The 57671-nt window shown below is 35.3% G+C and carries 62 protein-coding genes, 1 tRNA gene and 1 pseudogene (1 of these 64 running past the window's edge); 41 read left to right on the top strand and 23 right to left on the bottom strand.

From position 1 onward, the window contains the following. The 14 genes from KO464_02715 to KO464_02650 form a co-directional block, all read left to right on the top strand. A protein-coding gene (locus KO464_02715; protein ID MCC7572283.1) for a DNA-directed RNA polymerase subunit B crosses the window boundary here: on the top strand, positions 1-3177 show its 3' portion. It extends 138 nt beyond the left edge of the window; the window shows 3177 of its 3315 coding nt (coding positions 139-3315); the start codon falls outside the window, past its left edge; its stop codon occupies positions 3175-3177. Between the two features lie 5 nt (positions 3178-3182). Beyond that, complete coding sequence (locus KO464_02710; protein MCC7572282.1) at positions 3183-5828, top strand: DNA-directed RNA polymerase subunit A'; 2646 nt, start codon at positions 3183-3185, stop codon at positions 5826-5828. A gap of 10 nt (positions 5829-5838) precedes the next feature. Next, positions 5839-6996: a DNA-directed RNA polymerase subunit A'' gene (gene rpoA2 / locus KO464_02705; GenBank protein MCC7572281.1), complete on the top strand. Its 1158-nt coding sequence runs from the start codon at positions 5839-5841 to the stop codon at positions 6994-6996. An 11-nt stretch (positions 6997-7007) separates the two neighbouring features. Then, a complete protein-coding gene (locus KO464_02700) occupies positions 7008-7316 on the top strand; it encodes a 50S ribosomal protein L30e (GenBank protein ID MCC7572280.1) in 309 nt (102 codons plus the stop codon). Beyond that, a complete protein-coding gene (locus KO464_02695; protein ID MCC7572279.1) occupies positions 7306-7737 on the top strand; it encodes a NusA-like transcription termination signal-binding factor in 432 nt (143 codons plus the stop codon). Before KO464_02700 ends, KO464_02695 begins: the two co-directional genes overlap by 11 nt. A gap of 11 nt (positions 7738-7748) precedes the next feature. Continuing rightward, positions 7749-8183 (top strand): 30S ribosomal protein S12, encoded by a 435-nt coding sequence (locus KO464_02690; GenBank protein MCC7572278.1) that lies wholly within the window; start codon positions 7749-7751, stop codon positions 8181-8183. A gap of 5 nt (positions 8184-8188) precedes the next feature. Beyond that, the gene (locus KO464_02685) at positions 8189-8824 is read left to right on the top strand and encodes a 30S ribosomal protein S7 (protein ID MCC7572277.1); all 636 of its coding nucleotides are present in this window, start codon (positions 8189-8191) and stop codon (positions 8822-8824) included. A gap of 20 nt (positions 8825-8844) precedes the next feature. After that, the gene (locus KO464_02680; GenBank protein MCC7572276.1) at positions 8845-11043 is read left to right on the top strand and encodes an elongation factor EF-2; all 2199 of its coding nucleotides are present in this window, start codon (positions 8845-8847) and stop codon (positions 11041-11043) included. Positions 11044-11126: 83 nt separating this feature from the next. Further along, entirely contained in the window at positions 11127-12416 is a 1290-nt protein-coding gene (tuf, locus tag KO464_02675; GenBank protein MCC7572275.1) for a translation elongation factor EF-1 subunit alpha, read from the top strand. Positions 12417-12457: 41 nt separating this feature from the next. After that, a complete protein-coding gene (gene rpsJ / locus KO464_02670) occupies positions 12458-12766 on the top strand; it encodes a 30S ribosomal protein S10 (protein ID MCC7572274.1) in 309 nt (102 codons plus the stop codon). A gap of 156 nt (positions 12767-12922) precedes the next feature. Further along, positions 12923-13309 carry a hypothetical protein gene (locus KO464_02665; GenBank protein MCC7572273.1) on the top strand — a complete coding sequence of 129 codons (387 nt, stop codon included), beginning with the start codon at positions 12923-12925 and terminating at the stop codon, positions 13307-13309. A 16-nt stretch (positions 13310-13325) separates the two neighbouring features. Further along, positions 13326-13796: a GNAT family N-acetyltransferase gene (locus KO464_02660; GenBank protein ID MCC7572272.1), complete on the top strand. Its 471-nt coding sequence runs from the start codon at positions 13326-13328 to the stop codon at positions 13794-13796. 44 nt (positions 13797-13840) lie between these two features. Next, positions 13841-13927, top strand: a tRNA-Ser gene (locus tag KO464_02655). 451 nt (positions 13928-14378) lie between these two features. Next, entirely contained in the window at positions 14379-14870 is a 492-nt protein-coding gene (locus tag KO464_02650; protein MCC7572271.1) for a GNAT family N-acetyltransferase, read from the top strand. A 2-nt stretch (positions 14871-14872) separates the two neighbouring features. Here the strand turns inward: KO464_02650 and KO464_02645 are convergent, their stop codons facing one another. Next, positions 14873-15112: a hypothetical protein gene (locus tag KO464_02645; protein ID MCC7572270.1), complete on the bottom strand. Its 240-nt coding sequence runs from the start codon at positions 15110-15112 to the stop codon at positions 14873-14875. Positions 15113-15262: 150 nt separating this feature from the next. Between KO464_02645 and KO464_02640 the strand changes: the two genes are divergently transcribed. Beyond that, entirely contained in the window at positions 15263-15607 is a 345-nt protein-coding gene (locus tag KO464_02640; GenBank protein ID MCC7572269.1) for a hypothetical protein, read from the top strand. A gap of 8 nt (positions 15608-15615) precedes the next feature. Here the strand turns inward: KO464_02640 and KO464_02635 are convergent, their stop codons facing one another. After that, entirely contained in the window at positions 15616-15921 is a 306-nt protein-coding gene (locus tag KO464_02635) for an AzlD domain-containing protein (protein MCC7572268.1), read from the bottom strand. Beyond that, on the bottom strand, positions 15914-16603 hold the full coding sequence (locus KO464_02630; GenBank protein MCC7572267.1) for an AzlC family ABC transporter permease: 690 nt from the start codon (positions 16601-16603) through the stop codon (positions 15914-15916). The genes KO464_02635 and KO464_02630 overlap by 8 nt, the downstream gene beginning before the upstream one ends. A 139-nt stretch (positions 16604-16742) precedes the next feature. Between KO464_02630 and KO464_02625 the strand changes: the two genes are divergently transcribed. Then, entirely contained in the window at positions 16743-17312 is a 570-nt protein-coding gene (locus tag KO464_02625; GenBank protein MCC7572266.1) for a DJ-1/PfpI family protein, read from the top strand. 14 nt (positions 17313-17326) lie between these two features. On the opposite strand, the gene KO464_02620 is transcribed toward KO464_02625, so the two are convergent. From KO464_02620 to KO464_02610, 3 genes are read right to left on the bottom strand one after another with little or no spacing between them, the layout of a single operon-like run. Beyond that, positions 17327-17575, bottom strand: coding sequence for a hypothetical protein (locus KO464_02620; GenBank protein ID MCC7572265.1), 249 nt, complete (start codon positions 17573-17575; stop codon positions 17327-17329). Continuing rightward, on the bottom strand, positions 17563-17760 hold the full coding sequence (locus tag KO464_02615) for a hypothetical protein (protein ID MCC7572264.1): 198 nt from the start codon (positions 17758-17760) through the stop codon (positions 17563-17565). Before KO464_02615 ends, KO464_02620 begins: the two co-directional genes overlap by 13 nt. Next, a complete protein-coding gene (locus KO464_02610) occupies positions 17757-17900 on the bottom strand; it encodes a flavodoxin domain-containing protein (protein ID MCC7572263.1) in 144 nt (47 codons plus the stop codon). Before KO464_02610 ends, KO464_02615 begins: the two co-directional genes overlap by 4 nt. Before the next feature lie 132 nt (positions 17901-18032). Between KO464_02610 and KO464_02605 the strand changes: the two genes are divergently transcribed. The 5 genes from KO464_02605 to KO464_02585 all read left to right on the top strand — a co-directional run bounded on the left by KO464_02605 (position 18033) and on the right by KO464_02585 (position 22872). After that, positions 18033-18743 carry an ABC transporter ATP-binding protein gene (locus KO464_02605; GenBank protein ID MCC7572262.1) on the top strand — a complete coding sequence of 237 codons (711 nt, stop codon included), beginning with the start codon at positions 18033-18035 and terminating at the stop codon, positions 18741-18743. 2 nt (positions 18744-18745) lie between these two features. Then, on the top strand, positions 18746-20194 hold the full coding sequence (locus tag KO464_02600; protein ID MCC7572261.1) for a hypothetical protein: 1449 nt from the start codon (positions 18746-18748) through the stop codon (positions 20192-20194). A gap of 41 nt (positions 20195-20235) precedes the next feature. Next, positions 20236-20664, top strand: coding sequence for a hypothetical protein (locus tag KO464_02595; protein MCC7572260.1), 429 nt, complete (start codon positions 20236-20238; stop codon positions 20662-20664). A 44-nt stretch (positions 20665-20708) separates the two neighbouring features. Continuing rightward, positions 20709-21749: a PAS domain S-box protein gene (locus KO464_02590; GenBank protein MCC7572259.1), complete on the top strand. Its 1041-nt coding sequence runs from the start codon at positions 20709-20711 to the stop codon at positions 21747-21749. 814 nt (positions 21750-22563) lie between these two features. Further along, positions 22564-22872, top strand: coding sequence for a hypothetical protein (locus tag KO464_02585; GenBank protein MCC7572258.1), 309 nt, complete (start codon positions 22564-22566; stop codon positions 22870-22872). 4 nt (positions 22873-22876) lie between these two features. On the opposite strand, the gene KO464_02580 is transcribed toward KO464_02585, so the two are convergent. From KO464_02580 to KO464_02550, 7 genes are all read right to left on the bottom strand, one after another. After that, on the bottom strand, positions 22877-24328 hold the full coding sequence (locus KO464_02580; GenBank protein MCC7572257.1) for a type I restriction-modification system subunit M: 1452 nt from the start codon (positions 24326-24328) through the stop codon (positions 22877-22879). Further along, on the bottom strand, positions 24325-25665 hold the full coding sequence (locus KO464_02575) for a restriction endonuclease subunit S (GenBank protein ID MCC7572256.1): 1341 nt from the start codon (positions 25663-25665) through the stop codon (positions 24325-24327). Before KO464_02575 ends, KO464_02580 begins: the two co-directional genes overlap by 4 nt. Then, complete coding sequence (locus tag KO464_02570; GenBank protein MCC7572255.1) at positions 25662-28412, bottom strand: DEAD/DEAH box helicase family protein; 2751 nt, start codon at positions 28410-28412, stop codon at positions 25662-25664. The genes KO464_02575 and KO464_02570 overlap by 4 nt, the downstream gene beginning before the upstream one ends. Before the next feature lie 123 nt (positions 28413-28535). Further along, positions 28536-29399, bottom strand: a complete 864-nt coding sequence (locus tag KO464_02565) for a DMT family transporter (GenBank protein ID MCC7572254.1) — start codon at positions 29397-29399, stop codon at positions 28536-28538. Positions 29400-29446: 47 nt separating this feature from the next. Further along, positions 29447-29677, bottom strand: coding sequence for a hypothetical protein (locus KO464_02560; protein MCC7572253.1), 231 nt, complete (start codon positions 29675-29677; stop codon positions 29447-29449). Positions 29678-29716: 39 nt separating this feature from the next. Beyond that, positions 29717-30379, bottom strand: coding sequence for a TrkA family potassium uptake protein (locus KO464_02555; GenBank protein MCC7572252.1), 663 nt, complete (start codon positions 30377-30379; stop codon positions 29717-29719). Between the two features lie 13 nt (positions 30380-30392). Beyond that, positions 30393-31721, bottom strand: coding sequence for a Trk family potassium uptake protein (locus KO464_02550; protein MCC7572251.1), 1329 nt, complete (start codon positions 31719-31721; stop codon positions 30393-30395). 106 nt (positions 31722-31827) lie between these two features. Here KO464_02550 and codA point away from each other — a divergent pair, with 106 nt between their 5' ends. The 3 genes and pseudogenes from codA to KO464_02535 all read left to right on the top strand — a co-directional run bounded on the left by codA (position 31828) and on the right by KO464_02535 (position 35845). Continuing rightward, on the top strand, positions 31828-33096 hold the full coding sequence (codA, locus tag KO464_02545) for a cytosine deaminase (protein ID MCC7572250.1): 1269 nt from the start codon (positions 31828-31830) through the stop codon (positions 33094-33096). 131 nt (positions 33097-33227) lie between these two features. Next, positions 33228-33388 (top strand): annotated as a pseudogene (locus tag KO464_02540) (YbaN family protein). A 276-nt stretch (positions 33389-33664) separates the two neighbouring features. Further along, positions 33665-35845 carry a PAS domain S-box protein gene (locus tag KO464_02535; GenBank protein MCC7572249.1) on the top strand — a complete coding sequence of 727 codons (2181 nt, stop codon included), beginning with the start codon at positions 33665-33667 and terminating at the stop codon, positions 35843-35845. Between the two features lies 1 nt (position 35846). Here the strand turns inward: KO464_02535 and KO464_02530 are convergent, their stop codons facing one another. Both KO464_02530 and KO464_02525 read right to left on the bottom strand, forming a co-directional pair. Further along, positions 35847-37127: a hypothetical protein gene (locus KO464_02530; GenBank protein ID MCC7572248.1), complete on the bottom strand. Its 1281-nt coding sequence runs from the start codon at positions 37125-37127 to the stop codon at positions 35847-35849. Between the two features lie 59 nt (positions 37128-37186). Continuing rightward, positions 37187-37948, bottom strand: a complete 762-nt coding sequence (locus KO464_02525) for an SDR family oxidoreductase (GenBank protein MCC7572247.1) — start codon at positions 37946-37948, stop codon at positions 37187-37189. Between the two features lie 223 nt (positions 37949-38171). Between KO464_02525 and KO464_02520 the strand changes: the two genes are divergently transcribed. The 5 genes from KO464_02520 (at position 38172) to KO464_02500 (ending at position 41542) form a co-directional block, all read left to right on the top strand. Next, entirely contained in the window at positions 38172-38555 is a 384-nt protein-coding gene (locus KO464_02520; GenBank protein MCC7572246.1) for a Rid family detoxifying hydrolase, read from the top strand. 141 nt (positions 38556-38696) lie between these two features. Further along, a complete protein-coding gene (locus KO464_02515; GenBank protein MCC7572245.1) occupies positions 38697-39149 on the top strand; it encodes a GTP-binding protein in 453 nt (150 codons plus the stop codon). A gap of 43 nt (positions 39150-39192) precedes the next feature. Continuing rightward, positions 39193-39861, top strand: coding sequence for a CTP-dependent riboflavin kinase (locus tag KO464_02510; GenBank protein MCC7572244.1), 669 nt, complete (start codon positions 39193-39195; stop codon positions 39859-39861). Positions 39862-39864: 3 nt separating this feature from the next. Then, positions 39865-40539, top strand: a complete 675-nt coding sequence (gene pyrH, locus KO464_02505) for a UMP kinase (protein ID MCC7572243.1) — start codon at positions 39865-39867, stop codon at positions 40537-40539. Positions 40540-40546: 7 nt separating this feature from the next. Continuing rightward, positions 40547-41542 carry a class I SAM-dependent methyltransferase family protein gene (locus KO464_02500; protein ID MCC7572242.1) on the top strand — a complete coding sequence of 332 codons (996 nt, stop codon included), beginning with the start codon at positions 40547-40549 and terminating at the stop codon, positions 41540-41542. On the opposite strand, the gene KO464_02495 is transcribed toward KO464_02500, so the two are convergent. Beyond that, a complete protein-coding gene (locus tag KO464_02495; GenBank protein MCC7572241.1) occupies positions 41515-41916 on the bottom strand; it encodes a DUF371 domain-containing protein in 402 nt (133 codons plus the stop codon). The two genes, KO464_02500 and KO464_02495, sit on opposite strands and share 28 nt — an antisense overlap. Before the next feature lie 50 nt (positions 41917-41966). Between KO464_02495 and KO464_02490 the strand changes: the two genes are divergently transcribed. From KO464_02490 to KO464_02475, 4 genes are all read left to right on the top strand, one after another. Next, the gene (locus tag KO464_02490; protein ID MCC7572240.1) at positions 41967-42533 is read left to right on the top strand and encodes a DUF2284 domain-containing protein; all 567 of its coding nucleotides are present in this window, start codon (positions 41967-41969) and stop codon (positions 42531-42533) included. A gap of 22 nt (positions 42534-42555) precedes the next feature. Next, on the top strand, positions 42556-43230 hold the full coding sequence (locus KO464_02485) for a hypothetical protein (GenBank protein ID MCC7572239.1): 675 nt from the start codon (positions 42556-42558) through the stop codon (positions 43228-43230). A gap of 36 nt (positions 43231-43266) precedes the next feature. After that, entirely contained in the window at positions 43267-44148 is an 882-nt protein-coding gene (rnz, locus tag KO464_02480) for a ribonuclease Z (GenBank protein MCC7572238.1), read from the top strand. A 110-nt stretch (positions 44149-44258) separates the two neighbouring features. Then, positions 44259-45404 (top strand): hypothetical protein, encoded by a 1146-nt coding sequence (locus KO464_02475; GenBank protein ID MCC7572237.1) that lies wholly within the window; start codon positions 44259-44261, stop codon positions 45402-45404. A gap of 133 nt (positions 45405-45537) precedes the next feature. On the opposite strand, the gene KO464_02470 is transcribed toward KO464_02475, so the two are convergent. Both KO464_02470 and KO464_02465 read right to left on the bottom strand, forming a co-directional pair. Beyond that, on the bottom strand, positions 45538-46155 hold the full coding sequence (locus KO464_02470; GenBank protein ID MCC7572236.1) for a flavodoxin family protein: 618 nt from the start codon (positions 46153-46155) through the stop codon (positions 45538-45540). Between the two features lie 69 nt (positions 46156-46224). Then, a complete protein-coding gene (locus tag KO464_02465) occupies positions 46225-46581 on the bottom strand; it encodes a hypothetical protein (protein MCC7572235.1) in 357 nt (118 codons plus the stop codon). Between the two features lie 62 nt (positions 46582-46643). On the opposite strand from KO464_02465, the gene KO464_02460 reads away from it, so the two are divergent. Continuing rightward, positions 46644-47336, top strand: a complete 693-nt coding sequence (locus tag KO464_02460; protein ID MCC7572234.1) for an MBL fold metallo-hydrolase — start codon at positions 46644-46646, stop codon at positions 47334-47336. A gap of 6 nt (positions 47337-47342) precedes the next feature. On the opposite strand, the gene KO464_02455 is transcribed toward KO464_02460, so the two are convergent. Beyond that, positions 47343-48098 (bottom strand): DUF1624 domain-containing protein, encoded by a 756-nt coding sequence (locus KO464_02455; GenBank protein ID MCC7572233.1) that lies wholly within the window; start codon positions 48096-48098, stop codon positions 47343-47345. An 83-nt stretch (positions 48099-48181) separates the two neighbouring features. Between KO464_02455 and KO464_02450 the strand changes: the two genes are divergently transcribed. Then, positions 48182-48886, top strand: coding sequence for a hypothetical protein (locus KO464_02450; GenBank protein MCC7572232.1), 705 nt, complete (start codon positions 48182-48184; stop codon positions 48884-48886). A gap of 4 nt (positions 48887-48890) precedes the next feature. Here KO464_02450 and KO464_02445 read toward each other — a convergent pair whose 3' ends face one another. The 4 genes from KO464_02445 to KO464_02430 all read right to left on the bottom strand — a co-directional run bounded on the left by KO464_02445 (position 48891) and on the right by KO464_02430 (position 51393). Then, entirely contained in the window at positions 48891-49634 is a 744-nt protein-coding gene (locus KO464_02445; GenBank protein MCC7572231.1) for a HesA/MoeB/ThiF family protein, read from the bottom strand. A 23-nt stretch (positions 49635-49657) separates the two neighbouring features. Continuing rightward, positions 49658-50287, bottom strand: coding sequence for a thiamine diphosphokinase (locus KO464_02440; GenBank protein ID MCC7572230.1), 630 nt, complete (start codon positions 50285-50287; stop codon positions 49658-49660). Continuing rightward, positions 50274-50753 (bottom strand): energy-coupled thiamine transporter ThiT, encoded by a 480-nt coding sequence (gene thiT, locus KO464_02435; GenBank protein ID MCC7572229.1) that lies wholly within the window; start codon positions 50751-50753, stop codon positions 50274-50276. Before thiT ends, KO464_02440 begins: the two co-directional genes overlap by 14 nt. An 88-nt stretch (positions 50754-50841) precedes the next feature. Then, the gene (locus tag KO464_02430) at positions 50842-51393 is read right to left on the bottom strand and encodes a nicotinamide-nucleotide adenylyltransferase (protein MCC7572228.1); all 552 of its coding nucleotides are present in this window, start codon (positions 51391-51393) and stop codon (positions 50842-50844) included. 137 nt (positions 51394-51530) lie between these two features. Here KO464_02430 and KO464_02425 point away from each other — a divergent pair, with 137 nt between their 5' ends. From KO464_02425 to KO464_02400, 6 genes are all read left to right on the top strand, one after another. Next, positions 51531-51848, top strand: coding sequence for a prefoldin subunit beta (locus tag KO464_02425; GenBank protein MCC7572227.1), 318 nt, complete (start codon positions 51531-51533; stop codon positions 51846-51848). A 29-nt stretch (positions 51849-51877) separates the two neighbouring features. Beyond that, positions 51878-52942 carry a DHH family phosphoesterase gene (locus tag KO464_02420; protein ID MCC7572226.1) on the top strand — a complete coding sequence of 355 codons (1065 nt, stop codon included), beginning with the start codon at positions 51878-51880 and terminating at the stop codon, positions 52940-52942. Then, complete coding sequence (twy1, locus tag KO464_02415; GenBank protein MCC7572225.1) at positions 52884-53792, top strand: 4-demethylwyosine synthase TYW1; 909 nt, start codon at positions 52884-52886, stop codon at positions 53790-53792. Before KO464_02420 ends, twy1 begins: the two co-directional genes overlap by 59 nt. A gap of 49 nt (positions 53793-53841) precedes the next feature. Further along, complete coding sequence (locus KO464_02410; protein ID MCC7572224.1) at positions 53842-54261, top strand: hypothetical protein; 420 nt, start codon at positions 53842-53844, stop codon at positions 54259-54261. Then, positions 54254-55696 (top strand): O-phosphoserine--tRNA ligase, encoded by a 1443-nt coding sequence (sepS, locus tag KO464_02405; GenBank protein MCC7572223.1) that lies wholly within the window; start codon positions 54254-54256, stop codon positions 55694-55696. The genes KO464_02410 and sepS overlap by 8 nt, the downstream gene beginning before the upstream one ends. 195 nt (positions 55697-55891) lie before the next feature. Next, on the top strand, positions 55892-57671 hold a 1780-nt coding region (locus KO464_02400), incomplete at its 3' end, for a hypothetical protein (protein ID MCC7572222.1).

Raw genomic sequence — 57671 nt, 5'->3', positions numbered from 1 at the left:
GAAGGATTTCACGTTAAATTTGGTAAGATACGGGCCGGAGAACCTGTATATAAAGAAGCAGATGGTTCCAAGAGAGATTTTTACCCCCAAGAAGCGAGGCTTAGGAGTCTTTCCTATGTTGTTCCTCTTTATTTGGAGTTTATACCTGTTATAGATGAAAAGGAAAGAGAGCCAGTTGAAGTAGAGATTGGTAAGCTTCCTATAATGTTAAAATCACAGGCATGTAGTCTTCATGGGTTAGGAAGAGATGACCTGATTTTGAAAGGAGAAGATGCTAGAGATCCAGGTGGTTATTTCATAATCAATGGTGCAGAAAGAGTAGTAGTTGCTATTGAAGATTTGGCACCAAACAGAATATTAGTTGAAATTGATGAGAGATTGTCAGTTGCTATAGCAAAAGTATTTTCAACTAGAAGTGGATTTAGGGCGTTGGTAACTGTCGAGAGAAAAAAAGATGGACTTCTTAGAGTTTCATTTCCGTCCCTCCCAGGAAAGATGCCCTTTGTAACTTTAATGAAATCATTAGGTCTTGAGAAAGACATTGATATAGTCAATGCAGTATCCTCTGAGAAGGATATCCAGAAGGAGCTTTTAGATAACTTGGAAGAGTCAATGGACATAACTGACAAAGAACTTGCTTTAGATTACCTTGGTAAGAGATTAGCCATGGGCCAGCAGAAAGAGTATCGTTTAAAGAGGGCAGAGATGGCTCTTGACAAGTATCTCCTGCCACACATTGGTACAGAAGAGGCCGACAGATTAAGAAAGGCCTATTATCTAGGTATAATGGCAAATAGGGTCATTGAACTTTCACTTGGCAAGAGAGAGGCAGATGACAAAGACCATTATGCAAATAAGAGATTAAAATTAGCAGGAGATCTACTAGAAAATTTATTCAGATTATCATTTGTTCAACTTACAAGAGATATCAAATATCAGCTTGAAAGGACATATGCACGGGGCAGATTTGAAGAAGGTAACGAAGGAGACTTTGTAAAGAAATCAGTTAGGGCTGACGTTTTGACAGAAAGAATCCGATACGCTATGGCTACTGGAACTTGGCCTGGTGGCAGAATGGGTATCAGTCAGCTTATGGACGATACAAACTTCATCTCAAGATTCTCCCACCTTAGGAGAGTTCTTTCCCCACTTTCAAGAACACAGCCTCACTTTGAAGCTAGAGATCTTCATCCAACTCACTGGGGAAGAATATGTCCAAGTGAAACACCCGAAGGTCCAAACTGTGGACTTGTAAAAAACATGGCATTGATGTCTTACATTTCAATTGGGTCAAACGAACTTGATATCCAGAACTATTTATTCTCTTTAGGGTTAGAGCAGATTACAGATGTAGCGGGTCTTAAAGCAATGACTTACATTTACTTAAATGGTAATTTAATTGGATTTGTTAGAGACGGAAAAACATTCACCGAAACTGTAAGAACAGACAGAAGAAAGTCAAAGATTGACAACGAAGCAAACATTGTTTATTACCAGATTACAAATGAGATTCACATAAACTGTGATCCAGGAAGAGTTAGAAGACCACTTATAATAGTGGAAGACGGCAAGCCTCTTTTGACTGAAGATCATATAAAAGCGATTGAAAGAAGGGCTAAAAGCTGGTCAGATCTTATAGCCGAGGGAATTATTGAGTACTTAGACGCCGAAGAGGAAGAAAACACTCTTATTGCACTTTCAGAAGAAGATTTGACGCCTGAATACACTCATCTTGAAATTTATTCTCCATCCATCCTTGGGGTATGTGCATCAATTGTTCCGTTTGCGGAACATAACGCTGCACCAAGAAACTCTTATGGGGCAGGGATGGGAAAACAGAGTCTTGGATTTTCACAATCTAATTTCAAACTAAAAGTTGAAACTAGAGGTCATTTGATGTACTATCCTCAGATGCCCATAGTGAAAACTAAAGTCATGGATGCTGTTGGGTTTAATAATAGACCTGCGGGCCAGAACTTTGTCGTTGCTGTACTTTCTTACTTGGGGTATAATATAGAAGATGCACTTATAATTAACAAAAGTTCAGTAGACAGAGGTCTTGGAAGAACTACTTTCTTTAGAACATATGACTCAGACGAGAGGAGATACCCGGGTGGTCAACAGGATAAGTTTGAGATGCCCGAAGAGTCTGTAAGCGGATACAGGGGCCCTGACGCCTATGAAAATCTTGATATTGATGGATTTATAAGACCTGAATCTAAAGTAAAGGGAGGAGACGTCTTGATCGGAAGAACAAGCCCTCCAAGATTCTTAGAAGAACTTGATGAGTTTGGGACTGCAATTGAAGGTAGAAGAGAGACCTCAATTGGCGTTAGACCTTCCGAAAAAGGAATTATCGATTTAGTATTATTGAGTGAAACTGAAGATGGGAACAAACTAGTTAAAATAAAAGCCAGAGATGAAAGGATACCTGAACTTGGAGACAAATTTGCATCAAGACACGGTCAGAAAGGAGTTTTAGGATTTTTATGTCCACAGAAAGACATGCCATTTACAGAACACGGAATAACGCCTGATCTTATCATTAACCCACATGCGATACCTTCAAGAAAAACAGTCGGCCAGATATTGGAGATGATTGGAGGTAAAGCAGGATCACTTAAAGCAAAGACTGTAGATGCTACACTATTTGCCGGAGAAAAAGAAGTAGATATAAGACAAATACTCCAGAATTTCGGATTTAAAAATACTGGAAGAGAAAGACTATACAATGGGATTACGGGAGAAGTAATTGAAGCTGACATATTTGTTGGAGTTTGTTACTACCAGAAGTTACACCATATGGTTGCAGATAAAATTCACGCAAGGTCCCGTGGTCCAAGGCAAATGCTCACAAGACAACCAACTGAAGGTAAGGCCAGAGAAGGAGGTCTTAGATTTGGTGAGATGGAACGAGATTGTTTGGTTGGGCACGGAACAAGCTTATTATTGAAAGAAAGATTGCTTGATGCTTCAGATAAAGCGGACATATTAATCTGTGGAAAATGTGGTTCATTGGCTGTTTATGATAAGCTTAGGAATAGAGAGTACTGTCCAATTTGTGAAGAAGAGACTGATATTTATCCAGTCGAAATGTCTTATGCCTTCAAGCTTTTGCTCGAAGAGTTAAAATCTATGTGTTTGGATCCAAAATTAAAACTTAGGGATAGGGCGTGATTATCATGTTTAAAGTACCAAAAGTAATAGACACAATTCAATTTGGGATATTGTCTCCTGAAGATGTCAGAAAGATGTCAGTACTAAGAGTAATTACAGCAGATACTTATGATGATGATGGTTATCCTATCGAAAAAGGGCTAATGGATCAGAGACTTGGCGTAATTGATCCTGGATTAAAATGCAAAACCTGCGGTCAGAAGTTCGGTGATTGTCCAGGACACTTTGGGCATATAGAGCTTGCAAGACCTGTAATTCATGTAGGTCACGCTAAAGATGTACACAAGATTTTGAAGTCAGTGTGCAGGGACTGTGGTAAATTAAAACTTGATACATCACAAAGAGAGCACTTCCATGATCAACTCATGAAAGCAAGTGACAGATTGAAAAATAGAGAAGTAATTGTAAAAGAGGCAATGGACAAGGCCGCAAAAAGTGTTTGTCCATGGTGTGGCAGCGATAAGAGAACAATTAAGTTTGAAAAACCTTATACTTTCTATGAAGAGTGGGGGGAGGAAAGAAACAAGCTAACCCCGATAGACGTCAGAGAACGTTTGGAGAAAATACCTCTTGAAGATTATGAATTAATTGGAGTAAACAAAGATGTTTCAAAGCCTGAATGGATGGTATTAACGGTATTGCCAGTTCCGCCAGTTACAGTCAGGCCTTCTATAACTCTAGAGTCAAGTGTAAGAAGTGAAGACGATTTAACTCACAAATTAGTAGATATTATAAGAATCAATCAGAGATTAAGGGAAAATATAGACGCAGGAGCTCCACAACTTATAGTCGAGGACTTATGGGAGCTTCTACAGTACCACGTAACAACTTACTTTAATAATAGTACTTCAGGAGTTCCACCTGCAAGACATAGGTCAGGTAGAATCCTAAAAACTATTTCACAGAGACTCTCTGGAAAAGAAGGCAGGTTCCGATCAAATCTTTCCGGAAAAAGAGTTGACTTTTCTGCAAGAACAGTAGTTTCCCCAGATCCATATATCAGTATAAATGAAGTCGGAGTACCTGACTTTGTGGCATCTGAATTAACAGTTCCTGAAAGAGTGACCACGTACAATTTGGAGGAAATGAAGAAGATTGTCAGAAACGGGCCAAATACGCATCCAGGTGCAAATTACGTTATAAGAAACGACGGAAGAAGAAAGAAAATTACCGATACTACAAAAGACGACGTTGCTGAAGAACTTGATGTTGGATTTACAGTTGAGAGACAGTTAAAAGATGGAGATATTGTATTATTTAATAGACAACCATCACTCCACAGACTATCTATAATGGCCCATGAAGTAAGGGTAATGCCATATAAAACTTTTAGACTTAATCTCTGCGTATGCCCACCATATAATGCTGATTTTGACGGAGACGAAATGAATTTACATCTTCCTCAGACAGAAGAGGCAAGAAGTGAAGCCGGAATAATTATGAAGGTTCAGGAAAACATTATCTCACCACGATTCGGAGAGCCTGTAATTGGAGGTATGCAAGATTATATTTCTGGAGCATATCTAATGACAAGAGATGGGTCAGAGTTTTCCGCTGAAGAGGCAGAAGAGAGCTTTTATGAGTCAGGTATACTAAAGAACAAAGTGCCCGTCGAAGCATTTAATGATAGATCAAAATCTTGGACTGGAAAAGAGCTTTTTGAAGTCTTACTTCCAAAGGATTTGAGTGTTGAATTCAGATCAAAGACATGTAGAAAATGCGAAAAATGTGAGTTTGCTAACTGCAAATATGATAATTACGTTGTTATTAAAGAGGGAAAACTCTTGCATGGAGTCATAGATGGTGCAGCATTCAAGGCAAGATCAAGTTGTAAATTACTAGACAAGATTGTCAAGGATTACGGTTCTGATGAAGGAAGAGAGTTCTTAGACTCTGTTACAAAACTTATTATTTCGGTTATAATGAAAGTAGGCCTCACAACAGGGATAGATGATGTTGACATACCTGAAGAAGGATTAGAGAGAATTGATGAGATACTAGAAAATGCCCACAATAAAGTTATGGAAAATATTGATGCTTATAACAGGGGAGAACTTGAAAAACAGCCAGGCCAGACGATTGAGGATACTCTCGAAAACAGGATTATGGCTGAGCTTGCAAAGGCAAGAGACAATGCAGGGGCAGCAGCGGAGCAGTACCTCGGAATGAAAAGACATGCCGTTATTATGGCAAAGACAGGTGCAAAAGGAAACATGCTAGACTTAACTCAGATGGCGGCATGCTTAGGGCAGATGACTGTAAGGGGAAAAAGACTTCACAGAGGATATCAGGAAAGAAGTTTACCTCACTTTAAGCGTGGAGACCGTTCAGCCAAGGCAAGAGGATTTGTCAGTTCAAGTTACAGAAAAGGTCTTTCGCCAACAGAGTTCTTCTTCCACTCAATGGGGGGAAGAGAAGGGCTTGTAGATACAGCAGTTAGAACAGCACAGTCAGGTTATATGCAGAGAAGATTAATTAACGCTCTTCAAGACTTAAAAGTAGAAAAAGATAGAAGCGTTAGAGATAACAGTAATAATATAATCCAATTTGAATATGGCGAGGATGGAGTAGACCCATCGAGAAGCTCATATGGGGAAGCTGTTGACATCGATTGGATAATCCATAAAACAGTGTCTACAAGGAAATCATGAGGGTGATGTAATGTCAGATTTATCGTATATTGATGATCAACTTGAAAAATATAATGAAAAAATAACCGGGTATATTTTAGGCCAACTTAAAGAAAAACTTTACATGGCCAATGAGAAATATAATTTATCCGAAGACGAAGTAACTTCTATAATTGAAGAATGCATTAAAACTTATGAAAGATCCCTCGTTGATCCTGGTGAAGCAGTTGGAACTGTAGCAGCACAAAGTCTTGGGGAACCAGGAACACAGATGACCCTAAATACATTCCACTATGCGGGAGTAGCTGATATTAACGTTACACTAGGCCTTCCTAGGATCATTGAAATTGTCGATGCAAGAAAAGATCCAAACACACCCGTCATGAGAATTTACCTTGATGAAGAAATACGAGAGAGTAGAGAAAAAGCTGAGAGCATAGTTAAAGAAATTGAAGGCACTACAATTGAGAGCATTTCAAAAAGCATGAAGATTGATGTCATTAACATGTCAATTGTAGTTGAGCTTGATAATTACAAGATGGAAAAACAAGGACTTACTCTTGAGGATATTAAAGAAAAACTTTATAAATTGAAAAAAGTTGAGAGCGTCGAAGACGAAGAAAACTTTTTAACTTTAAAGGCCGGTGACGTTTCTCTTATGGAGCTTAGAAAATTTTTTAATAGAGTGAAAGGCCACCAGCTTAAAGGGATTAAGAATGTTAAAAGGGCCCTAATCAAAAAAGAATCAAATGAATACGTGATATACACAGAAGGTTCAAATCTTGGAGAAGCTTTTAAAATTCCTGGGGTCGATCTATCCCGGTCAATATCAAATGATATAAACGAGATACAGAGGGTACTTGGAATTGAAGCAGCTAGAAGATCTATAGTAGATGAAATCAGAAAGGTTCTTGAAGAGCAGGGTCTAGAAGTAGATATAAGGCACATAATGTTACTTGCTGATTTAATGACCATGGAAGGAGAGATTAAGCAGATAGGAAGACATGGGATTAGTGGAGAAAAGGCCAGTATACTTGCCAGAGCTTCTTTTGAAGTCACTACCAATCATCTTATGAAGGCTGCAAAGTTTGGCGAGATTGACGCCTTATCAGGAGTAACGGAGAACGTTATAATAGGGCAACCGATACCCATGGGTACAGGAAATGTTAAACTTATAATGAAAAAGTAGGAGGTTATTCAATGGACGTAAATAGAGAAATAAAGAGAACAGTAGACACCGGAAAGGTGATACTTGGAACCAATAAATCCATTAATTCTCTTAAGACGGGTAACGCTAAGATGATTATCTATGCTCAGAACTGTCCTAAAAATATTAAAGAGGATATTTTATATTACTCAAAGATATCAAGCATACCCATTCTAGAGTTTAGTGGTACATCACTGGAGCTGGGTACAGTTTGCGGTAAACCGTTTCTTGTTTCAGTAATGGTAGTTATGTCTCCCGGAGAGTCCAATATACTTTCTGGAGGTAAGGTTTATGGGAATTAAAATTTCAACTGACGAGATAAAGTATATTGGGCTTTTTGAAAGTATGACCGGTGCAACTGTTAAGGATTGTATTTTTGAGGACAATAAAAATAAAATTGTTTATGTTGTTAAAGAAGGCGACATGGGCCTTGCCATTGGGAAAAATGGTGCAAATGCACAGAGAGTAAAAGAAACTCTGAATAAACCAATAGATATAATTGAGTATTCAGATGATCCTGTTAAGTTTATTAAGAATATTATTTGGCCTGTTAAAGTTAAAAGTATTCATGTTTCAGAGAGAAAAGATGGTAAGAAGATAGCCGTTCTTGATATTAATAAAAAAGATAAAGGTCTTGTAATAGGAAAAGAGGGGAAAAATATAGATCGAATCAAAAACCTATTAAAGAGACATCATAATCTTGACGATATAATGATCATGTAGAGGTTGTAAATATGAGTAAACCACATGGCAGAAACGCAGCGAGAAAAATTGAGGGAATAAGAAAAAAATTTAGATGGAAAGATAAAGTTTACAAGGTCAGAGAACTTGACCTTAAGGTCAAATCAGACCCTTTAGAAGGTAGCCCACAGGCTAGGGGAATTGTACTTGAGAAGGTACCTATTGAGGCAAAACAGCCCAACTCAGCCCTTAGAAAATGTATTAGAGTTCAGCTTATTAAAAACGGTAGGCAGATAACTGCATTTTGCCCTGGAGACGGCGCTATAAACTTCATTGACGAACACGATGAAGTCGTAATTGAAGGAATTGGCGGCAGACAGGGTGGGTCAATGGGGGATATCCCTGGAGTCAGATTTAAAGTAATTAAAGTAAACAGAGTTTCATTAAATGAGATGGTTAAAGGAAGGAAAGAGAAACCGGTAAGGTAGATATCATGGATGTGAAAGAGAGATTTTTTGTACCAGATAATCTTAAGGTCTTTGGCAAGTGGGATACAGATATTGCCGTAGAAGATTTGGGAATAAAGAGTTATGTTAATCTTACCCCCATCATAATTCCTCATACAGCAGGAAGGCATCAAAAGAGAAGATTTTGGAAAAATAAAATGAGCATTGTTGAAAGACTTGCAAATAAGATGATGAGATCCGGCTCTGCAGGAAGAAAGACGGGTGGAAGATACTTGAGAAGACACGGTGGTTATACAGGTAAGAAACAGGCCACATATAAAACATTAAAATTAGCTTTTGAAGATATTAACAAAAGAACAAAACAGAATCCTTTGGAAGTATTAGTTAAAGCACTAGAATATGCAGGGCCAAGGGAAGAAGTAACAACACTTTCTTATGGTGGAATTAAATACCATCTTTCAGTAGATACAGGATCTCAAAGAAGACTTGATATGGCACTTAAGAATATAGCACTTGGTGCAAGTCTTAAAACTTTTAAAACTAAGAAGAAGTTTCACGAAACATTGGCCGAAGAGCTTATTCTTGCTTCAAAAGGAGAAATGGCAAGCTTTTCTGTTAACAAGAAGGAAGAAGTAGAGAGGATAGCAAAATCAGCTAGATAATTAGATAGCGGTGATTCATTATGGGCAGAAAAGAAGAGATGGCAAAAAGAGTTAAGGAGTTAATGAACGATCCAGTGCACATAAGAAATACTGGAATAGCAGCGCACATAGATCACGGTAAAACTACATTGAGTGACAATCTTCTTTCTGGTGCAGGTCTAATGTCAGAAGATCTAGCCGGAAAGCAGCTCGTCTTAGATTTCGATGAGCAGGAGCAGGCAAGAGGAATTACAATTAATGCAGCTAACGTATCAATGGTACATAATAGTAAAGGCCAAGATTATCTTGTTAACTTGATTGATACCCCAGGACACGTTGACTTTGGAGGAGATGTTACTAGGGCAATGAGGGCAATTGATGGATGTATTATAGTTGTATGTGCTGTAGAGGGTAAGATGCCCCAGACTGAAACTGTTGTAAGACAAGCTCTGAAAGAAAAAGTTAAACCAACTCTTTTCATCAATAAAGTTGACAGATTAATAAGAGAACTTCAGCTTTCACCTGAAGAGTTGCAGAATAGATTTATTAAAATTATAAATGAAGTAAACAAATTAATTAAAAACGCAGCACCACCGGAGTTTAAGGATAGCTGGCAGGTCAGTGTTACTGAAGGCAGTGTATCATTTGGTTCAGCTTACTATAACTGGGCAATTAATGTTCCTTACATGAAAAAGAGCGGAATTACATTTAAGGATATAATTGAGCATTGTATGAATGATACTCAAAAAGAACTTTCTAAAAAATCACCGTTACATGAAATTCTTCTTGGCATGATTGTTACACATCTTCCAAATCCATTGACTGCACAGAAATACAGAATCCCGCAGATATGGAAGGGAGACCTTGAAAGTACCGTCGCTAAGGACATGTTGGAGTGCAATCCAAAAGGAAATCTTGGAATGGTAGTTACAAAGATTGTACAAGATCCTCACGCAGGGGAAATCTCTGTAGGGAGATTGTTCTCAGGAACTATAAAAACTGGCCAAGAAGTATGGATAGTAGCCACAAAAACAAAGAGAAGAGTCCAGCAAGTTGGAATTTTCATGGGTGCAGACAGGGAGAACTTAGAAGTAGTTCCATGCGGTAACATAGTTGCAGTCACAGGTTTAAAAGAAGCAATAGCAGGTGAAACAATCTGTACTGGTGATGAGCCAATCACACCATTTGAAGCTATAAAACATTATTCAGAGCCTGTAGTCACAGTTGCAGTAGAGCCAAAAAATACAAAAGACCTAGCAAAGTTAGTCGAGGTCTTAAGACAAGTTTCAAAGGAAGACCCAACACTCGTAGCTAAGATCAATGAAGACAGTGGAGAATATCTACTCTCTGGTATGGGAGAACTTCACTTAGAAGTCGTTGGTTACAGGATTACTCACGACAGAGGAATTGATATTAAACTTTCTCAACCAATCGTTATCTACAGAGAATCAATCGATGGAAAATCTGAGGCCGTAGAAGGTAAATCTCCAAACAAACACAACAGGTTTTACATGCAGGTAGAGCCTTTGGAAGACAACATTTACACTGCAATAAAAGAAGGAATAATTCCTGAAGGCAGAATTAAAGGTAAAGATCTAGCTCCTCAACTTAGAGAACTTGGAATGGAAAGCGATGAAGTAAAAGGTATTGCAGACGTTTACAATGGAAATGTATTTTTCAACATGACAAAAGGAATTGTATACATTAACGAGGTAATAGAACTTGTCATCCAATCCATCCATGAAGCGCTTGACGGAGGCCCATATTCAAGAGAGCCAGTTATGAAACTTAAGATAAAACTTGTAGACTGTAAGCTTCACGAGGATTCAATCCACAGAGGTCCAGCACAGGTTATACCTGCAGTAAGAGAAGGTTTATTCGCAGCAATGCTTTATGCAAGACCGGTAATATACGAGCCTATCCAGAAGGTTACTATTACAACCCCCCAAGATTACATGGGAGCTGTAACACGAGAAATGCAATCTAGAAGAGGACAGATAGTTGACATCTCTCAGGAAGGAGATTCAACCACAGTTGTATCAATTTCACCAGTATCTGAAATGTTTGGATTTGCTGGTGACATAAGAGGTGCAACTGAAGGTAGGGCATTATGGTCAACTGAATATGCAGGTTACCAGAAGCTTCCAACAGAACTCCAGATGCAGACCGTTGAGGCAATCAGAAAGAGGAAAGGGCTAAAACCACAGCCTCCAAAACCTGAAGATTACCTGAACATGTAAAATGGAAAAAGCTTAAAAATAGATTCAATTTAGAGGATTATACCAGATATAATAAAAATATAATAAAAAAAGGAGGAAATAATATGGCAACTCAAAAACCACACTTAAATGTAGCCTTCATCGGCCACGTAGATCACGGAAAATCTACAGCCGTAGGGCAATTGCTAGTTATGCATGGTGATATCAGAGCCGATCTTGTTAAGAAGTTCGAAGATATGGGTGAAAAAGGTAAGACGTTTAAGTTTGCTTGGGTAATGGATAACTTAAAAGAAGAGAGAGAAAGAGGAGTTACAATTGATCTTTCTCACAAAAAGTTTGAGACTGATTCAAAATACATTACAATCGTGGACTGTCCAGGCCACAGAGACTTCGTTAAAAACATGATTACAGGAGCTTCACAGGCAGATGCTGCAGTTCTTATAGTTGCAGTAAATGACGGTATCATGCCACAGACACAGGAACACGTTTTCTTGTCTAGAACACTTGGTATCCAGCAATTAGCAGTATTAGTAAACAAGATGGATACAGTAGATTACTCACAGGATAAGTTTAATGCAGTTAAGGCAGAAGTAGAGAAATTAATCAGGACAGTTGGATTCAAAGTCGAAGAAACAAAGTTCATCCCTGGTTCAGCATTTAACGGAGACAATATAGTTGGTAAATCTGATAAGACGCCCTGGTACACAGGACCATCACTATTAGAAGCAGTAGACTCTTTCAAAGAGCCAGATAAACCAACAGACAAACCACTTAGACTTCCAATCCAGGATGTTTACACCATCACTGGTGTAGGAACAGTCCCTGTGGGAAGAGTAGAAACTGGAATAATGAAGAAGGGAGACACAGTATTATTTGAGCCAGCCTCAACAGTATTTGGCAAGCCAATTTCTGGTGAAGTAAAGACAATTGAAATGCACCATGAAACATTGGATCAGGCATTACCTGGAGACAATGTTGGATTCAACGTTAGAGGTGTTGGAAAGAACGATATTAAGAGAGGAGATGTTCTAGGACATCCAAACACCCCACCTTCAGTAGTAACATTAAATGACTCTTTCAAAGCACAGATAGTAGTCTTGAGACATCCAACAGCAATTACTGCTGGATACACACCAGTATTCCACTGCCACACAGCACAGGTAGCATGTATATTTGAGAAGTTACTTGCAGAACTTGATCCAAAGACTGGTAATGTAAAGACTGAAAACCCTGATTTCTTAAAGAGCGGAAGTGCTGCCATTGTCCAGATAAAACCAACAAAACCCCTGGTAATTGAGGAAATAAAAGTAATACCTCAGTTGGGTAGGTTTGCTATAAGGGATATGGGGGCAACAGTTGCTGCCGGAATGGTCCAGTCTATTACTAAGGGCTAAAATTTAATTTATTTTATTTTTATTTAAATGAGGCGATATAGGTGCAAAAAGCTAGAATAAGATTGACTGCAATGGAAACTCAGAAACTTGACGAAGTTTGTTCGCAAGTTAAGAAGATAGCAGAGCGTACAGGTGTAGACATAGCCGGGCCAATACCATTACCAACAAAAAAATTAAAGGTACCTGTGAGGAAATCAACCTCTGGTGACGGTAAGGCTACATGGGAAAGATGGGAAATGAGAATTCACAAAAGACTCATTGAAATCGACGCCGACGAAAGAACAATGAGACAGATAATGAGAGTCAAGGTTCCAGAAAGAGTTAACATAGAAATTGAATTATTGTCTTAATCTTTTATTGTATTTAAAAAATACAATATCTCTTCTTTGATAGAATTTGTATAAAAATATATATCTATTCATTCTCATATTAAATTATCAAATAATCCCAATCCATATAATAAAATTTAAATATTGTATCTCCCTTTTTATTCATAGGGGATAAAAATGTTTGATGGATTACCAGGATTTGGATCAATTGTTGGATTTATTTTTCTATTGTTAATAGGTGCAATCTTCATATGGTTAGGAACAAAGTTGGCAGGGATAGAAAAAGCTTCTTATGGGAAAGCAATAATCTGTGCACTAGTTCTCTCAATTGCAAGCTCTATATTAGGAGTTCTTCTAAATAGCCTAAAAGCCTCAATGGGATTTTTTGGCAGTCTTTTGGCACCGCTTATAAGTCTATTAGCGACTCTTTGGGTCATAAAATCCATATACGACACTTCATGGGGTAAAGCATTTGTGGCATGGATACTGGTCTTCGTTGTCATTGCCATACTGATAATAATGGGTGCAATTGGCATTGCAGGATTATCTTCTTTAATCAAATAATTTATTTTGGGATTAGATGATAATAAGAAACTGCACCGTAGAAGATGTTGACAGAATAAGAAAATTTGTAGATAGGTGTAAACCTCTAGAATTGCACACACCTTTCACTTACTGGACATTATTTAACTATTTTTCTAATCTATGTTTTTTAATGATAGAAGAAGATGAATTAATTGGATTTATCTCTGGCATCAAAGGCTTGTTAGATAAAGAAGTAGTATATCTTTGGCAGATTGGAATATCTAAAGACCATCGTGGCAAGAATTATGCGTCAGTTTTAATTGATAATTTTATCAAAGCTGTTATTGAACTAGATTGTAATAAAATTCAAGTTTCAATATCTCCTGACAATGAAGTAAGTTACAAGGCTTTTCTAAAATATGTAAAAGAGCATTCTTACTCTCTTTCAAAGATTGACGAAGTCAAATACTATGATACCTTGTCCGATAAGAAAGAATTTGAGATGATATACCAAATTGAGATTTGATTCCCCAAAAATTTTATAAACTAACTAACCTGATGAAACTTTAAGCCGAGGTCGTATAGCCTGGATTAGTGCGCCGGACTTGAGATCCGGTTTCCCTTAGGGAAGCGGGAGTTCAAATCTCCCCCTCGGCGCTTTTTTAAGTCGTTTTGTCCCTATCTTTCATCCATCCAATAAGCTAAAGTCTAATTCAAGTTAGGCAAAATCTAGGCGATGGAACTGTAATAATATTTCAGTACCCAGGATCTCCGTGATACCCCAATCAAGAGACCTTCCAATGGACAAGATCCTAAAAGAGAACAAAAACAAAGAATAAATTTATTTTTTCTTTTCTATTCTTATAACTTTTCATCGTATCGACTGAATCGCAATACCAAACTTATTATTATTGGGACTAACACCAGAAATATAATAAGCTCCAACATATTCAATCAACTCTTTATGTATTTGCTCATTAGTATTTTTATTTTATTCGGTTGCTATGGCCTTATTGTGGTAAGCTATTTGGAAGCTAAAACAGAAACATAGGACATATGAATAGTGGCAATAGAAAGCATTAAAAAATTATAAATCCTTTGTAGTAAGATGAACATCGATAAGGACAAACTAGTTTTTCGAAAAGCTACCTCAAAAGACATACCTGATTTAATAAAATTCAAGCTTCTCCTATTAGATGGATTAAATGAAAATAAAAATAAAGATAATCTAGAACAGCTAAAAATAGAATTAGAGAGTTTCTTTAAAGAGTATATTGAATCAAATAAAATGGTCTCATGGCTTGTTGAATATGAAGGAGATGTCATAGCGACAAGCGGATTAGTATTATGGAGAGTCCCTCCGCGATACGATTGCCTACACGGGCGCTATGGGTATATCACTAATATGTATACAATCCCAAAAGCCAGAAAAAATGGGATCAGTACCAAGTTAATTAAAATATTAATTGAAGAAGCAAAAATATTGAATATAGATATCCTAAATCTCCACGCAACAAAAGACGGTATTAAAATGTATAGAAGATTTGGCTTTAAAGATCCAATAGATCCAGAAATAGAACTGAATCTCAATAATTATTGATTTTAATCAATATTCAAGTGTTCTAAGAAATATATGCCATTTTGAACATTTTTATGATGATTATTCTCACAGATGTTAGTAAATGCAAGGGCTTCTTCAATTGAAAATTCATCATTTAGGAAATTAAAGACATTTGTCCTCCATGCTGCAAATGCGCCCTTATTCACATATTCACCTTCTTTTAGTTCCAATATTTGTCTTCCCTGGTCTGCAAGACTTTTTAATTTCTCTTGTTTTAACATATATTTATACTATACTTTCCAACTATTTTACTTTTTCTACTTTATTCTAAAGGTTAGACTATTTAATTGGCATAATTATTAAGGTTCATTTTATCAGAAAGATTTATATTGAGTAAATATATCCTTAATCTATCGAAAAGGCGTGTGCTTATGAAGAAAAAAATTTCTATAAGTATCGGCTTATTATTGTTACTCTCGTTCTTAGGAACGACGTCGGTTTTATCTGAAGACTGTGTTTCTGTAATACTTGAGAAAGACACTTTAAAAGTTGGGGATAATTTTTTCGTATGCCCGACAAATGTAACAATTAATCAAAGTATATCTACTGGTTGTGTCGAGTTAGTTGCTATAAATGGGAAATTCTGCGTTTATAAAGCAAAAAGTTCTGGAACTATAGTTTTTGAAAATTGTGATAGCAAGATGACTGTAAGAATCTTCCCAAAAGAAACTCCATTTACCGCTTTAATGAATTTACTCGGAAAAGGAAAAAATTAGCATCTTTTTTATAGAAAATTTCTGAATAAAATTATAATTGCCATACCTGCCACTAGTGCAATAAGGACATTGTTTGTTTTCTTTGCTATTAATCCTGCAGCTAAAGCACTAATCGCCCCAGATACTCCTTCAGACACTATACTGGGAACGATAAAAGAGAGAAGAAGAGTTCCAGGCAAAGCTTTTATCAAATTTTCGATAAACTTGTGCTTCGATAGCATATTTCCAACTAATAACCCTCCAAATCTTAAAGAGTATGTGATTACCCCTGCAAGTATTATCAAGGTTATCGCTAGCATGTCAAAATCATTCACTTTCGACACCTCTAAAATGTTTTTGAATCGAATAAATCAAAGCTCCTGTAATCCCTCCTATTACAATATACCATTTTCCAGGTATAAACACAAAAGAGAGATAAGCAAATATTGCAGCAACTACCCACGGTAAAACACTGTCTTTTCCGTCGTAGAAGCTGGCTACCAACGCTGTAAAAATTATAATTATGACAAAATCGAGTCCCGCTGAATAAGGGTCTGATATTATAAATCCAAAAGTATGGCCTGCCAGAGTACTAATTAGCCAACATATAACAAGGCATATCCCTCCACCAAAAAGGAAATAGGGATTAATCTTTTCTTTTTTTAATCTTGCCATTGTCACTGCCCAGTTTTCATCCGCAACAAGATGCATCAATGCCGCCTTTTCGAACAATGAGCTTCCTTTGAAAAGCGGTGTCAGTGAAGCTCCAATTAATAGATATCTTAAATTAATCGCAAAAACTGCAAAAAGCATCTCTGTAAACGGCAGTGGATCTTTCCAGAGTTCTACCATTAGTAGTTGTGCAGAGCCTGCAAAAGTGATAACATCCATTAACAGTAATTCAATAAAAGTAACTCCTTTAGAGTATGCAAGAACCCCAAGAACAAGACCATATGCACATACAGATAAAGCAACAGGTATGGTGGCCGAAAACCCTTTTATAAAGTTTGATTTCATCGATTTCGCCTTTATTTATTTCAAAGATTGTTTTATTTATTTAATTTTTCAGATGATAATCTTTTTATAAACATTACTAATTTCTTATTGCAAGTAATAAATTATTTAAGGATTATTCTTATTTGATATTATGAGTTCCATGAGAATAGCTTTTATAATTTATAACAATCTAACCACTCTCGATTTTGTTGGAGCATACGATCCATTGACTAGAATTAAAACTATGGGATTCTCAAATCAAATTGAGTACGATGTCTGCTCATTTACTGATAGGGTAATATCTGTAGAGGGGCTAGAGATTGTTCCAACAAAAGTCAGAAATGATTTGTCCAGTTACGATTATGTCATAATCCCTGGCGGTAAAGGAGTCTTTGAATTAATGGAAAATAAAGAATTTTTGGACTGGTTAGGAAAAATACCAGATACTACTGTGATATGCACTGTATGTTACGCATCTCTACTACTAGGTGTAATGGGAAAACTAAACGATAAGAAAGCAACAACTCACAGAGTCGTTATGGAAGATTTGAAGAAATATACAAATAACGTTTCAGATTGCAGGATAGTTGAGGATGGGAATATTATAACTGCCCGGGGAGTATCCTCTGCTATTGATTTGGGGCTTTTTCTCTGTGAAAAGATTATGGGAAAAGAAATTAGAGAAAAGATACAAGTACAGATGGACTACCTAAATTACACAGTTTGCTAATATCTAACCAATGACTATTTAGAGTTTACAAGTTCTGCAAAACTTGAAGCAAAAGATCTAATCTCTTTCAAACCTCCGGGGTCATCCTTCCATCTATCATCAATTTTTATTGGTTTATTGTCCTTCGCTTGAGCCTTAGCTGCCTGTTCTATAATTTTTCTTTCTATAAATCCAATCTTGGGATTGGAAAGGTCAAAGTCTGTTAGTATAGATCTTCCTGGGAAAACATCGAATAATTGTGCATCAATACCTAGTTTTTCCATTTTTTCTTCCATATATGTTTCTTTGCTTTATCTGCATCTTCAATAGCAAGTCCTGAACATGTATAAAGCCCCAATATTTTATTTTTTAATAGTTCTTTATTCTTCTTGAGAAAATTATCCGTTTCTTTTGTCCATTTGCCAATCTTTATTCCCGAGCCGACTAAAAAAGCATCATATTTTTCTATATCGGGGGATTCTTATCTATTTCAAGATTAATTAAACTTACCTTTAATCCTTCTTTTTCTAATACTTTTCCAATTTCTTTAGATACTTCCTCTGTGCATCCGTACCTACTACCATATGTGACTAAAACACTTTTTGCCATAATATCATTAGATACAATAACTCTTTTCTATAAATTATTTTCTAATACTTTTTATACAGACTATTATGAATATTTGTATTTTTCACAAAATAGTTGGGTAATCTTAAATATGAAGCATTTCTATAAATCATTATGTCTGCAATCATTTCTCGTAATATCTCAAAGAACTTTGGGGATTACAAAGCACTTGATGGAATAAATCTAAAAGTCAAAAAAGGAGAGTTCTTTGGTCTTTTGGGCCCAAATGGAGCAGGCAAAACTACACTTCTCCGGATCTTAACAGGGCAGATTGATCAAGATTCTGGGGATGCAGAGGTAATGGGCGTTCCAACAGCAGACTCAATTGGGATCAAAAGAATCTCCGGGATTGTACCAGAAGCTGAAAGCCCACCTTCTTTTCTAACTGCTGAAGAGTTCCTAAAGTTTGTCTGCAGATTAAGAAACGTTGATAATATCAATGAAAAAGTTTCCAAGTGGATTGGATTCTTTGAGATAGAGGAAAAGAAGGAAATATTGTGTAAGGATCTTTCTAAAGGCCAGAGGCAGAAACTGATGCTTTCTGCTGCATTTATCCACGAGCCAAAGTTATTATTTCTTGACGAGCCTTTCATAAATCTTGACCCAATATTTCAGAGAAAGATTAGAGATTACCTCTTTAATCTAGTCAAGGAAGGCTGCACAATATTCATGTGTACTCATATTTTAGAGATTGCAGAAAAACTATGCACAGAAGTTGCCGTAATCAATAAAGGGAAGATAATTGCGCAGGGAAGTCTAGAGAAAATTAGATTAAAGAAAGGCGAGCATCTAGAGGATACATTCATGAGACTTATAGAGGAGTAAAAATGTCCTTTCTAGACTTAGATCTATTTGTTTTGATGATAAAGGAAGAGTTAAGGCTCCACAAGTCCTTTGTTGGGGCAGTTGGATCAATATTTTTTCCAGTAATAATATTTGTACTTTCTTTTATTCTCTCTCTTTCTTCCCCAGTTATAATAAACTCAATGGGGCTATACAAAGCTATCTTGTTTCTAAATCTAGGCGCATTTTTTTATGGTTTTGTTGTGGGATTTTTAGGAAAGATTGGGGAAGAGGTAATGACACGACGATTTGGGGAGATCAATCTTATCCTTCAATTACCAAAACTTTTTCCAATTTCTTTAAGGAAGGTAATGTCTTATTTTTTCTTAAAAGATGCCGTATTTTACCTATTCTATTCAATCATACCTTTTACATTAGGGGCATTAGTTTCTATACCCATATCTGGCTTTAGTCTTTCATTTGTAGTTCTTATTTTTATCATCTTAACTATTACTTTCATGCTAGGAATGTCTTTGAGCTTTCTCTCCTCTTCGATTTCAATTATATCTAGTAAGTTACTTGTAGTTTTTATTTTGGGAATCCTCGGAGTTCTTTCTCTTAGGTTTATTTTGGACGATTTCCTTATTGAGCGGATAATCTTCCCTATTGGATACTTGGAAAATGGCGGTGTTTCTTCTTTCTTTATCCCGGTGATTCTTGCATTTCTATTTTCAATACTTGCCATCCTTTCAATGAAAGAGAGGTTTGAAGAGAAAACAAACAAGTATCAAGAGGAAATATCATCAGCCGAAAGTAGATTCGCCTTTACAGGAAGCATGAAAACCCTACTGGCTAAAGAATTTTTGGAACTTAAGAGAAGCGGGGGATTTGGGCCAGTTATAATGGGATTTATCGGGCCATTGCTTGGTATTTATTTTATAGTCTCTCTGTTTGAGATAAGCCTTGGAGTAGAAATTGATTACAATGCGATATTTTATGGAAGCATGGTAGGATTCTTTGGTGTCATGACGTATTCATGGCTCAATAATTTTGAGACAAATGAATTCCTAAATTATCAGCCCATTTCAGTTGATATGGCGATAAAAGCAAAACTGTTATTTTACTTTTTATTAACTGTTGGGCTTTCTTTAGTCTATGTCATTGGTATATCCATCATAAGAAATGAAATTGATCTGCTGCCATTGGCTTTAACTGTTGCCCTTGTCACAAATATCTATGTTGTTGGTGTAACTGCAAGATTGACAGGTTTGAAGACAAACACTATGCTTTTCGATGCCAAAGTACTAAGTAAATTCTTTGCTCTTGTTACCCCTCCATTGATAGTTATGGTTATTGTTTCATTTTCTATAAAGTTTAATTATTCCATTTCTTTAGTCACCCTAATTGTTACCTTGACCATTTTATTATTTTTTTCTAAAATAATCTTCTCCACAATACCAAAAAGGTGGAGAGATGAAAGGTTTGGGATGTAAAATGCAGAAAATTTATATAATAATAAAAATATAAGTTAAGTTTGATTATAATGCCCGATTTACATATTACAGAAAAGCCTGATTTGCCTAAAGAAATATTAGATAAATGGCAGAGAATTGTGAATTTAATGGCGAAACAAATCGGAGTTCCAGCCGGTTTAATAATGAAGGCTGACCCTCCTGAGATTGAAGTTTTTATATCTAGTAAAACTGAAGGTAATCCTTATCATAAGGGTGAAAGAGCTAATCTTAATACCGGGCTTTATTGTGAAACTGTAATGCAAAAGCATGAGTCCTTGTTAGTCCCTGATGCTACTAAAGATATAGAGTGGGATCACAATCCAGATATACCTCTTGGAATGGTGTATTACCTTGGATTTCCTCTCCAGTGGCCAGATAATCAATTTTTGGGACAATATGTGTCCTTGATTACAAAGATAATCCAAAGGCCACAACTTATAAAGATTTAATCAATGAGTTTAAGACAATCATAGAAACAGACCTTGACAATGTTTTGAAAAAATATGAACTTGAACGTGAAAAAGAAAAACTAAGAAAAAGTGAAGAGAAGTATAGGGAGCTAGTGGAAAATGCAAATAGCATAATTGCAAAATTTGACAAAGATGGAATAATTCTTTCAATGAATGAATTTGGATTGGATTTTTTTGGTTACAAAGAGGAAGAACTAATAGGAAAAAAATGGCAAGAAACGTGTATCCCTCGAATTGAATCTACAGGAAGAATTTTAGAAAATCTGATATCTGAGATTTATTTTGATGTAGAGAAATATACTCGGCACATTAATGAAAACATAAAAAAGAATGGAGAACGGGCATGGATTTATTGGACCAATAAACCTATACTGGATAAAAAAGGAGATATTAAGGCTCTACTTTCGGTAGGTAATGATATTACTGATAGGAAAAATATGGAAGAAGAACTAAAGGAAAGTGAAGAAAGATTTAGGCTATATTTTGAGAAGGCCAATGATCCCATGCTCTTAGTAGCTGAAGATGATTCAATAATTGATGTAAATGAAGCGGCGTGTAGAAAATTTGGCTATTCAAAAAATGAGTTTCTTTCATTAATAATTCCAGACCTACAAGCTCCCGAGTTAAGAGGTAAAGCCGGTAAGACAATAAAAAGAGAATTAGAAAAATATGGAGAAAAACCATTTGAAGTATTAGATATTGATAAACATGGAAGATTATTTTACGTGGAAGTAGTTGCAACAAAACTAAAACTGAAAGGGAAAAACGTAATCTTGAACATATCAAGAGATATCACAGATAGAAAAAGATTAGAAGGAGAAATAAAACTTTTATACAACGCTATTGAGCAAGCCCCGACAATAGTTGTTATAACAGATAAAAATGGATTCATAAATTATGTAAATCCAAAGTTTATCGATTTAACTGGGTATAAACCTTCAGAGGTAATAGGAAAGAATCCAAGATTTTTAAAAACAGGTTTTCTACCCAATGGGACATCCTACTATCCTTGTAAAACTTTGTTGGAAGATATTCAGGTTTGCCGGTGGCATAGACTTTCTTAAAAATATCAAATAGTCCGATTTCTTTTACACTTGGAAATACATCTGAAACACGTTTGCCTTTGATTTCTTCTATTTTTACTTTGCTTTTTTCCTCTCCTGCCTTGTTAATGCCTTTGATAACGAAATCCTGCCCGTCATCAATGGCTTGATAGATTGCCATACAAGTACTCATGTTATTGTAAAGCTCTCTAAACTTTTCTTCGCTTTCACTCAATTCTGTCTCGATTGTCTTACGATTAGTTATATCGCTCAAGAAACAGAAAGTTTGTTTAAAATTTCCTTTGTCATCATGAATAATTTTACCATTAAAAGATACAAAGACTATATCCCCATTTTTCTTTTTCATTTCTAATTCTGCATCACTTATTTGGCCCATTTCTTTAAATTTAGGAAAGCATTCACTGAAATGGTCTTTACAATTATCAGAGAGGAAATCACGAAATGATTTTCCAATTATATCTTCTTTTGAATACCCCAAGATATCAAGCCATGCTTTACTTACATTTAGAATATGGCCAGATTCATTTAATGATTGAATTGCAAATGGAGATTTATCAAAGAATATCTTTAAAGTTTTAGAATCAATTTCGTTATTATTAAAACTTATTTCTTTTTCAAATTTTTTTTTCAAGAGTTGCGCCCATATAATAAAATTATTAGCATGTCAATACTAAATATAGTTCTTAATATATATTTATTACTGTTTTTCATTTAATTTTATGAAAAAAATAGTCAAGGGGCTATATTTTAAAGAAGTTAAAAATAAAAGCTTATATACTAGTGCCAACAATACTAATAATATAGCTAATGAAGGATGATTTTGATGAAGAAAGATGTACCCTTTGGGACAAGACCTATAATAACAAATATTGTTGCAACTGGAAGATTTCCAAATGATGTAGATATAGTAAAGGCATACAGTATCATTGACTTTGTTCATGCCGAATACAATCCAGAGACATATCCTGCGCTCCTTGTAAAGGTCATGATTAATGGAGAAAGAAGGCACGTTACAATATACAAAAATGGCAAGTACATTATTACCGGTGCAAAAAGCGAGACGGATCTAAACGAAGTTTATGATGAAGTTGTCAGAATATTGAAGGAGAATAAGCTTCTTTAATTTATTATTCTTCTAATTCTTCATATATTCTTTTAAACTCGTCAAGCGCCGACTCTAAATCTTCTGCAATTTCTAAAGCTAGTAGCTTTGGGTCTGGAAGATTTTCTGAGTCGCCAAGGCTATTGTCTTTTAGCCAGAAGATATCTAGATTTGTTTTGTCTCTTTTCATGACCTCTCCATAGGTAAATGCTTTGAACCTTTCAGTTTCTCGTCTCTCGTGCCTATTTTCTGGATTATAGCATTTTATGAAGTCTACTAGATCTTCATATCTTAGAGTGTTTGTTTTCAGGGTGAAGTGAATGTTAGTCCTTAGATCATATATCCAGAGTTTTTCTGTCCAAGGTTTTTCACTTGCCGGCCTTTTATCAAAGAATAGCACGTTTGCCTTTACACCTTGCGCATAGAAGATCCCAGTTGGGAGTCTTAAAAGTGTGTGGACATCACACTGCTGTAAGAGTCTTTTTCTGAGTGTTTCTCCAGCCCCACCTTCGAAAAGCACGTTATCAGGGACGACTATTGCGGCCCTGCCATTTATTTTTAGTAGAGTTTTAACGTGCTGCAGGAAGTTTAGCTGCTTGTTAGAAGTAGTTGCCCAGAAGTCATTTCTCTGGTATGTCAGTGATTCTTTTTCAATCTTTCCCTCGCCATTTACTATAGTAATGCTACTCTTCTTTCCAAATGGCGGGTTAGTGAGCACTATGTCAAACCTATCTCCAGGGTCAGATGCAAGTGCATCGTCAGTTACTATTGGGCTTTCCTCTCCACCAATCCCATGCAAGTAGAGGTTCATTGTGCAGAGCCTTACAACACTATCCACAATGTCCCAACCGTGAAATGTGCCTTCTCTTAAGAATTTCTTCTCTTCAACATTTAGCGGATATTTAGAGATTAGGTCATAAGAAGCTAAAAGGAATCCCCCTGTCCCGCATGCCGGGTCACAGATAGTTTCACCAGGTTTTGGCCTTATCACTTCAACCATTGCTTTGATTAGTGCTCTAGGGGTGAAGTACTGACCGGCGCCACTTTTGATATCTTCTGCATTCTTTTGTAGTAAGCCTTCATAGATTGCACCCTTTACATCGATACCCATACCCATCCAGGTTTCTTCTCCTTCAATAAGCATGACAAGCCTCTTTAGTTTTGCAGGGTCCTGAATTTTATTCTGGGCTTTTCTGAAGATGACACCTATCATCCCCTTTTCTTTCCCTAAAGATTCTAGAATATGCCTGTAATGAACTTCAAGCTCATCACCATCCTTTTTTAGAAGGCTCTCCCAGTTAAGATTTTTTGGTATCTTTGACTCTCTGCTAAACGGAGGCTTAGTTTGCTCATCATCCATTTTTAGAAATAATAAGTATGTTAGTTGCTCTACATAATCGCCGTAACTTACTCCATCGTCTCTTAGGACATTGCAATAGTTCCAAAGCTTTTGGACTGCAAGCGTTTCGTTACTCATTGTACCAGCTTCTCCTGAATTGCTTTTCCTTTATTTAACTTTTCCATTTTTATTTTTTCTAGTAAAATTTCTGCAGGCTCATCATTAGGATCTTGTGGAACAAGCTGCCCTTCAAAAGCTTTTTTTAGGATGCTTTGGCGAAGAGTTTTGGACTGTTCTAGCTTAGAGCTGACGGTTTCTTCTATATGGTCTGCAAGAGAGAATAGTTTTTCTATTCTGTTAACTATTTCTTGCTGTTCTTCGAGAGGAGGGAGTGGAATTATCAATTTTTTTAGTACATCTCCCCTAATTGCTTCAAAAGTCGTACCTGTAGCTTGGGAAGAAATATCCTTTTCAATATTCCTTAATAAGTAAAAAATAAATTTATTATCGATATTCCCCAATCCTCTAATTGCAGCCAATCCTCTTCCAATACAAGATTTTTCAGGGCAGATGTTTGTAGGGCCAACAGGAGCCCTAACTGAAATTAAGACATCCCCTTTCTCTGCAATTTTTTTTGGAAAAGCACACCACTTAACTGGAGTTGGATAGATTAAACCAAATTCAGATTTACCTTGATAAAAAGGTAAACCTATTCTTTTTTCATTATATGTAGACGAGGGTGGCGATTGTCCTAATATTATAATTGATACATCTTTTAATTCTACTAATCTCCAGCTACTTGGAATTTCAAATGCAATAACTTCTTTATTATCAAAAGAATTAGACTCCTCAAAAAATGTTTTATTATTTTCTCTCCACTTTTCAGTGAGTTTTCCTTCCATTGCATATTTCAAAATAGCTTGGCGATATATTTTAAGTTTGTATTTGACTTGCTCTAGAGATTCAATACCTTTGTCAAGATTTGTGAAGAGCTCTTCTATTTTGTTTACTATTCTTTGTTGTTCGGCTAATGGTGGGAGGGGAATCATTATTTTTCTCATTTGAGATTGATTAAGCTTGTATCTAGTTGTCCCAGTAATGTAATTACGATAATCAAAACTATTAAGATAATGGCAAATATAAGAATTAAAACTAATATCCTTTATAGCCCTTAAAACATGAGCATGATTATTAACCCAAGTTTTACCTTTAATGAGATAGGATTTGTCTTTGGTAAAATCTAAGAAAGGCGCACCATCCTCGCCAAGTAGAATAAGTTCTTCATCAAAAATATATCCATCAATCCAACCAACTTGTCCAGTGGCCCCATAATAAGGATAAAGATCAGATTCGTTTTTATTTAGAATCCTTTCTTGACGTTCTTCTGAATTAATTGGCTTTCTTTGACTATCTAGAATATCAACGCAATTTTCTAAGCTCGTCCAAACCCAACCTTTGGGTAGCTCACCATTCACTTACTCACCAGTGCTTCTTGAAGATCCTTCATGACATTATCAATTTTTCCATCAAAGATTTTATTCGCCTTAACAAGTCCACCTTTGTTGTGGAATGGGGTCTGTTCAAGATCATCCTTAGAAATACTCATTGAAGTAGAAATGTGATCTTTTATCATTCTAAGCCATTCTAACTGTTCCGCGGTAAAAGTTACGCCTTCCTTTTTCTTCTTCGAAATCCAATCTTCAAATCTCTTATCTACCGTATACGAAAAAGGTTCAAGGACTTGAATTTCTCCAAGTTCAAATTTTAGGAGAGATACAATATCCGTAAGTAATTTATGAGGCCCCGCACCCCTCACCTTAGATTTTTCTAGCTTCTCATATGCAGCCCATAACTTATCCGTTGTAAGGTAATAAGGCGGCTTTTCTATTGCCTCAGCAAGCTCCTTAATAGCATCATAAGTTAGAAATCTTGTTGGGTATGGATTGCTATAAATAATTTGAAGTGCTGTTAATTCATCTTTATTTTCTTCTATAAAGTTCTTGAAATTATTTACAATTATTCTTGCTTTTTCAGCTGCAAGGTCATCAAATCCTGCAAATAGAATCTCATCCTTACTGATATTATCAATTATCTGCTCATTCTTCTTTTTTATCTCAATAATCTTCGTCCTAAACTTTGGATTATCAAACGGCTTACTTGCTTTGTTTAGGAGTTCTTCTGTAGCCTTGTTCAGCTGCTCCTTTGTGGGCTCAGTCGTATCGAACATCTTACATGCAGTTTCAATAGTTTTATCTGGATCAACAGCATCAAGAAGTTCATTTACAATCTCGTTCATGTTCTTTCCAGCAATCTTTTGAATCTCCTGTTTCTCCTTTTCATTCATTTCTATTTCAATTTTGGCGAGTCTACCTGCAAGGGAGGATATCATATCTTTGTTCTTTTTTCTTAGAGCCATCCCCATAAGAAGCTTCTCTAAAGGTACATTCCTAGCCCTCTCAAGCGGCATTGAATCAGTTTTGTCTGTTTCGCATACTCCAACAGCATCTATTATCACAAAATGAGTTTTATTTCTTGCATCAGAAGTTACCATTTGCAAATCGGTGGGATTAATCACTCTTGTTCCCCTTCCCTTCATCTGCTCGAAATAAACTCTTGATTTAACATCTCGCATGAATATAAGGCACTCTAAAGGCTTTATGTCAGTACCAGTTGATATCATATCAACAGTTACGGCTATCCTTGGATTGTAAGAGTTTCTGAAACTTGCTATCAGGTCTTCAGGTTTCTCGCCCATAGTTCTGTAAGTAATCTTTTTACAGAATTCATCTCCCTGGCCAAACTCTTCCCTTATAATATTTACAATATCCTCAGCATGGGAATCGTCTTTTGCAAAGATTAGAGTCTTAGGTACTGTTTTTCTCCCCGGAAATATCTCGGTAAACAATCTTTCCTTGAATGTTTTTATTACAGTTCTGATCTGGTCAGGTGCAACAACTGACCTATCAAGGTCCCTTCCTTCATATTTGAATTCTTCATCAAGTGATTCCCATCTAACCTGCCTTGTCAATCTGTCCCTCTTATCAATGTAAAATCCCGCTTCTACACTACTCCCTTTCTCAGTTATTGCAGTATTAATTCTATAAACATCATACCCTACATTAACACCATCAGCAACTGCCCGTTCATGATTATACTCCATCACAAGATTCTGATTGAAAAATCCAAGGGTCTGCTTTGAAGGTGTAGCTGTTAATCCAATAATAAACGCATCAAAATATTCCAAAACTTGCCTCCAGAGATTGTAAATCGATCTGTGGCACTCATCTGTTATAATAAAATCAAATGTTTCAATTGGGATGAAAGGGTTGTAACAAACATCAACTGGAGTTCCATCGATATCTTGGTCAAAAAGTGACTGCTCTTCAGTTTCACTCTCCATTTCGATTTCTCCCCTAAGCATCGAGTAGACTCTTTGGATAGTTGAAATACAAACCCTACTTGCGGGGTCGATTACGTTTGAAGAGAGATGCTGAACATTATAAAGTTCAGTAAACTTTCTCCCATCATCTGGAGTTCTATACTGGCTAAACTCTGTCATGGCCTGCTTTCCAAGATTTGTCCTATCAACTAAGAAAAGCACTCTTTTTGCATTTGAATGTTTTATCAGCCTATAGACAAAGCTAATTGCAGTAAAAGTTTTTCCAGAACCTGTTGCCATCTGGATTAATGCACGAGGTCTTGTATCTCTAAATGATCTTTCAAGATTCGTAACTGCCTCAATCTGGCAATCTCGCAATCCAGAAGTTATTAGTGGTGGCATCTCTTGCAACTTGCCTCTCAACGTCTTTTCATCAGATAGAAATTCCTTCAATGTTTCAGGTCTGTGAAAAGAGAAGATTCTTCTCGAGCGTCGCCTTGGGTCTCTCATGTCAACAAATGAAATTTCTTTCCCCGTGCTATTGTACACAAAGGGAAGTGGATTGCCAACAGATGGGATATCTTCAGGCAAACCTCCAACATATTTTATGGATTGATCTGCAACACCACCTAAAGGTATTCCGACTCTTTTAGCTTCAAGAACCCCACAGGCTTTTCTATCAATAAAAAGGAGGTAGTCTGCAATTCCTGTAAGGAGTGGGAACTCTCTTACTGCAACACCTCTTGAAGCACCAAGATCCATTAGTTTATAATCCTGAACAGTCCAGCCGCAATCAACAAGCATCTTGTCAATGTCTTCTCTAGCTCTAGCCTCATTATTCATAAAAATATCCCCATATACCAATAAATTGAATATTATGTAGACTTTTACAAAGTTACAGATATGAATTCTATATTTATTCAAGATTATTAAGGAATTTGCCTATAAAAACTTATTTATTTGAACCTATTCCTTTTTTGAAAGTAGATAAACGCCAATGCATAGAATAAGAATCCCTGCTATCTGCATGGGTGTTACTAACTCCCCAAGAACAACAAACCCCAAAAGCGCTGCAAAAAATGGTGTTGATAGTTCCAAAGCACCAGCTTGAGCAGCTTTTATTCTTTTAAGACCTTCATAGTATAAAATGTATCCGACTCCAACTATTATTCCAATTATTATCTGATTTACACTTCCAAATTGGAACTCTGATCTGAAGAGTAAATAGATTGAAAAGAATATGGCAGCAATCAAGAATCTATAAAATGTGATTATTCCGCAGTTCATGGTCTTTAGGTACTTTCTTGCAACTATCCCTGTAGTAGCCCAAGATAAAGTTGCACCCACAACTAATAGGTCCCCAACAGTTCCTATTCTCAAGATAAGGAGATTTTGTATTGTTTGTGTGGTGACAAGTAGCGCCCCAAATATCATTATGAATATGCCTGCATAATCATATTTTGAGTGTTTTTCATCCTTTAAGATAAAATAGCCTATTAATATAATGAAGATAGGCTGGAGATGCCCAATTAAAACTGCATTTAGAACAGGAATTCTTGTGAGTGCAATATAGAATAATAAATCCGCAACAAGCGTTCCAAAAACAGCTATATAGAAAATTACAGAAAACTCTTTCTTTGAGATCTTGATATTTCTTCCATTTGTAGTGAGGGCATAGATCAAAGCAACTATCGTGACAAATATGGCCCTAAAACCTGATGTCTGGACAACACTAGAATTGGCATAGGCAAGTTTTGCAAATATGGGCTCTATAGACCACATGACGCTTGCACCAACTATTGCCAGAACGCCTATTTGCTTTTTATCCATTGGAGGGGTATATCGCAAGTATCTTAAAAGAGTTCCTACTAATAAATTTACTTCTTCCCAAAAAGAAGTTCCAGAATATCTTTGTATATTGGAACTTCTATATCTTCTTTTTCAGAAAGGTTATATCCTGCTTCAAAAATTGCATCACCCTGGTTCGATAACTTAGATTCACCTTGCTCTTCCAAAGCTTCTCTTTTCTGAATCTCTTTTACGGCAAGATAAGCCAAGGCGCCGAAAGCTCCAATTCCCATAAGGACAATCTTATCTTCTTCATCCATACAGTAATAATTGGATGTTTAGAAATAAAAAGTTATTTGTTATATTTTATCATTTGATTTTAGTTTAGCGATATCCTCATTTTTGCCTATTATGGCAAGAGAGCTATTTTCAGTTATGGTAAAGCTTCCTCCAGGGATTAAATGAAAAGGTCCTTTTGGCCCTTCTTTTACAGCTATTACCTGGATCCCATAGTTATCGTCTAGCTTTAGCTCTGCAAGAGTCTTCCCTACATATTCCTTTGGAGCTTTTAACTCAAATATTTTATAGTCAGGCTCCACAGGAAGCCAATTGATAAGGTTTGGAGTTGTTAAGGTTTCGGCAAGTTCAATTGCAACATCTTTTTCAGGATAAATTATCTTTGTAGCCCCTACTAGTTCCAAAATACGGCCATGGTCTTCATTTATCGCCTTTGCTATTATCTTTTCAACGCCTAGATCCTTCAGATATAGAGTAATCATTACACTGGCTTCAATGTTATCTCTCATGCATACTATTGCCCCATCGATAGATTTATCCACAAATTCTGTTAGCACCTTCTTATCAGTCGCATCAGCAACAATAGCTTGGGTTACTAACTCCTTAATCTGTTCTACTTTTCTCTCAGATTCATCAATTACTAGAACTTGATTGCCTAGTTTGTGGAGGGCAGTTGCAACGTTCACCCCAAAATTTCCAAGACCAATAACTACAAACTGTTTCATCAAATCACTTCTCTTATCCGACAAAGATATCTGCCTTTGGATATTTAAAAGATATTTCCTTCTGTTTGCCCAAAAGTGAAAATCCAATAGCCAATGGGCCTATCCTTCCAATTAACATAAGCGATATAATTACTAGTTTTCCAACTGAACTAAGGTGAGGAGTTATTCCAACGGAAAGCCCAACAGTTCCGAGAGCTGAAACTACTTCAAAAAGAAGAGCAATGAAACTAAACTCCTCGCTGAAAAGTAGTATGCAGAGGGCAACTACAATAAAAATCATGGAAGTTATAAAAATTCCAAAGGACTTTTCAATTTTTTCTGACGCTATTAATCTCTTGAATATATTTACATCCTTTTTACCTTTCAAAAGATAATAAGTGAATAAAATCAATACGCCAAAAGTGCTTGTCTTGATACCCCCTCCAGTTCCTCCGGAAGAGGCGCCTATGAACATCAAGACCATCATAATAAAAAGACTTGGCAATCCCATAATGGAAATATCAACGCTATTAAATCCCGTAGTAGTTGAAGCAGATATTGATTGGAATAAGGAAAAAATTACAGAACCGCCTTCTGACAAGAAAATAATAATGAATCCAATTACTATTAGAAGTGCCGTAAGTAAAAAACTAAATTTTGTGTAGACTGCGAGTTTCTTCTGTTCTTTATTATAAGATGCTTTGGCAAATCTAAGTACATCATAGATAACAAAGAAACCTACCGCCCCAAGAATAGATAAAATGCTGATAGTTACATTGAATATAATGCTGTTTTGATATCCAATAAACCCATCTTGGAATAATGAAAATCCAGCTGTACAGAATGCAGAAACAGAGTGGAAAATTCCCACATATAGTCCTTTAATAAATCCAAAATCTTTTGCCCAATAGATTGAAAGAAATAAGGCACCTAATGCCTCAATAGTTAATGTAATTATTGTTATTACTTTCACAAACCATATCATATCCAAAGTCGTGGGTTTCTTAACAGATTCTTTTAATAACATTTTATCTGTGATGGATATTTTTCCCCCAAGGCCCAAGACCATAAGTGTAACCCCAATCATGTATCCAAGTGCGCCAATCTGGAAAAGTAGCATTATTATTACTTGACCAAAAATTGAGTAGTAACTACCAGTGTCTTCAACAATAAGTCCTGTAGTAGTTGAGGCAGAAGTAGATGTGAAAAGAGCATCAATAAACTTTTGAGAGATTCCAGATGATGAGGATATAGGAAGGGAAAGCAAAACAGAGCCAATAATGGATATAGAAAGATATCCTATTACAAGTAATTGAATTGGAGTTAAATAATCCCAGATTTTTCCTAAATTGATTTTATCCATCTAATTTTTAATCATTTATTTTCTTTTATATATATTTCTTTATCTTAATTTGAACTATTAAGATTAGATTTATATTAGCTGAAAATAAATTTTATGAGGTGAGTATATGGATCTAATTTTGAGAAATGCCAGATTATATGATAATAATCATCTTGTTGATATTGGGATTAACGATGGAAAATTTTCAGAGATAAAGAATAGTATAGGTGCAAAGGGTGACGAAGAAATTGATCTACAAGGAAGATTCGTTTCACCTCCTTTAGTTGAAATACATGTGCATATGGACGCTGCCCTTACAGTAGGTGAACCGAGATATAATCTAGGTGGCTCTCTTCTAGAAGGAATTGAGATATGGTCTGAAAGAAAAAAAAGTCTAACTAAAGAAGATGTAAAGGCTAGAGTAAGGAAAGCTTTGAAGTGGGAGATTGCAAATGGTGTTACGCGTGTAAGGACTCATGTAGATGTTTGTGACCCTTCCTTAAGTGCGTTCAAAGCTATTTTAGACCTAAAGAAAGAATTCAAGGAGTATATAGATTTGCAGATAGTGGCCTTTCCACAAGAAGGTATTTTCTCCTATCCAGATGGCGAGGAGCTTATGAGGAAAGCTATGGAAAAAGGGGCTGATGTAGTTGGTGGAATACCTCATTATGAATGGACAAGAGAAGACGGAGTAAAAGACACAATATTTGCTGTTTCTTTAGGGAAAGAACTTGGAAAAATGATTGACCTTCACATAGATGAAACTGATGACGATCATTCCAGATTTGTTGAAGTCCTAGCAGCTGAAACAATAAAGAATAATTATCACGGAAAAGTAACGGCAAGCCACACAACTGCAATGCATTCTTACAATAATGCATACGCCTTCAAACTTTTAGGGTGGATCAAGAGAGCAGAGTTAAATATGGTCACAAATCCTCTTGACAACTCTGTTCTTCAGGCAAGATTTGATACATATCCAAAAAGAAGAGGGCACACCAGAGTAAAAGAGATGGATGCAATGGGAATTAATGTGTGCATAGCTGATGACTCAATAATGGATCCCTGGTATCCCCTGGGCCTTGGGGATCCTCTTCAAGCAGCATTTGTTTTTGTTCACTATGGGCAGATGTCCGGATACAATGAAATGATGCGATTAATTGAAATGATCACAACAAATTCAGCCAAAGCATTTGGAGCAAATGATTATGGGATTAAAGTAGGAAACACTGCAGATCTAGTTGTATTTGACGCCCCAACAGCAATCGATGCAATAAGGCTAGTTGCTAGAAGATATATTGTCATTAAGGATGGAAAGGTAATTGCACAAACAAAACCATATGAGACAAATATTATCCTAAACGGTAAGGAAGAGAAAATAAACTTTATTAAATAAATGCATATTTAGAATTAAATTTATTTAGGAAGTATGTTCTGAAGGGATAGATTAACTCAACTATTCAATTTTATTAAAATAAAAAGGAAAATAAAATAATGATAACAAGCACAGTTAAATAATATGCATTAATTTATACAGGATATACTTCCTTAGCTTTAGGGGTAGTAGGTATTTTTGTTCCAGTTTACCTACAACGCCTTTTTTATTGCTTAGTTCATTTTGCTTTATTCGTAGTTCAAAACACCTTCATGATTGGTTAATTAATCATAAAATATTTGGCCCATTTTAATAATTATATCAATTATGGGGCAGTCAAAAGAGACATGAAGATTGGGAGTTTGATATTTTTATGGGCTACACTTGGTATTTCAATATATTTTTTACAATATTTTCATTTGAGAATTCTTCTTTTCATTATAGGCATTGGAGTTAGTATACATGTCTTAACTCTAAAAACTTTAGAGAAAGACCTTAATAATATTCAAAATTAATAAGATGTTGTCATTTGCGATATTCGTAATCTTAATCAATAACTTTAATAAAGTTGTCTAAAAAAATATTATGGATGGCTCCTGATTTAAAATCTAAGTATTCTGCCCTTGCAGATAAGGGAAATTCAATTGAAGTTTTGGACTATTTGTACGAACTATACGATAGCATTCCTATGCCTTCGGTCATTATTACCCAAGATTATATTATTGATGAAGTAAGCCAACAATTTTTGGATACCTTTGGTTACGAAAGGAATGAAGTGATGGGGGAGAATTTTTTAGAGTTTATTTCCCCCGATAATAAGGACCTCTTCTTAAATTCGGTAAAAAAACTAGAAACTTTTGATAGTATTTTCGGTGTAGAGTTCCAAATAATCAAAAAAGACAAATCGAAAATCGACGTTTGTTTTTCTGCAAGAATTGGGAATAAGTATGGTGAAGATGCTCCCGATATTTTTTGTATACTAGAAGATATCTCTTATCGAAGAGAATATGAAAGAAGTCTTGAAATAAAAAATCTAGAAATGTCTTTGCTTTTAGATAATATTGAAATGCATGTGTGGTATCTAAAGGACAATCAAACTTACGGAATGGTAAATAAAGCACATGCAGATTTTTTAGGGCACAGTAAAGAATATTTAGATAATAGAAATCTTAAGGATTTCTTGTCAAAAGACATTGCTGAAACATGTATAAAAAGTAATGACGAAGTCTTTTCTCAAAAAAAGACGCTTCAAACAGAGGAATGGGCACCTGATACTAGAGGAAACAAAAGATTGCTGAAGATTACTAAAACTCCTCTTTTAAATTCTCAAGGTGATGTAGAGTACGTTGTATGCATTGGATCAGACATAACCGATATGAAAAAATCAGAAGAAAAACTTAAAGAAAGCCAACAGAGGATAAGATGTTTATTTGAAGGCTCAATGGATGCAATTTGGGCTTCAAAATTAGACGGAACAATAGTTGAAGCAAATCAAGCTGCTGCAGATATGTTAGGGTGCGACCTTAAAGAATTGATTGGTTCAAACATCAATAATTTCTATGTAAATCCTAAAGACAGGGAACAATTTCGGCAAGAAGTTGAGAAAAACAAATCCTTAAAGGATTATGGGATAAAACTTAAACGAAAAGACGGAAATGAAATAGATTGTGTATTCTCTTCTTCAATATGGACAAACTCTAATGGAGAACTATTGGGGTATATTGGAATTGTTCATGATGTAACAAATATCATAAAAACTAACAATGAACTTGTAGATTCGAAATACCTTTTACAGAATATAATAGATTACCTCCCTGACGCTACCTTTTCAGTTGATAATGAGGGCAAGGTAATCTCTTGGAATAAGAAGATTGAAGAGATGACCGGCATAAAATCTGAAGATATTATTGGGAAAGGGGATTACGAATATACAATACCATTTTATGGTGAGCGTAGGCCTGGATTGGTCGATCTTATACTGAATTCTCAAAAAGAATTTGACATAAGATATGATAATCTAAGAAGAGAAGGAGATACAATTGAAGGGGAAGCAAAGGTATTCAATTCCAGCGGAGAAATTATTAATGTATGGGCAAAGGCAACTACGCTTCGTGATGTCAGTGGTAACATTATAGGTGCAATTGAAAGTATTAGAGACATAACAGAGGCCAAATTAATAGAAGATGATTTGAAAAAAGTTTACATGGCAATTGAACAAGGTCCAGGTATAGTCGTAATCACAGATATAGAAGGAAATATTGAATATGCCAATCCCAAATTTGTTGAAGTTACTGGATATACTGCTAAAGATGTATTGGGGGAAAATCTTAGGATAATGAAATCAAATTTCTTGCCATCTGAATTCTATACAAGTCTTTGGGACACAATATCCTCAGGTTCAACTTGGAAAGGGGAATTCCATAATAGAAAAAAAGATGGAGAATATTATTGGGAATATGCAACAATATCTCCTATAAGAAACGAAAAAGGTGAAATTACAAACTACATAAAAGTTTCTGAAGATATCACAATGAAGAAGAGGGTCAAGAAGCAAATTGATGAGAATATAGAATATTTTGCACACTTAATTGACCACATAAGAAATCCTTTGGCCATCTTAAGCGGATTTGTTCAGGTAAAAGTTGAAGAAGGCGATACAAAGGAAAGATTATTGAGACAAGTTGACAGGATAGAAGAAATCATAAAGATGCTTGATCAAGGCTGGATGGATACAGAAGATACAAAAAGATTTTTGAAAAAATATGTGTAAGTTATTTGTCTAAGTTTGAAGAATTTGAATCTTCTATTATCTCTCCAATATTTCTATTGCCTTTTCCAACACCAACTAGCTTAATAATGCCTTCTATGGGAATAAGCGATTTACTTTGTTTTATGTTCCATGGCCTGAAATCGACTTTGTCACTTACAGCGTTCCCATATCCAGATGAATTTAAAGAGGGATGGTATGGCCCAGATATATGCCCCCACCAGTTGTATCTTGCATCAACAATAGTTTGAGCATGATTTAAAACTCCACCATATATTGATCCATCGCTTCCAGAATAACTCTTTTTATTTTCATATATTTGTGCATCTTTAATTACAACTCCAGTTGGCCCATAGTTATTCTGATTTGGCTCTCCGAACCTTATACCTCTTTCATTGTTTGAGAATGTACCTCCAAGAATTTGTACGTTATTGAGAGAAGCTGGGTATGTTCCGTAAGTTGGGCCGTCATCTCTTGCCTTTATCATAACTCCGGCACCCTCTCTGTATCTAAGTCCATTTCCCCCAACATCAAGATTCTCAAAAATAAGGTTCTGGTATGTCATGCCTTTCAAGTTTATATCAAATCCTCCATTCCAGGCTTGATTCCAGTTGTCTTTAGTTCCGTTATTATACACTTTGATGTTCCTGAATAGTGCGTCACTTAGTTTTTCTACATAGATGCCTTTATAGTCATTGTAACTTATGCTACTATTTTCAACAGTAACGTATTGGACAATGCTCCCTCCAAACCAATCACCATGCTTTGCAAAATACCAACCCATATCGCAGTATTCAAAACTAGAATTTTTAATAGAAAGATAAAATATACTGGCATCACTTGCAACTTTAAATCCAATCTCGTTTTCTGTGTGGGATAAATTGCTCCCTACCACGCTCACATTTTCTAAGCTGATATAACTGATACTTTGGCCATTTGGGATCTCTATTCCATATCTGCCATCAGGCTCGATTCTAAGATCTTTTATAAGAATAGGGGCACCACTTGCACCTGAAGAAGTAATTCTTATTACGGGATTATTTGTTGACCTTCTAAGAATTGTTGATGGGCCTGAGCCCACAATAGATACTCTTTTGTTTATAGTAAAACTCTCAACGTATATGCCTGAGGATAAATAAATTGTATCCCCTGGAGATGCGGAATTTATGGCAATCTGTATCGATTGTCCAGGAGTTAGACTTATTGTTGCTCCATAAATAGCTTCCATATTAAAACTAAAAGATAAAAATAAAATAAATATCAAAATTAATCCTGATTTTCTCATTGATTCACCTTTGTCAATAAAAAAATCATTATATTATAAAATTTTCGTAAAATTTATCACTATGTTTTTCCAAGAGTGCATTCGTATATCTTTCCAGTTATTACTTCTGTGTTAATTAATAGGTCAACTAGTGGAAATAGATCTTTTGGATAAAGTTTTCTTTTTAGAAGTTGGCCTTCTATCATCCTTTCTTCTATTTTTTCTATAGACGTGTCAGTTCTTCTTGACTGTATCTCTATCTCTTTCTCATGTCTTTCTGTGAAAACATAAGTTGGAGATATCCCGTTGACTTTTATGTTATATTTTGCAGCCTCATGTGCCGAGTACTTGATTAGAGCTTCAAGTCCAGCCTTTGCTATGCCGTAAGGGGCTTTGTTATGTGAGATATCTTTTGAGGAAGAGGAAACAAAGTGCAAGATATTGCCCCCTTGATCAACATTTCTTTTCATGTACTTTATTGATTCTTTTGTTAACATGAATGAAGTTTTTAAATTTGTATCAATAACTTTATCATATTCTTCAATCGGGAAATCTTCAATTGGATGAGAATATAGACTTCCACCAATAGTATTGATAACTGTATCAAGCCTTCCATATTCCTCAATGATGTAACTAAAAAGGAATTTGAGATTGTCCTCTGAGTTTAGATCCATGGGCATGTAGTTGAACTTTTCATCTTCTTTTATTCTTGTGAAATCTTGAAGATTTTTCCTTCCACTTCCTATTAGAACCTTAACATTTCCATTCAAGTGTTCAAAGATGGGCTTACCAATTCCCCCACTTGCACCTGTTAACAAAATAATCTTTTCGGAGAGTTCCATAATAGTAATTGTGGATTTACTAAATTAAATAATTATCTGATTTCAGAGGTATATCGATTATTATTTTCTGATTCATTCAATACCCCATAAAATTTAAATAACTTAGAATAATATGGCGAGAGAAGGGATTATTATGAAAATAATGTATGTATTAGTTATTATTGCTCTACTATTGCCCCTCTCTGGATGTTTAACTAATAAAGATACAACTGAAAGTAATTCTATAAAAAAATTGGAATCCATAAATGCACCAACTCCAATTGGCCCTTATTCACAAGCAGTTGCTGCAGGAGACTTTGTGTTTGTTTCAGGGCAGATTCCAATTCAAAAATCCGGAGAGTTAGTAACAAATGACATTGAAAAGGCAACAGAAGTCATTCTTGATAATATCGAAGCAATCTTGAAAGAAGAAAATCTATCCCTTAATGACGTTGTTAAGTGCGATATTTATCTTAAAGATCTCGATAACTTTGATAAATTTAACAAAGTTTATGAGAAAAAATTTACATCAGATATAAAACCAGCTAGAGTCACATCACAAGTGTCAAGATTACCAAAAAATGCCGATATAGAAATATCATGCACCGCATATAGATCTAAAAAATAAATTTTAGAAGCCTAGGTTCTTCTTATTTTTTTCCACCTATTTATTTATTTACCATTTATATTCAACAATACCAATAGATTTATATAGTATTAGTTAACTATATTGATTAGCAATAATAATTAGAGTATAGAGGAGAATATCATGGAAGATGTTAAGGTTGTAGTCTTTGGAAAGGAAAACGCTGGTAAGAGTACCCTAATCAAAGCCATAGAGCACGACGCTATAAACATTGATAAAAACAATACGACAGTTTCTATGGATTATGGTAGGGCAATCATCGGCGGAAGAAAGATCCATTTCTACGGTACACCAGGACAGGAAAGATTTGACTTCATGAGGGATATCTTATCAAAGGGCGCAAATATAGGGGTAATGGTTTTGGATTCTACAATGAATATCTCAGAATTTGACATACACCTTTTGCAGGAATTAAAACAGAAAGGGATTCCGTGTCTAATATTTCTGAATAAGAGTGATATTGCAGATGCAGAAGCAATACAAAGAAAATTCAATGGATTTCCAGTCATAGTCGGGTCTGCAAAGATGGGAAATGGCGTAAATGAATTAATACATTCACTCGTGACTCTTGCATAAAATCCCAATAACCTTTTAAATTTATTAAAATAATCTTTAATATATGAAAGACAGCCATCTCTTACCTCTTTTAACATTAGCTAAAAAAGGTAAGGTCAAAGGCTCTGTTTATATTTCTTCAAAGGAGTTTGGAAAAGAGCTTGGGGTATCTCAGCAGACTGCTTCAAGGTGGCTAAAAGAGTTGGAATCTTTTGGTGTTATAGAAAGAACATTTGTAAAAGGAGGGCAGACAATTACACTTACTGAACACGGAAAAAATTATCTAAAGACTTTCTTCGTTGACATGTGTGAGCTATTCAACAAAAAAAATGATGAACTTACTATTGATGGTACAATAGTTTCTGGAATAGGCGAAGGAAAATATTATGTTTCAAGACCCTTTTATAAAAAACAGTTTGAGGATGGGGTTGGATTTAGTCCGTATCCTGGAACATTAAATATTAAACTCACCGATGAAACAGACATCTTGCTTAGAAAATTCCTTGACCGATACCCTTCAGTTATATTGAAATCAGGCACTGACGAGGGGAGGTCGTTTGGACATGTTCGCTGTTACAAGGCATTGATTGATGAGAAGGTGGAGGGAGCGGTCATTATTCCTTTAAGGACGCATCATCCCCCAAATGTCGTCGAAATTATATCGCCTAAAAATCTTAAAAATGCTTTAAAGAAAAAAGATGGTGATCTTGTTAGAATCACAATTGAGGTTTAATCTATGAGAATTGTTTTAAAAATTGGCGGATCTGTTGTTTTTCCAGATAAAATAGATGTTGAACTTATTAAGAATGTTTCCAAACAAATTGTTTCACTTTCAAAAAATAATGAATTCTTACTCGTTGTTGGAGGCGGAACAATCGCCAGAGAGTATATTGGTGCGCTAAAGGCTATAGGTAAAGATGATACATTTCTTGATTTTCTTGGGATGGAAGTTGCCAAATTGAATGCTACTCTCTTTATGGGGGCTTTAGAAGATAAAGCTCCAGCCGAAGTTTCAAATGACTTTAAGCATGCTCTATCTACCCTGTATTTGGGGAAGATTCCTGTGCTCGGTGGAACACATCCAGGACATACAACTGATGCTGTATCCGCAATGCTTGCAGAATTTACAGGTGCAGATCTATTCTTGAGATTCACAAATGTAGATGGGGTATATGACAAGGACCCCCGAAAGTTCTCGGACGCAAAAAAACTTCAAAAAATTAGTCATGAAAAGCTTCTTGACATTGTCGAAGGAACAAAGGCAGAAGCCGGAGTCAATGCAGTCATTGATCCACTGGCGGCAAAAATTCTGAAGAGATCAGAGATAAAGGCCATTGTCTGCGGAAAGGAAGAACTCAAGAACATAAAGTCCGTATTAGAGGGAAAGCATAAAGGAACAGAAATATTCTAATTGTTAGATGGCCATGATAGGCGTTAGAGTTTCTAGGTCAGAAGCAGAAAAACACAGAAAAACTCTTTTGGATATTGGAGTTCTTGATATTAATTTTAAAATTGCCTACGATGATGACTTTGTCTTATTACCTATAAAAGAAGAGATTAATGGCTACAATACTATAGACTATGATTTTTTACCTCTTGAAAAGAGAAAAAGCTCATTAAGAGAAATACTATCAAAAAAAATACCAGACTCTCTCCTTGCAAAACTCAGGGCATTTGATGCAATAGGAAATATCGCATTAATACAGTTGAGTGACGATCTTATTCCATACGAGAAAATTATAGGTGAAGCACTTCTTGAATTAAACCCTTTCATCAAAGCAGTTTTTAGAAAGGATAGTATTGAAGGGGAGTATAGAGTCCCAAAACTAGAACTTATTGCCGGGAACAACGTCACAGAAACTGTCTACAGGGAGTTTGGCGTAAGAATTCTACTTGATGTTTCTAAAGTATATTTTTCACCAAGGCTTTCTGAGGAACGAAAAAGGATAGCTTCCCTTGTTAAGAAAGATGAGATAGTTCTGGACATGTTCTGTGGCGTAGGCCCATTTTCGTTAATGATTTCTAAAAAATCGGAACCAAAAAAAATATATGCAATTGATATCAATGAAATGGCCATATATTATCTTAAGAAGAATATCGCCCTAAATAAAACTTACAATATAGTTCCAATACAGGGTGATTCAAGAAGTGAAATAAAGAAGATTGAAAATCCGGATAGAATAATAATGAATCTTCCGCATTCATCATTTGAGTTTTTATCTGATGTTCTATCAACATACAAAAATGCAACAGTTCACTTTTATGCAGTTTCTGAAAATATCCTTTCAGTCAAGAAAAAGATAATAGAAAAATCAACAAAACATGAAAAAGAAATAGAGTTTCTATCTGAAAGAGTTGTAAAGAGCTATTCTCCAAACACAGATATCTATTGCATAGACTTTGGCTTTTCATAGACAGAGACTTTCATTTCTTTACCTTCTTTTAGGGCCTGAATTAATTCTCTATCGATGTCAATTGATGCTTTAGTGGATCCGATAGCATAGGTTCTGCTCGAGACAAAGGAAGACGTTCTTATGACAAGCTCCTTTTTATCAGATATTTCATGATTTTTTGGGATTGTGGCTTCAAAAGAATCTTCGATCTCATCAATATTCATTACAAAAACTAGTCTTCCATTTAGTTTGTTAAGATCTCCGATATCGTGATCAGAGGATATGCCCAATATACAATCACCGTTTCCTGAAATGTGGCCCTGTTTTGTAAATTCTAAAGTGCTTCTATGCTCTGCACTAATTTTTGGATGACCTTTAACTGTAAAGGAGATCATATCTCGAAAGAAACCTTTACTCTTAAAAGATTTACTTTAGAATTACTATTGTGTCAGAATACATTTTAGAGCTAAAGGCATTGTCTGAGAAAATAGGCTTTAGAGACTTCATTGAATTTAATCCATGCTTGCTTATACCTGAAGAAAGAATTAGGGAGTATTGCTATGAGAATTTATGTGGGCATTATGGAAAACATTACATGTGCCCGCCGATTATAGGTTCAATTGAAGAAATCAAGTCTAGGCTAGGAGATTATAACAAAGCTATTTTGGTAAGATACAAAGAAGAATTTGATGTAACACGAGACAAAATGAAAGTCAAGAGGTCTAAAATTGACTTTCACAAGAGGATATTAGAATTAGAAAATTTTCTCAATCAAACGGGTATTGATGCTTGGGGGTTAGTCGGAGGTAGTTGTTCTTTTTGTATTGAGTGCAAGGCAATATCAAACAAGCCTTGCAAACATCCACACAAGGCAAGACCTTCTCTTGAGTCACTTGGAATTGATGTACAAAAACTTCTTGATAATTTTGGACTTGATAATAATTTTTATCCTGATAAGATTGTTTGGACAGGCTGCATTCTGATTAATGACATAAAAGATAAGTTTAAATAATATTGGGAAATTAATTATTTCCATGAAAAAAATATGCTTTGTTTTTCTAATGACTTTTATTTTGTTATTGTCTAATCTTTTTACCGTAACTTCTCTTAATAACCAGCAGAAGAATCAAGTTGCACAGGATTTTTACAGCACAGGTGCAAGTTTTATGAGGGCTGAGGATTTCTTAAAAGCTAAAGATTTTTTTATATATTCCCACAACGAAGCTATTAAGGCAGGAAACAATTATTTGGCATATACTGCAAATGAAAGAATTAAGGAATGTAATAATATTTTAGGCCTAAATGCAAATGACTATACTTTAAGTAAAGCTCTAATGTCCAAACAGATAATTTTGCCTTCAAGTATATCTAATTATTATAATATTAAAAAAACTATAACTGTTTACTCTTACAAGAAATACGATTCAATTAGATTAGAAGCCTTTAAAGATCAAAGTTTAGAGTTTAAATATCAAATTAAAACAGGAAATGTTTCGATTTACTTCATTGACGAAGACGCATATGAAAAATTCTTGAATGCCAACTGGTTTCTTGCTTTTTCCACAGAAGGAATAACTGGAATAGAATTGCCTTCAGATACTGGACCTTTCATGAGAACAAGCTATAATGTACCTCACTCAGGATATTGGTATTTCATTGTTATTACTGAATCTCAAGACAAAGCTGAGGTAGAAATAGAAATTTTATAATAAATAATTTAAACTTCTATTCTTTTCTTAAATCTGATGAAGCTTATATTCCTTGGAACTTCAGCATCCAAGCCTACGTCGGATAGAAATCCACCTTCAGTGGCATTGCAGTACAATAATGGCGAGTTCATGCTTTTTGACTGTGGCGAAGGTACACAGAGACAGATGATAAAAAAGGTGTCACCTATGAAGATTTCTAAGATCTTTATTACACACCTTCATGCCGATCATATAATGGGCCTTGTAGGATTAATTCAATCTATGAAGTTAAATGGCAGGACTCAACTGTTGGAGATATTTGTTCCTAAGGATACTATTGGGTACATGGAGACACTTTTTTCTATACCCTATTTCTCGGCTGATTTCGATATTCACGTCATAGAAGTATTTGACCAGAGGATTGAATTCGATAGTTATTGGATACGACCATTTCCCGTCTCTCATGGGGTGCCTGCAATTGGATATGTTTTTGGCGTAAATTATTCAAGAGGTAAATTTAACAAAAAACTCTGTGATGAGCTTGGAATAAAAGGCGAGATGTTCGCGCTACTTGAAAAAAACGGAATAGTTGAGTTAAACGGAAGAGAAATTTCTATTGATGAAGTTACAGGTAAAACCAAGAAAGGAAAGAAGATAGTTTATACAGGAGATACAGAGAAAATAGAAATATTTCCTGAGGAAGCATACAATTGTGATGTCCTAATCCATGACTCTACATTCATATCACAAGAAGACAAAAAAGAAACTTATCACTCAACTGTAAAGGAAGCATGTGAAGTTGCACAGCTTCTTTCTGCAAAAAAGCTTGTATTGACACATATAAGTCAGCGATACGAAACAAAAGAAGTCGAAGAAGAATCAAAAAAATACTGTGAAAATGCAATAGTTGCAGAAGACTTTATGGAACTTAATCTATGATTCAACTAATCCTATTTTTCTAGATTATTTTTTTATATAAAATTTAGTTATTTATTACCATTATTGATAACTAATATTTCCAAAAAGTTTATATATTAATGCATAATATATTGATATATAATGTATTGCAAGGAGGTAATAATATTATATCTATAAGAAAAACAATAACGTCGCTAATAATATTTTCTTTGATTATGCCCTGCTTTTTAGTTTCTTCAGTTTGGGCTTCTGGAGGGGCAGTAAACGACTCTGCCATATGTGATAAAGGTAGTACAGTTTTGATTAATGTATTGGCTAATGATACTACAGAACTTAAATACATAGGGCCGATTAGCCAACCAAAGCATGGTACGGCCATTATAGAAAATGGCGTGATAAGGTATACACCTGATCCAAATTGGTCCGGGATTGATACATTTACTTACTCTGTTCCTCTTAATGACGAGAATATATATAAATTTTGTATAGATACTGGCCACTATTATGACTTTGTTTCAGGTATTTTTACTTGGGATGATGCCAACGCGAATGCATCAGCGCTATCTCTATATGGGCTTAAAGGATATCTTGTTACCATAACTTCTCAAGAAGAAAATGTGTTCATCGCTTCAATGGAAGATGTTAACGCAACAGAAAATTCTGCATGGATGGGGGCTACTGATGATCCTAGCATAACTGGTGATACGAATAATAATTGGTATTGGGTCACAGGTCCAGAAGCCGGCACTAAATTTTTCTATGGAAGGCACCCAGATATTGGGCCAGAATGTTACATCTACTGTAATTGGAATGTTGAAGAACCAAATGATGGCAGTGGAGGAGGAGAAAGTTACGGAGAGTTTTATTACTCTGGATCCTGGAATGATCTTCCTAAAGATTCTAACAATATCGACGGTTATATTGTGGAGTATGGGGGAATGCCAAACGATGTTTCAACTCTACCTACAGCAACAGTTACTGTTCATGTCCAAAATAACTCACAATTAGCTATTCACTCACAATTGAAATCTTCTTACAATAATAGATTAAAAACAGTTAATATCTTACAGACACAGATATTAAATAAGCTTCCAGTAGATTGCAAGCAAAGCGGAGTTTCAAGTGCAGGGTGCAGCGTTTCTGAAAATGTAAAAAGCTCATGGAACGAAGCACAGCAATATATTGAAAATGCCAAGAAAACAGGCAATGTCATTAAAGCAGTGAATGATCTCAAAAAAGCAAAAGAGCTATTAGAGCAAATTTTAAGAATACTTTAATATTTAATTTTTATTAAATTTTTTAAATAAAACTTCTCCTTGGCTTTAAAGTCTTGTTTACCTTTTAGTTTGAAAATTTAATAAAGATAAGATTTCTGAATTTGAACTTCCTACTTGAATGCATATTGGAAATTCATTTTGAGAAACTAATATTTTCAATGTACTTAGCCATTTCTAGCCCTGCTTTTTCTGCTTCTGATATTACATCTTTTTTATTTTTAACAGCACCTTTATCAAAAATACCCAGCACAGGTAGTTTAAAGATTGTATTATAACCCAGTGCTTTTAGAGGCATTTCAAGTGCTTCAAGGGTAAAACCGAATTCTTCCATAGTTTTCTGCTCACCAACTCCGAATATTATTGCCTGCCTACCTTGATTGGCCAATCTACTTGAATATTGTCTTGGCCTGTCATCGGTAAAATCATAAAAGCAGTAAAGCCTGTCTATGAATGATTTCATCAATGCAGGGACATTGTAGTTGTGAGTGGGCGCGCCAATTATCATGCCCACAGACTCGTAAATTAGTGGGTATATGTCTACCATATCATCAGAAAAATTTGTACATATCTTATCTTTTCTGCACTTTTCGCATCCAGTACACGGATGTATGTCTAAGTCTCTCAAATATAGAAGTTTGAAATCAATTTTTCTATTCTTAGCAGATTTTATAAAACAATCTAAAAGATAGTCTGTATTTCCATTCTTTCTTGGACTTCCACCAATTGCCAGGATTTTCTTTTTTAACAACATGATCTTTAGATACTAACAAAATTTTAATACATAATTTATAATAATTTTTTTTAATAAAAATAAATAAATCTATAACCTAAAAGTCCTGTTAACCTCTTCTATCAAAACATCACAATCGGCTTTTATCTTCTCAAGAGTCTTTATTATTCTTTTCTTTTCAAGCTCAACTGCTTTCATGTTTTCATATGGCTTTACAGCCTCTCTAAACATCACTTCATCTACTGTGACATAAGGACTATCGTTTAATTTTGTAGATATATCTTCAATCATTTTACCTAAAAAGAGGTTCATATCTTCCTTGACTTTTCTTGAAATCATCTTGTCTTTATCGAGATGTGTCCTCATAAGTCTGACAATGGTACCCATTGGCAAAGGAAATTTTTGACTGTCTTCGCTTGTTTCATCGTTGTTAATTTCTTCTTCCATATAAACACCTATGATTTGAATACACTATAAAACTTATAAGACTTTCCAATATATTAAAAATTGTGGAAAATAATCTTAATATTATAAAAGTTGGAGTAACAAATTGTTATCTTTTGAAATCAAACTCTCTTAACATTCTTATTGATACTGGATATAAGGGCAAAGCAAAAATAATTTTGGATTTTCTAGAAGATAATGGGATTTCCCCTAAGAATATTGGACTAATTATATTGACGCATGCGCATTATGATCATATTGGAAATGCTCAGGAATTAAAAAAGATAACTGATGCAAAAATACTTCTCCATAAAGAAGACTTGCAACTTTTAGATTCAGGATTAACTGGAAAAATGAGTACAAAACCTCTGAACGCTTGGGGCAAAATACTCTTGAATAAAGTTTCGTCAATTGATACTAGCTTTAATCCTTTAAAACCGGATATTATAATTGATTCTGAGTTTGACCTTATTAGTTATGGAATTAATGGAAGGATTATTCCAACACCAGGGCATTCAAAAGGTTCAATATCTGTTATTTTGGACTCAGGCGACGCATTCATTGGGGATCTTGCTATGAATGGACTGCCCCTCAGATTGGGGGCCGGAGAGCCAATCTTTGGGGAAGATATAAATCAGATATATCAAAGCTGGAAAAAATTAATTGAAAGTGAGATACACACATTATACCCTTCTCATGGAAATCATTTCAATATTACAGTTCTTAAAAAAATACTTTTGACGAAAGGGTACCTTTAATCATATTCAGAGCAGGGAGAGGTTTGCAAATCCAAGGGCATATAATAACAATATTATTATCGGCTGGTGAATCAGATAGATCTTCAGCGAGTGTTTTCCTAAAAAGGACAATAATCTAGTAATTAAATTATTTGAGAAATCAGGTATGTTAAATCTTCTTTTAGAATTCGAATAGGCCAAATTTCCTAAAAAAATACCAATTAAGACAATACCATACCAAGGTAGCAATGGGAAATAATCAAAAGAGAAAAATGATTGTGGCTCAAATCCCAACCAGAGTAAGTAAGGAGTGTCAAATGTGAACTTTCCTAGATATAATCCTAACATAATAATTATTAATCCTAACCCGAGATTTTTGTATTTGTAATCCAGGAGTGGATAGGATATTATTATGGAAACCCCTATCAAATGGAGTATGCCAAAGAGAATAATGCCATTACCTAGAAAGACAAATGTAAAGAGTGTTATTAAAACACCCCAAAGAAATATCTTTAATCCCCTCTTCAGATTTCTTTGAAAGATCACTTTTTTGGAATATTTTCCTTTTATTTTTGAATAGCTAATTGTTAAAGAAACGCCTACCAACAACAAGAATAAGGAAGCAGTCGTTCTTTGGAAAAGTGTCCAAGAAAGCGAGTATATTTTTATTGGGAAATCACCTAGAAAATAAAGATCGTAACTTAAATGGTATAAAACCATCATTATTATAGCTATTCCTCTTAAGACATCAATCTCCCAGAACCTTACGGGGGAATTTTCCATGTTAAAATTCACTATTTCAGATATATAAGACTGAGTTTCTTTTAACCTTAAAGTTTATATTGAAATAGTTCATTGAGATTTTCATGGATAAAATAAGAGCACGCAATGTCGGGATAATTATACTGATAAGTGTTCTTATTTTATTTTCAGGATGCAGCAAACCTAAAGAAGAGCCACCTCCCATAATAACTGACCCATGTGAAAATGTAGAGTGCCCTGATGTCTGTAAAGGAAACGACCTATGGAGTCAGAAATGTGTAGATGGCGAATGTGTTGATTTTGTTAGAATCGAGCCATGCTCTGAAAACTGTGGTTGTGTAGTTGATCTATGTCAAAGAATTAAATGTAATGACCAATGCAGAAGTGAAGACCTTTGGGCTTACAAGTGTGTTAATGGAATTTGTACCCCTGAAAGTATAAAGGAAACATGCGCTATTGAATGTGGGTGTGCACCAAAATTCTTCTATAAGTTAGTTCCATTAGCAAGATACAGACTTCGTGAAGTTGGAATAATTGCAAATGTATATTCAATAAGGAGCGATCAGCTAATAAGAGCAGTTGTGACCTGCAGAACCTCATTATGTACAGACCCTCCTACAGTGTATTATACAAAATTTGATGATCCTTTTGAGAGAAGCGAAGACGAAACAGTCGATTATTTTGGACCTTTATGGAAGAATTTCGAAGTCATGCAGGGATATGAATTAACTGTCGACGAAGGTGGAACTTATATGATAGGTGTCAGCAATCAGTACTACATCGAAGTTGGATTCTTATCGGATACATAATCTATTAAAAATACTTTGAACAAACTGAACAATCTTCTTTTCTCTTAAAATTAATAGTTTCGAATTCCATAAATTTTAAGTCAACAATAAGTAGCTTTCCCTGAAGAATATCTCCAATTCCAGTAAGTACTTTAATCACTTCCATAGCTTCAATTGATCCAACTACCCCACATGTTGGCCCAATTATCGGAAATATCTCTTTTTTACTTGGCATGTTTGGAAATAAGCATTGTATACAAGGAGTTTTCTCAGGAATAATGGTTGTGATTTGTCCATAATAAGCCTCCACTGCCGCATGAACTAGTGGGATTTTTTCCCTTAATGAAAACTTATTCAAAAGGTATCTTGTATGAAAATTATCCAAACAGTCGACTAAAATATCGCAGTCATTGAATTTACCAATTGTTTTTTCATCAATCTCTACAGAAAAAGATTTTATTTCTATCGAACTGTTTAATCTTTCTAGCTTTTCTTTAAGTGAAACAGATTTGTCTTTTTTGCCCATATCACTTTCAAAGTGCATTATCTGTCTGTTAAGATTTGAGAGTTCAGGTTTTTGAAAATCAATTAGATTTATTTTTCCAATTCCTGCAGCTGCAAGATATGTTGCAGTTGGGCACCCAAGACCGCCACAACCAAATACAGTGGCAGTTGAATTTTTAAGGGCTTTCTGAGACTTCTCTCCAAAATCTTTGAGTATTATCTGTCTTTTATACCTTTGAATATCTTTTTCTGAAAGTTCATTTATGGGATCACCACATTAATAATATATTATATTTTTAGGATTGATAAAACTTTACCTTTTTTAAAATATACTTTTGCCTTTTTGTCAATTATAATATTCCTTAATGTTAGAGTTTGGCCCATTCCAACGTTTACATTTTTGAGATTATATTTGCAGCCTTCTATACTAAGATCTTGAACTATTTCAGAAACTGGTATGAGGGATAATTCATGCCCTGTTTCAAGGAGATATTCTTTCTCATTAGTTATTATTTCGATCTCATATTCTTGGGTAAGGAGCTTTGACTTAATCCCAACCTTGTCTATCTTGAAAAGTAAAAATAGATTTCCTAGTGCATGATCAAGCTCTTCTTTGAAACTGCCAAGGATTACAAGTTCTTTTGATCCTTCAGAAATAGCATAATCAACTGCTAACTCTCCATCGGTCTTGTCTTTGTCAGTTGGGAATGATACAGTTTTAATTCCTTTTGATTCTGCTTCTTTAATTTCTTCAGGGGTAATTGAATCAAAATCTCCAAGAAGAACATCGATATTTAGATTCATTTTTTTAGCGGTCTTATATCCGCCATCTGCGGCAACTATAAGATCAAAACTATCTTCTAGATAACAGGGCTCAGATTCACTTAGTATTATCAGTGTTCTTTTATTTGAAGGCATCTATTAACTTCTTCTTAGACAGTATATAAATAAATATCGCTGTTACAAAAAGTTCAGGCAATAAGTAAGACCCATTGTAAATAGCCGAATAATAAGCTGGATTAATACCTTCGGGAGCGTACATTCCAAAGAATATAAATCCTGAAAGAAAGTGGCAAACAAATCTTAGAGATACACCTATGCTTGCTCCAACAAAAGGATATTTCTTTAAAAAAGTGGCAACACCAAGTGCACCAAAGGCTAAGGGATAATCCAAAAGAAATTGTGCCGGATGAACAAAGAAAGGCTCAATCATAAATTGAACAACGCCATAAAGAATAGCCCCCGTAAGTGCAACCTTGGGTCTGTTTCTGAGCGCTAAAAATATTATAGGAATCATGCTTCCTGCTGTAATTGATCCGCCCTGTGGCATCTGGAAAACTTTGATGAAGCTAAGAACGGTTGAAAGAGCAATTGCTATTGCCATCTCAGATATCTCTCTGGCGGCAAAAATACTTTTATTTTCCATAACCTAACCTTGTGATTTATTATAAAACAGTATTTAAAATTATCGACTAGACCGAGTTTGACATCTCTTGATACGAAGTTTCTTTCTTGTCAGATTTTATTATTTCAAAAAGTCTTGCCACACCATCAATATCTTTTATAACGTCGGCTGTGGCTTTAGGTACTAGACTCTCCCAGTTCCCATTGTTTAAGATTCTATTTCGTATCTCTTCACCAGAATATATGGGTCTGTTGTAGAATTCAGGCCCTCTGACATCATAAGAAGACTCTTTGAACAGTCGAACTGTCACAGGTTCATTTGCATAGACTACATCAAAAGGAGGGGTAATAGTTTCAACATGTTTGACCCACAATGCATTTCTATAAATGTCAGGCACAGGTAAAATGTGAACACGTCTTAGATCAACACCTTCAGTTTCTAATGTCTTTTTGATCATAAGAAAACGCTCTCCCGCAGTGAATGGATTTTGAACTGTATGTGAAACTTGAGAACTACCTATCGCAATAATAATCTCCTTTGAAGATTTTAGAATAAGCTTAACAACATGGAGATGTCCCAAGTGAAATGGTTGGAATCTACCTATGTATAGTGCCCTCATAAATTCTCACTTCTCTTAAGATTATTTAAACTTATGCTACCCAAAGGTTTATAATTGTTGTTTTTTAGATTGGATTATAGATAATATTGAGGTGATGTTTTTTGCAGAATATTCCGGAAAATATACAACAGGAACTAATGCAATTTCAACAGTTGCAGAGTCAGTACCAGATAATAGTTAGCCAATTACAATCTTTGAAATTGGAAATGAATGAAACAGAGGCAGCGTTGACTGAGCTTTCAAAGACTGAAAATCCAGTTCTTTACAAGAGTATTGGTAGCATTCTAATAAAATCTGAAAAATCAGATATGTTGGATGATCTTAACAAGAAGAAGGAGTCCATCGGTATCCGGATTACTACTATCGAAAAACAAGAAGATAGAGTGAAGAAGAAACTTGAAGAGATGCAGAAAAGTCTTCAGAAGGCTTTAGGTGGACAACCTACGTCAGGCTAAGCTTTGATTAATTTGTTGAGAATGAATAAATGTTAAGTAATGTAGAGTATACTAGATTAATGGAAATTTTATTGCGCCAAGATCAATACATAATACTTCTTCATCAAAATGCCGATCCTGATGCCATAGGGAGTGCGATTGCTTTAAAGGAATTGTTAAAATCCCAGGGCAAAAATATAATGATTGCGGCAGAAACTTTAAACAATTTGTCAAAGAATCTAATTTCTAGTCTTGGGGATTTTATCGTCGCAGCACCCACAGATCATAAAAATCTGATAATACTTGACACTTCTACCCCCGTGCAGCTTGGAATTTTTGAGAGCATGGTTGAGAAAGCTGAAGTTGTAATATCAATTGATCATCACGAAACATTTGATACAAACAAATTCAAGGGAACTAAATACACATATTTTATCAATAAGGAAAGGACTTCTACAGCCGAAATTATATTTGACATCATGCTAAAAATGAGGGATGAAGGATTAATCGATAAAGAAAATACAAACTGCGATAAGATTATTCGAGCTATTCTCACCGGAATAGTTACTGATACGGGCCACATGAGATTTTCTGATGTAAACACTTTGAAAACTTTGATTCATATTTTTAAAAGAGGGTACCATATATCAGACGTTGATGAGCTTCTAAGAGTTGAAGATGATATATCAAAGAAGATAGCCATTCTAAAGGCACATCAAAGAATGAAACTTTATAGTGTTTCAGATTTTATTATTGCAACTTCAAATGTTTCGAGTTGTGAGGCCCTAGCAGCAAAGGCCATCCTTTCAACAGGTGCAGATGTTGCATTTGTTGGTGCAGATAATGGAAGTGAAGTTAGGATAAGTGGCAGGGCCAAAAAATCAGTCATTGACAAAGGAATTAATCTTGCCAAGATAATGTCTCAAGTAGCTCCAGTAATTGGTGGCGAGGGTGGCGGACACAAAGGGGCTGCCGGGGCCAACGGTAAAAATAACATGGAAGAAGGATTAAAAAAATGCGTAGAGCTTTTTATTCAGGATCTAGGAGGCCATGGCAATGGAGAAAGTTTGGAGTATACTGAAGAGGCAGAAATACAGGATTGTTGGGGAACATAGCGCAGTAAAAATCTGTCACTGGACAAAGAAAAGTTTAACTGAAGATAGAGTTTGTTATAAACAAAAATTCTATGGGATTGAAAGCCATAGGTGTCTCCAGATGACCCCCTCAGTTGCTTGGTGTACGCACAAGTGTTTGTTCTGTTGGCGGCCAGTTGAGTACAATGAAGATAATCTCGCTAAGTATGATGATCCTGAGACTATAATTGAAGGATGCATAGAGGCACAAAGAGAACTACTCTCAGTATACCACGGCTTCCTCGAAAAGGTCAACATTAATAAATTAAAAGAAGCAGAAAATCCAACAAACGTTGCAATTTCTCTTGCAGGTGAGCCTACGCTTTATCCTGATCTATCTGGGCTAATAGATGGATTTAGAAAAAGAAATTTCTCGACATTCCTCGTGACAAACGGAACAACTCCAGAAGTGCTTTCATCAATGAATACGTATCCAGATAACCTTTACATCACATTGCCAGCACCCACAAAAGAGACTTATGAAAGAGTATGTAATCCGCAAATTAGAGATGGATGGGAAAAGCTAAATGAATCTTTGGAAGTTCTACCAACGATTAAAACAAAAAGGAGAATAATTAGGCTGACACTTGTAAAGGATTATAATATGGCGGATATCGATGAATACTCAAAAATTATAGAAAAGGCAAATCCGGATTTTATTGAGGCTAAAGCTTACATGTTTGTAGGATATTCTAGAAAAAGGCTTGAAGTAGAAAACATGCCTATGTTTGAGGATATACAAGAATTCTGTAAAAAATTTGAAGAAACATCCGGGTATCGGGCAATTGATTCGGCACCAGAATCAAGAGTTGTCTTATTATCCAAGGATTGATTAAATAAGTTAATCTTATATATAATATCTCATACTTTTGGATGGTATTATGGGGGGCGTAATTTTAACTGGCATTGAAGCCAAAAGATTTATCAGAGTCGATGAAGGATCGCCATCTGTTAATATTTCAAGCAACTTAACCTTAACAGATGCGTATTTCAGCAATAATAACAATATTTTCATAGAATTTGTTTTCTGCTGCAATTATAGCCCCAATGTTTGCTCAATTAAAATTGAAGGCGTTTTTATTTACGATGGCCCTGAAAAAGAAGAACTATTTAATGAATGGAAAGAGAAAAAGAAGCTTGATACTGGCAAATATCTTTTTATTCACAATGCAATACTATACAGATGTTTTGTTGAGGCGGTAGGCGTTTCTAATGATATAAACGTTCCATCCCCTGTTTCCATGCCTTCAGTTTCACCAAAGAGAGAAGTTGATCCGGGAGAGGGGCTAGTTTATGGGTAAGCCACATGTTTTAGAAGAAACAATATCCATTCTTAGGAACATTTATCTTGATCTTGATTTTGATGAGGTTTTCAATCCTCTTTTCATAACTGATGATGATATGTACAGACAGTGGGGTTCAGAGACTCCTGCCATACTTGATAGGGTATATTACCTAGCTGGACTTCCAAGACCAAACGTTGGCCTCTCAAAGGAAGTCAAAGATAAGATATCTAATTATGTAGAACTAGACGAAAGAAGGAGCAGAAATCTTGAAAGAACTCTACAAGATTATAAGAGAGGTACTATAGAAGGTGACGACTTTGTTGAAGCAATATCCAAAGGCCTGGGAATTGAATTTGAAGCGGCTGAAAAAGTATTGGACCTTTTCAAAGAGTTTAAAGAATTAATTCCAGTTCCTACAAATCTCACTTTAAGGTCTCATATGACTTCCGGATGGTTTATTACTCTACAAGCTCTTGCTGGTAGGAGTGAACTTCCATTAAAATTATTTTCAATTGACAGATGTTTCAGACGTGAGCAGCGAGAAGACCAGACACATCTTAGAAGCCACTTCTCTGCATCATGTGTTGTCATGGACAAAGAAATATCTCCCGAATTAGGAAAAGAAATTGTAACAAATTTCACAGAAAGACTTGGCTTCGACAAAGTCAAATTCAAGGTCAAAAAAAGAAGTGCAAGTTACTATGAAGCTGGAACTGAGCATGAAGCGTTTATTAAATTAGGGGACTGGATAGAGATTGCTGACTTTGGATTATATTCCGCGGAAGTCTTGAAGAAATACAAAATCCCGTATGATGTCTTAAATATTGGGCAAGGTGCAGAAAGAATATCTATGATCCGAAGCGGAGTAAATGATATTCGTGAGCTGATATATCCACAGTTTTACAAAATTGACTTTTCCGATCAAGATATTGCAAAATCTATTGAGTTTGTTCAGGATATTAAAACATCAGACGGAGAAAAATTATTGAAGGCTTTAATTGAAACTGCACGGCAAAACAAAGATGCACAATCACCATGCGACTTTACTTCTTACAAAGGAGATTTTCTGGGCAGAAAAATAGAGGTAATGATTGTAGAACCTGAGGAAAATACTAAATTAATTGGGCCTGCAGGATTCAATCAGATTTATGTCTTAGAAAAAGTCATGGTTGGAATACTTCAAGATTCAACAGATCCAAATTCCCTAAATATAATAAAGAATGGCGTTGATACCAAAATTTCATATCTTGAGGCTTTCTTTAGAAAAGTTGTTTCAAAAATAGAGGCGACCAAAGAACAGGGAGAGTACGAAGAAAGAATCCCTATAGTCAGAAGCATTTCTGATATCAATATATCCCTTCCGACATACATTCACCAGTACCTAAGGGGTAAAGGTAAGATAGATATTAGAGGTCCGGTATTTACAACTGTAAAGTGGAAGATACAATAATTTTTATATTCTTTCTTTGAATTTTTTTGATTGTTTAGACTATATCAGTTCTAAAGCTTTTAATTTTTCTAATTTATTTGTGGCGACTATCCAATGGGGAGAGATTAACGAAATATTTATAAACTTTGACCATCCATACAATATTAATTTTACAACGATTACTCTCGCTTGTATGTAATAATTAAGAGGATACTAATGAAAAAAATAATCTTTGTTACTCTGTTAACTATTATAGTGGGATTAAATATAGTCGCTGGATCGGATACGCCTACAATAAATGATTTGAAAATTTCTCCTGAGTTAGATATATCTTATTTTGGGAGATATACAGTAGAAGCAAACATTACAAATGCCGACACAGTAAAAATAAAGGTCACAGCAATTAATGGCGAATCTGGAAATGATTGTTGGGATTATTATATAGACGGTGTATGCGCAAGCGAACCTTTGGAATTTGACATGACTTGGGCAAGTGGCGACATTTGGAAAAAAGAATACATTTATCCTGACAACATATATCCAGAGGTATTCTTTACAACTTCGGACACAACATGGTATAATACACCCTCTAGCATGTTGCTACGTAGACATAATTATCAGTTATTTCATTTTGTTAACCCTTTTCAAATGGATACAAATATGAGTGTTTGGATAGAATTCAATGCAGTTCCACGAACCTATAGTACTTCAGCACCTATAGATATATACGTTATTGGAAAAGGAGAAACTACTTCATATTTCCAAAGTGAATGGAGAACTAAATCCAATAGTTATTATGTAGGAAGCATCTTGAGAACTGATAGTTTTAATCACAACCACACAACAAATTCCTCTCACTTCTTAATACCTTTGAAGACAGACACGAACGGAAAGATAGGAGGACTTGATGTTTCTGATGACTTTTGGATAATCCTATACAACGATGCGGAACCTGAACAAAGAGGATGGGATTTAAAATATCACAATGAAAATTTATATACTACTCAAGCGTGGTATACTGCCAATAGATTTCCCTCTTCAAATTGGAACGCTCCATCTGTTCAAGTAGGAAGTCCCGATGTCCATGTCCACATAGCTAGAAGAGTAAACATTATCGATGGGGTAAAAATAGATATAAATGCAACAAATACTTCGGGAACAACTTCAGACTCATATGAATTCTTTTATACGCCACTTCCTAACTTACCGCCCTCTAAAACGATATTTACATCTCCAAACCCAGAATTGGGGGCTTATAGTGGACAAATATTAATAGAATGGTTGCCTGCGACAGATGCTAACAATGATCCATTGACTTATAAATTAGTTTTAACTCGTGATGGAACCGAAACTACTTTAGTGGAAAATACAACTTTAACATCTTTTAGTTGGGATAGCACTACTGTTCCAGATGGAGAATACGATTTAAGTCTTTCAATATGTGATCCTGAAATTTGTGTAATAACTAAGTTAAGCGACCAACATTTGGGAGGATTTATTGTAGCAAATAATAAACCTCCAAATGCCCCGACTATATTCTCAATAGGAGGGACGGATACCAATTCTAGTTATATTTATGATGAGGATAACGGACTTAGTTATCTCTTCACAATGAAAGGAAAGGATAATGGAGATCCAAATGGGGATGAAGTTCAAACAGTTTGGCTGGTAAGTCAAACTTTCGAAAATTTATGGACTTCTCCTGATTACAATCAAACATGGCAATCTGCATATGCTAATTTTTCAATTACAGATGATTTGAGAGGGAACGGAGAAAAAGATTGGTATTTTGGCCTTTTAGTTAGAGATCCTTTGGGAGAGACAAACTCAACATGGTGGAAGATGACTGCTAGAGATAATCCACCAGTAACATTCGATGGGGCTCTTGTAGTAATAGAAGACACTCCTAAGTCTGGCAAGCTTAACGCCTCTGATATAGACGGCGATAGTCTCACATTTTCAATCGTGACAAACCCAGCTCATGGAGGAGTTACTG

Origin of the sequence: Methanofastidiosum sp., from assembly GCA_020854815.1 — an archaeon.
GTDB lineage: Archaea > Methanobacteriota_B > Thermococci > Methanofastidiosales > Methanofastidiosaceae > Methanofastidiosum.
This window is presented reverse-complemented; position numbering and strand designations above follow the sequence as displayed.

Excerpts from the sequence above, each read along its gene's own strand:
- KO464_02710 (MCC7572282.1), top strand. The coding sequence starts at position 3,183 with ATGTTTAAAGTACCAAAAGTAATAGACACAATTCAATTTGGGATATTG.
- rpoA2 (MCC7572281.1), top strand. The coding sequence starts at position 5,839 with ATGTCAGATTTATCGTATATTGATGATCAACTTGAAAAATATAATGAA.
- KO464_02700 (MCC7572280.1), top strand. The coding sequence starts at position 7,008 with ATGGACGTAAATAGAGAAATAAAGAGAACAGTAGACACCGGAAAGGTG.
- KO464_02695 (MCC7572279.1), top strand. The coding sequence starts at position 7,306 with ATGGGAATTAAAATTTCAACTGACGAGATAAAGTATATTGGGCTTTTT.
- KO464_02690 (MCC7572278.1), top strand. The coding sequence starts at position 7,749 with ATGAGTAAACCACATGGCAGAAACGCAGCGAGAAAAATTGAGGGAATA.
- KO464_02685 (MCC7572277.1), top strand. The coding sequence starts at position 8,189 with ATGGATGTGAAAGAGAGATTTTTTGTACCAGATAATCTTAAGGTCTTT.
- KO464_02680 (MCC7572276.1), top strand. The coding sequence starts at position 8,845 with ATGGGCAGAAAAGAAGAGATGGCAAAAAGAGTTAAGGAGTTAATGAAC.
- tuf (MCC7572275.1), top strand. The coding sequence starts at position 11,127 with ATGGCAACTCAAAAACCACACTTAAATGTAGCCTTCATCGGCCACGTA.
- KO464_02665 (MCC7572273.1), top strand. The coding sequence starts at position 12,923 with ATGTTTGATGGATTACCAGGATTTGGATCAATTGTTGGATTTATTTTT.
- KO464_02660 (MCC7572272.1), top strand. The coding sequence starts at position 13,326 with ATGATAATAAGAAACTGCACCGTAGAAGATGTTGACAGAATAAGAAAA.
- KO464_02650 (MCC7572271.1), top strand. The coding sequence starts at position 14,379 with ATGAACATCGATAAGGACAAACTAGTTTTTCGAAAAGCTACCTCAAAA.
- KO464_02645 (MCC7572270.1), bottom strand. The coding sequence starts at position 15,112 with ATGTTAAAACAAGAGAAATTAAAAAGTCTTGCAGACCAGGGAAGACAA.
- KO464_02640 (MCC7572269.1), top strand. The coding sequence starts at position 15,263 with ATGAAGAAAAAAATTTCTATAAGTATCGGCTTATTATTGTTACTCTCG.
- KO464_02630 (MCC7572267.1), bottom strand. The coding sequence starts at position 16,603 with ATGAAATCAAACTTTATAAAAGGGTTTTCGGCCACCATACCTGTTGCT.
- KO464_02625 (MCC7572266.1), top strand. The coding sequence starts at position 16,743 with ATGAGAATAGCTTTTATAATTTATAACAATCTAACCACTCTCGATTTT.
- KO464_02620 (MCC7572265.1), bottom strand. The coding sequence starts at position 17,575 with ATGGAAAAACTAGGTATTGATGCACAATTATTCGATGTTTTCCCAGGA.
- KO464_02610 (MCC7572263.1), bottom strand. The coding sequence starts at position 17,900 with ATGGCAAAAAGTGTTTTAGTCACATATGGTAGTAGGTACGGATGCACA.
- KO464_02605 (MCC7572262.1), top strand. The coding sequence starts at position 18,033 with ATGTCTGCAATCATTTCTCGTAATATCTCAAAGAACTTTGGGGATTAC.
- KO464_02600 (MCC7572261.1), top strand. The coding sequence starts at position 18,746 with ATGTCCTTTCTAGACTTAGATCTATTTGTTTTGATGATAAAGGAAGAG.
- KO464_02585 (MCC7572258.1), top strand. The coding sequence starts at position 22,564 with ATGATTTTGATGAAGAAAGATGTACCCTTTGGGACAAGACCTATAATA.
- KO464_02580 (MCC7572257.1), bottom strand. The coding sequence starts at position 24,328 with ATGAGTAACGAAACGCTTGCAGTCCAAAAGCTTTGGAACTATTGCAAT.
- KO464_02570 (MCC7572255.1), bottom strand. The coding sequence starts at position 28,412 with ATGAATAATGAGGCTAGAGCTAGAGAAGACATTGACAAGATGCTTGTT.
- KO464_02565 (MCC7572254.1), bottom strand. The coding sequence starts at position 29,399 with ATGGATAAAAAGCAAATAGGCGTTCTGGCAATAGTTGGTGCAAGCGTC.
- KO464_02560 (MCC7572253.1), bottom strand. The coding sequence starts at position 29,677 with ATGGATGAAGAAGATAAGATTGTCCTTATGGGAATTGGAGCTTTCGGC.
- KO464_02555 (MCC7572252.1), bottom strand. The coding sequence starts at position 30,379 with ATGAAACAGTTTGTAGTTATTGGTCTTGGAAATTTTGGGGTGAACGTT.
- KO464_02550 (MCC7572251.1), bottom strand. The coding sequence starts at position 31,721 with ATGGATAAAATCAATTTAGGAAAAATCTGGGATTATTTAACTCCAATT.
- codA (MCC7572250.1), top strand. The coding sequence starts at position 31,828 with ATGGATCTAATTTTGAGAAATGCCAGATTATATGATAATAATCATCTT.
- KO464_02535 (MCC7572249.1), top strand. The coding sequence starts at position 33,665 with ATGGCTCCTGATTTAAAATCTAAGTATTCTGCCCTTGCAGATAAGGGA.
- KO464_02530 (MCC7572248.1), bottom strand. The coding sequence starts at position 37,127 with ATGAGAAAATCAGGATTAATTTTGATATTTATTTTATTTTTATCTTTT.
- KO464_02525 (MCC7572247.1), bottom strand. The coding sequence starts at position 37,948 with ATGGAACTCTCCGAAAAGATTATTTTGTTAACAGGTGCAAGTGGGGGA.
- KO464_02515 (MCC7572245.1), top strand. The coding sequence starts at position 38,697 with ATGGAAGATGTTAAGGTTGTAGTCTTTGGAAAGGAAAACGCTGGTAAG.
- KO464_02510 (MCC7572244.1), top strand. The coding sequence starts at position 39,193 with ATGAAAGACAGCCATCTCTTACCTCTTTTAACATTAGCTAAAAAAGGT.
- pyrH (MCC7572243.1), top strand. The coding sequence starts at position 39,865 with ATGAGAATTGTTTTAAAAATTGGCGGATCTGTTGTTTTTCCAGATAAA.
- KO464_02500 (MCC7572242.1), top strand. The coding sequence starts at position 40,547 with ATGGCCATGATAGGCGTTAGAGTTTCTAGGTCAGAAGCAGAAAAACAC.
- KO464_02495 (MCC7572241.1), bottom strand. The coding sequence starts at position 41,916 with ATGATCTCCTTTACAGTTAAAGGTCATCCAAAAATTAGTGCAGAGCAT.
- KO464_02485 (MCC7572239.1), top strand. The coding sequence starts at position 42,556 with ATGAAAAAAATATGCTTTGTTTTTCTAATGACTTTTATTTTGTTATTG.
- rnz (MCC7572238.1), top strand. The coding sequence starts at position 43,267 with ATGAAGCTTATATTCCTTGGAACTTCAGCATCCAAGCCTACGTCGGAT.
- KO464_02470 (MCC7572236.1), bottom strand. The coding sequence starts at position 46,155 with ATGTTGTTAAAAAAGAAAATCCTGGCAATTGGTGGAAGTCCAAGAAAG.
- KO464_02465 (MCC7572235.1), bottom strand. The coding sequence starts at position 46,581 with ATGGAAGAAGAAATTAACAACGATGAAACAAGCGAAGACAGTCAAAAA.
- KO464_02455 (MCC7572233.1), bottom strand. The coding sequence starts at position 48,098 with ATGGAAAATTCCCCCGTAAGGTTCTGGGAGATTGATGTCTTAAGAGGA.
- KO464_02450 (MCC7572232.1), top strand. The coding sequence starts at position 48,182 with ATGGATAAAATAAGAGCACGCAATGTCGGGATAATTATACTGATAAGT.
- KO464_02440 (MCC7572230.1), bottom strand. The coding sequence starts at position 50,287 with ATGCCTTCAAATAAAAGAACACTGATAATACTAAGTGAATCTGAGCCC.
- thiT (MCC7572229.1), bottom strand. The coding sequence starts at position 50,753 with ATGGCAATAGCAATTGCTCTTTCAACCGTTCTTAGCTTCATCAAAGTT.
- KO464_02430 (MCC7572228.1), bottom strand. The coding sequence starts at position 51,393 with ATGAGGGCACTATACATAGGTAGATTCCAACCATTTCACTTGGGACAT.
- KO464_02425 (MCC7572227.1), top strand. The coding sequence starts at position 51,531 with ATGCAATTTCAACAGTTGCAGAGTCAGTACCAGATAATAGTTAGCCAA.
- KO464_02420 (MCC7572226.1), top strand. The coding sequence starts at position 51,878 with ATGTTAAGTAATGTAGAGTATACTAGATTAATGGAAATTTTATTGCGC.
- twy1 (MCC7572225.1), top strand. The coding sequence starts at position 52,884 with ATGGAGAAAGTTTGGAGTATACTGAAGAGGCAGAAATACAGGATTGTT.
- KO464_02410 (MCC7572224.1), top strand. The coding sequence starts at position 53,842 with ATGGGGGGCGTAATTTTAACTGGCATTGAAGCCAAAAGATTTATCAGA.
- sepS (MCC7572223.1), top strand. The coding sequence starts at position 54,254 with ATGGGTAAGCCACATGTTTTAGAAGAAACAATATCCATTCTTAGGAAC.